This window comes from Pseudomonas sp. Irchel 3H7, from assembly GCF_900187605.1.
Taxonomy (GTDB): Bacteria; Pseudomonadota; Gammaproteobacteria; order Pseudomonadales; family Pseudomonadaceae; genus Aquipseudomonas.
In genome coordinates this window covers 229,671-286,588 of the sequence record NZ_FYEA01000003.1, presented here as the reverse complement: position 1 = coordinate 286,588, position 56,918 = coordinate 229,671, and the positions used below count along the sequence as shown (strand labels likewise).

Annotated in this window: 50 protein-coding genes and 1 pseudogene (2 of these 51 cut by a window edge); 25 read left to right on the top strand and 26 right to left on the bottom strand. The window is 59.9% G+C overall.

Annotated elements, in window-relative coordinates:
• From rsxB to metG, 3 genes are all read right to left on the bottom strand, one after another.
• Positions 1–1,112, bottom strand: partial view of an electron transport complex subunit RsxB gene (rsxB, locus tag CKW38_RS07325; protein ID WP_095112326.1) — the 5' portion only. The gene continues 97 nt to the left of window position 1, outside the view; the window shows 1,112 of its 1,209 coding nt (coding positions 1–1,112); its start codon is at positions 1,110–1,112; its stop codon lies beyond the left edge, outside the window.
• On the bottom strand, positions 1,109–1,678 hold the full coding sequence (locus tag CKW38_RS07320) for an electron transport complex protein RnfA (protein WP_007916616.1): 570 nt from the start codon (positions 1,676–1,678) through the stop codon (positions 1,109–1,111). The genes rsxB and CKW38_RS07320 overlap by 4 nt, the downstream gene beginning before the upstream one ends.
• A 114-nt stretch (positions 1,679–1,792) precedes the next feature.
• Positions 1,793–3,844 (bottom strand): methionine--tRNA ligase, encoded by a 2,052-nt coding sequence (gene metG, locus CKW38_RS07315; protein WP_007916615.1) that lies wholly within the window; start codon positions 3,842–3,844, stop codon positions 1,793–1,795.
• 155 nt (positions 3,845–3,999) lie between these two features.
• Here metG and apbC point away from each other — a divergent pair, with 155 nt between their 5' ends.
• On the top strand, positions 4,000–5,094 hold the full coding sequence (gene apbC / locus CKW38_RS07310) for an iron-sulfur cluster carrier protein ApbC (protein WP_007916614.1): 1,095 nt from the start codon (positions 4,000–4,002) through the stop codon (positions 5,092–5,094).
• 131 nt (positions 5,095–5,225) lie between these two features.
• Here the strand turns inward: apbC and CKW38_RS07305 are convergent, their stop codons facing one another.
• Positions 5,226–5,984 carry an SDR family oxidoreductase gene (locus CKW38_RS07305; protein ID WP_095112325.1) on the bottom strand — a complete coding sequence of 253 codons (759 nt, stop codon included), beginning with the start codon at positions 5,982–5,984 and terminating at the stop codon, positions 5,226–5,228.
• Between the two features lie 163 nt (positions 5,985–6,147).
• Between CKW38_RS07305 and CKW38_RS07300 the strand changes: the two genes are divergently transcribed.
• The 4 genes from CKW38_RS07300 to groL all read left to right on the top strand — a co-directional run bounded on the left by CKW38_RS07300 (position 6,148) and on the right by groL (position 9,672).
• Positions 6,148–6,879: a HugZ family protein gene (locus CKW38_RS07300; protein WP_095112324.1), complete on the top strand. Its 732-nt coding sequence runs from the start codon at positions 6,148–6,150 to the stop codon at positions 6,877–6,879.
• Positions 6,880–6,944: 65 nt separating this feature from the next.
• The gene (locus tag CKW38_RS07295; protein ID WP_095112323.1) at positions 6,945–7,421 is read left to right on the top strand and encodes an FxsA family protein; all 477 of its coding nucleotides are present in this window, start codon (positions 6,945–6,947) and stop codon (positions 7,419–7,421) included.
• Between the two features lie 260 nt (positions 7,422–7,681).
• The gene (locus tag CKW38_RS07290) at positions 7,682–7,975 is read left to right on the top strand and encodes a co-chaperone GroES (protein ID WP_007916610.1); all 294 of its coding nucleotides are present in this window, start codon (positions 7,682–7,684) and stop codon (positions 7,973–7,975) included.
• A 50-nt stretch (positions 7,976–8,025) separates the two neighbouring features.
• A complete protein-coding gene (gene groL, locus CKW38_RS07285; RefSeq protein ID WP_007916609.1) occupies positions 8,026–9,672 on the top strand; it encodes a chaperonin GroEL in 1,647 nt (548 codons plus the stop codon).
• A gap of 193 nt (positions 9,673–9,865) precedes the next feature.
• On the opposite strand, the gene CKW38_RS07280 is transcribed toward groL, so the two are convergent.
• The gene (locus CKW38_RS07280) at positions 9,866–10,609 is read right to left on the bottom strand and encodes a phosphatase PAP2 family protein (protein ID WP_007916607.1); all 744 of its coding nucleotides are present in this window, start codon (positions 10,607–10,609) and stop codon (positions 9,866–9,868) included.
• Positions 10,610–10,829: 220 nt separating this feature from the next.
• Here CKW38_RS07280 and colR point away from each other — a divergent pair, with 220 nt between their 5' ends.
• The 5 genes from colR (at position 10,830) to CKW38_RS07255 (ending at position 14,556) form a co-directional block, all read left to right on the top strand.
• On the top strand, positions 10,830–11,501 hold the full coding sequence (gene colR / locus CKW38_RS07275; RefSeq protein WP_007916604.1) for a two-component system response regulator ColR: 672 nt from the start codon (positions 10,830–10,832) through the stop codon (positions 11,499–11,501).
• A complete protein-coding gene (locus CKW38_RS07270; protein WP_007916602.1) occupies positions 11,501–12,775 on the top strand; it encodes a HAMP domain-containing sensor histidine kinase in 1,275 nt (424 codons plus the stop codon). Before colR ends, CKW38_RS07270 begins: the two co-directional genes overlap by 1 nt.
• Positions 12,776–12,936: 161 nt before the next feature.
• A complete protein-coding gene (locus CKW38_RS07265; protein WP_095112322.1) occupies positions 12,937–13,605 on the top strand; it encodes a class I SAM-dependent methyltransferase in 669 nt (222 codons plus the stop codon).
• A 4-nt stretch (positions 13,606–13,609) separates the two neighbouring features.
• Positions 13,610–14,326: a lipopolysaccharide kinase InaA family protein gene (locus tag CKW38_RS07260; RefSeq protein WP_095112321.1), complete on the top strand. Its 717-nt coding sequence runs from the start codon at positions 13,610–13,612 to the stop codon at positions 14,324–14,326.
• Between the two features lie 2 nt (positions 14,327–14,328).
• The gene (locus tag CKW38_RS07255; RefSeq protein ID WP_034153490.1) at positions 14,329–14,556 is read left to right on the top strand and encodes a hypothetical protein; all 228 of its coding nucleotides are present in this window, start codon (positions 14,329–14,331) and stop codon (positions 14,554–14,556) included.
• A gap of 135 nt (positions 14,557–14,691) precedes the next feature.
• Here the strand turns inward: CKW38_RS07255 and CKW38_RS07250 are convergent, their stop codons facing one another.
• From CKW38_RS07250 to CKW38_RS07200, 10 genes are all read right to left on the bottom strand, one after another.
• The gene (locus CKW38_RS07250; protein ID WP_095112320.1) at positions 14,692–17,718 is read right to left on the bottom strand and encodes a multidrug efflux RND transporter permease subunit; all 3,027 of its coding nucleotides are present in this window, start codon (positions 17,716–17,718) and stop codon (positions 14,692–14,694) included.
• Between the two features lie 13 nt (positions 17,719–17,731).
• Positions 17,732–18,880: an efflux RND transporter periplasmic adaptor subunit gene (locus tag CKW38_RS07245; protein ID WP_007916593.1), complete on the bottom strand. Its 1,149-nt coding sequence runs from the start codon at positions 18,878–18,880 to the stop codon at positions 17,732–17,734.
• 180 nt (positions 18,881–19,060) lie between these two features.
• Positions 19,061–20,161, bottom strand: a complete 1,101-nt coding sequence (locus tag CKW38_RS07240; protein ID WP_095112319.1) for a DUF1513 domain-containing protein — start codon at positions 20,159–20,161, stop codon at positions 19,061–19,063.
• Between the two features lie 14 nt (positions 20,162–20,175).
• Positions 20,176–21,240 (bottom strand): imelysin family protein, encoded by a 1,065-nt coding sequence (locus CKW38_RS07235; protein WP_007916589.1) that lies wholly within the window; start codon positions 21,238–21,240, stop codon positions 20,176–20,178.
• A 27-nt stretch (positions 21,241–21,267) separates the two neighbouring features.
• Positions 21,268–22,695, bottom strand: coding sequence for a di-heme oxidoredictase family protein (locus tag CKW38_RS07230; protein WP_095112318.1), 1,428 nt, complete (start codon positions 22,693–22,695; stop codon positions 21,268–21,270).
• A gap of 293 nt (positions 22,696–22,988) precedes the next feature.
• Positions 22,989–24,335: an imelysin family protein gene (locus CKW38_RS07220; protein WP_007918935.1), complete on the bottom strand. Its 1,347-nt coding sequence runs from the start codon at positions 24,333–24,335 to the stop codon at positions 22,989–22,991.
• 230 nt (positions 24,336–24,565) lie between these two features.
• Complete coding sequence (locus CKW38_RS07215) at positions 24,566–26,617, bottom strand: bifunctional diguanylate cyclase/phosphodiesterase (protein WP_095112316.1); 2,052 nt, start codon at positions 26,615–26,617, stop codon at positions 24,566–24,568.
• Between the two features lie 464 nt (positions 26,618–27,081).
• Positions 27,082–27,678 carry a superoxide dismutase gene (locus CKW38_RS07210; protein WP_007918933.1) on the bottom strand — a complete coding sequence of 199 codons (597 nt, stop codon included), beginning with the start codon at positions 27,676–27,678 and terminating at the stop codon, positions 27,082–27,084.
• A gap of 176 nt (positions 27,679–27,854) precedes the next feature.
• Positions 27,855–28,457, bottom strand: coding sequence for a LysE/ArgO family amino acid transporter (locus tag CKW38_RS07205; protein WP_007918932.1), 603 nt, complete (start codon positions 28,455–28,457; stop codon positions 27,855–27,857).
• A gap of 5 nt (positions 28,458–28,462) precedes the next feature.
• Complete coding sequence (locus CKW38_RS07200; protein WP_095112315.1) at positions 28,463–28,864, bottom strand: ACT domain-containing protein; 402 nt, start codon at positions 28,862–28,864, stop codon at positions 28,463–28,465.
• 96 nt (positions 28,865–28,960) lie between these two features.
• On the opposite strand from CKW38_RS07200, the gene CKW38_RS07195 reads away from it, so the two are divergent.
• The 4 genes from CKW38_RS07195 (at position 28,961) to CKW38_RS07180 (ending at position 32,900) form a co-directional block, all read left to right on the top strand.
• A complete protein-coding gene (locus CKW38_RS07195) occupies positions 28,961–29,860 on the top strand; it encodes a LysR family transcriptional regulator ArgP (protein ID WP_007918929.1) in 900 nt (299 codons plus the stop codon).
• A 97-nt stretch (positions 29,861–29,957) separates the two neighbouring features.
• The gene (locus tag CKW38_RS07190) at positions 29,958–30,950 is read left to right on the top strand and encodes an NAD(P)-dependent oxidoreductase (RefSeq protein ID WP_007918926.1); all 993 of its coding nucleotides are present in this window, start codon (positions 29,958–29,960) and stop codon (positions 30,948–30,950) included.
• A gap of 116 nt (positions 30,951–31,066) precedes the next feature.
• Complete coding sequence (locus CKW38_RS07185; RefSeq protein ID WP_007918924.1) at positions 31,067–31,921, top strand: hypothetical protein; 855 nt, start codon at positions 31,067–31,069, stop codon at positions 31,919–31,921.
• 130 nt (positions 31,922–32,051) lie between these two features.
• A complete protein-coding gene (locus tag CKW38_RS07180; RefSeq protein ID WP_095112314.1) occupies positions 32,052–32,900 on the top strand; it encodes a cache domain-containing protein in 849 nt (282 codons plus the stop codon).
• A gap of 128 nt (positions 32,901–33,028) precedes the next feature.
• On the opposite strand, the gene CKW38_RS07175 is transcribed toward CKW38_RS07180, so the two are convergent.
• Together CKW38_RS07175 and pobA are read right to left on the bottom strand one after the other, a co-directional pair.
• The gene (locus tag CKW38_RS07175) at positions 33,029–34,546 is read right to left on the bottom strand and encodes an MDR family MFS transporter (RefSeq protein WP_007912641.1); all 1,518 of its coding nucleotides are present in this window, start codon (positions 34,544–34,546) and stop codon (positions 33,029–33,031) included.
• A 79-nt stretch (positions 34,547–34,625) separates the two neighbouring features.
• The gene (gene pobA / locus CKW38_RS07170; protein ID WP_176472307.1) at positions 34,626–35,810 is read right to left on the bottom strand and encodes a 4-hydroxybenzoate 3-monooxygenase; all 1,185 of its coding nucleotides are present in this window, start codon (positions 35,808–35,810) and stop codon (positions 34,626–34,628) included.
• Positions 35,811–35,996: 186 nt separating this feature from the next.
• Between pobA and CKW38_RS07165 the strand changes: the two genes are divergently transcribed.
• Positions 35,997–36,881 (top strand): helix-turn-helix domain-containing protein, encoded by an 885-nt coding sequence (locus CKW38_RS07165; RefSeq protein ID WP_095112312.1) that lies wholly within the window; start codon positions 35,997–35,999, stop codon positions 36,879–36,881.
• Between the two features lie 133 nt (positions 36,882–37,014).
• Here the strand turns inward: CKW38_RS07165 and CKW38_RS30160 are convergent, their stop codons facing one another.
• Together CKW38_RS30160 and CKW38_RS07160 are read right to left on the bottom strand one after the other, a co-directional pair.
• Positions 37,015–37,191: a hypothetical protein gene (locus CKW38_RS30160; protein WP_007912636.1), complete on the bottom strand. Its 177-nt coding sequence runs from the start codon at positions 37,189–37,191 to the stop codon at positions 37,015–37,017.
• A gap of 130 nt (positions 37,192–37,321) precedes the next feature.
• Entirely contained in the window at positions 37,322–38,227 is a 906-nt protein-coding gene (locus CKW38_RS07160; protein WP_218222341.1) for a LysR family transcriptional regulator, read from the bottom strand.
• Between the two features lie 114 nt (positions 38,228–38,341).
• On the opposite strand from CKW38_RS07160, the gene CKW38_RS07155 reads away from it, so the two are divergent.
• Both CKW38_RS07155 and CKW38_RS07150 read left to right on the top strand, forming a co-directional pair.
• Positions 38,342–39,220, top strand: a complete 879-nt coding sequence (locus tag CKW38_RS07155) for an MBL fold metallo-hydrolase (RefSeq protein WP_095112310.1) — start codon at positions 38,342–38,344, stop codon at positions 39,218–39,220.
• A 46-nt stretch (positions 39,221–39,266) separates the two neighbouring features.
• Complete coding sequence (locus tag CKW38_RS07150; protein ID WP_095112309.1) at positions 39,267–39,881, top strand: NAD(P)-dependent oxidoreductase; 615 nt, start codon at positions 39,267–39,269, stop codon at positions 39,879–39,881.
• 210 nt (positions 39,882–40,091) lie between these two features.
• Here CKW38_RS07150 and CKW38_RS07145 read toward each other — a convergent pair whose 3' ends face one another.
• Positions 40,092–40,973 carry a LysR substrate-binding domain-containing protein gene (locus CKW38_RS07145; protein WP_007912629.1) on the bottom strand — a complete coding sequence of 294 codons (882 nt, stop codon included), beginning with the start codon at positions 40,971–40,973 and terminating at the stop codon, positions 40,092–40,094.
• Between the two features lie 226 nt (positions 40,974–41,199).
• On the opposite strand from CKW38_RS07145, the gene CKW38_RS07140 reads away from it, so the two are divergent.
• The 6 genes from CKW38_RS07140 (at position 41,200) to CKW38_RS07115 (ending at position 48,619) form a co-directional block, all read left to right on the top strand.
• Positions 41,200–42,837: a 5-guanidino-2-oxopentanoate decarboxylase gene (locus CKW38_RS07140; RefSeq protein ID WP_095112308.1), complete on the top strand. Its 1,638-nt coding sequence runs from the start codon at positions 41,200–41,202 to the stop codon at positions 42,835–42,837.
• Positions 42,837–44,285, top strand: a complete 1,449-nt coding sequence (locus tag CKW38_RS07135; RefSeq protein ID WP_176472306.1) for an aldehyde dehydrogenase family protein — start codon at positions 42,837–42,839, stop codon at positions 44,283–44,285. The genes CKW38_RS07140 and CKW38_RS07135 overlap by 1 nt, the downstream gene beginning before the upstream one ends.
• A 217-nt stretch (positions 44,286–44,502) precedes the next feature.
• Complete coding sequence (locus CKW38_RS07130; RefSeq protein ID WP_007912623.1) at positions 44,503–45,606, top strand: ABC transporter substrate-binding protein; 1,104 nt, start codon at positions 44,503–44,505, stop codon at positions 45,604–45,606.
• Positions 45,607–45,796: 190 nt separating this feature from the next.
• Positions 45,797–46,705 carry an ABC transporter permease gene (locus tag CKW38_RS07125; RefSeq protein WP_095112307.1) on the top strand — a complete coding sequence of 303 codons (909 nt, stop codon included), beginning with the start codon at positions 45,797–45,799 and terminating at the stop codon, positions 46,703–46,705.
• Entirely contained in the window at positions 46,702–47,550 is an 849-nt protein-coding gene (locus tag CKW38_RS07120) for an ABC transporter permease (RefSeq protein ID WP_095112306.1), read from the top strand. Before CKW38_RS07125 ends, CKW38_RS07120 begins: the two co-directional genes overlap by 4 nt.
• A gap of 13 nt (positions 47,551–47,563) precedes the next feature.
• Positions 47,564–48,619, top strand: coding sequence for an ABC transporter ATP-binding protein (locus CKW38_RS07115; RefSeq protein WP_095112305.1), 1,056 nt, complete (start codon positions 47,564–47,566; stop codon positions 48,617–48,619).
• 278 nt (positions 48,620–48,897) lie between these two features.
• On the opposite strand, the gene CKW38_RS07110 is transcribed toward CKW38_RS07115, so the two are convergent.
• Positions 48,898–49,827 carry an AraC family transcriptional regulator gene (locus tag CKW38_RS07110; RefSeq protein WP_007912614.1) on the bottom strand — a complete coding sequence of 310 codons (930 nt, stop codon included), beginning with the start codon at positions 49,825–49,827 and terminating at the stop codon, positions 48,898–48,900.
• 397 nt (positions 49,828–50,224) lie between these two features.
• On the opposite strand from CKW38_RS07110, the gene CKW38_RS07105 reads away from it, so the two are divergent.
• On the top strand, positions 50,225–50,578 hold the full coding sequence (locus CKW38_RS07105; protein ID WP_038366796.1) for a putative quinol monooxygenase: 354 nt from the start codon (positions 50,225–50,227) through the stop codon (positions 50,576–50,578).
• A 44-nt stretch (positions 50,579–50,622) separates the two neighbouring features.
• Complete coding sequence (locus CKW38_RS07100) at positions 50,623–50,865, top strand: hypothetical protein (RefSeq protein WP_095112304.1); 243 nt, start codon at positions 50,623–50,625, stop codon at positions 50,863–50,865.
• Between the two features lie 4 nt (positions 50,866–50,869).
• Here the strand turns inward: CKW38_RS07100 and CKW38_RS07095 are convergent, their stop codons facing one another.
• From CKW38_RS07095 to CKW38_RS07070, 5 genes and pseudogenes are all read right to left on the bottom strand, one after another.
• Positions 50,870–51,499, bottom strand: coding sequence for a flavin reductase family protein (locus CKW38_RS07095; RefSeq protein WP_007912610.1), 630 nt, complete (start codon positions 51,497–51,499; stop codon positions 50,870–50,872).
• Positions 51,500–51,754: 255 nt separating this feature from the next.
• Positions 51,755–52,030, bottom strand: a complete 276-nt coding sequence (locus CKW38_RS07085) for a hypothetical protein (RefSeq protein ID WP_007912609.1) — start codon at positions 52,028–52,030, stop codon at positions 51,755–51,757.
• Between the two features lie 395 nt (positions 52,031–52,425).
• Positions 52,426–53,745, bottom strand: a complete 1,320-nt coding sequence (locus CKW38_RS07080) for an MFS transporter (protein WP_007912608.1) — start codon at positions 53,743–53,745, stop codon at positions 52,426–52,428.
• 729 nt (positions 53,746–54,474) lie between these two features.
• Complete coding sequence (locus tag CKW38_RS07075) at positions 54,475–55,803, bottom strand: sigma-54 dependent transcriptional regulator (RefSeq protein ID WP_007916264.1); 1,329 nt, start codon at positions 55,801–55,803, stop codon at positions 54,475–54,477.
• Positions 55,803–56,918, bottom strand: a pseudogene (locus CKW38_RS07070) (ATP-binding protein) (it continues 645 nt past the right edge of the window). Before CKW38_RS07070 ends, CKW38_RS07075 begins: the two are co-directional and overlap by 1 nt.

The window sequence follows — 56,918 nt, the reverse complement described above, 5'->3', positions numbered from 1 at the left end:
AGTTTGTTGAGGTCCGCACGGGCGTAGGCCAATTCGGTTTTCAACTGACGAAGCTGGCTGTCGATCGGACGTTTTTCGACGCGCACCAAGTCAGGCAACGGCTGATCGCTTGTGGCTTCGGCGGCGTGCAGGGCCTGTTCGGCGTCGCGCAATGCCTGCTCAAGCGCGGCGATCTGCTCGGGCGCCGCTTCGGCGGTCTGGGCTTTTTTCAGTTCAGCACGACGCATGGCCAACTGGATCTTGGCCCGTTTCAGATCGGCGTCTTTGGCGGGGGCAGGCACGATGGGTGCTGGCGCCGGGTTGCTTTCAAGTTTCGCCAGAGCCTGTTCGGCTGCTTCGAACTGCTGCTGCAACACGATCAGTTGCGTCTGCTGCTCAAATGTCGGCGGATGGCCGAAGGCTTTCAACGATTTGTGCAGTTGCGCACGGCTCATCGCCACATCGATCTTGGCTTTCTTCAGCGCCGCATCGGCGGTCGCCGCTTTCTGCGCACGCACCCGTTCCAGTGCCGCCTGTACCGGATCGGTTGCGGCCACTTCAGGTTGCACCGTCCGTTTCGCCCGCGCTTCACGCTCAGCCTGCTTCTGTTGTTCTTCGCGTTGCAAGCGCTGGTTTCGGCGCTCGAAGCGTTGACGCGCGTGATCGCGTTTGGCCGCGCGCGCGCGCTGTTCTTCAAGACTGAAGGCCAGACCGCCCACGACCGGCAATGTGCCGAGCGGCAGCGGGTGCATTTCGATGCAATCGACCGGGCATGGTGCGACACACAGATCGCAACCGGTGCACTCGTCAATGATCACCGTGTGCATCAGTTTCGCCGCGCCGACAATCGCGTCGATCGGGCAGGCCTGAATGCACTTGGTGCAGCCAATGCATTCGGCCTCACGGATGAACGCCACTTGCGGCGGCGCCGAACCGCGACTGATGTCCAGTTCCAGCACCGGTACTTTCAACAGTTCAGCCAGCGCGGCGATGGTTTCGTCACCGCCCGGCGGGCACTTGTTGATCGGCTCGCCCTCGGCGATACCTTGTGCATAGGGCTTGCATCCGGGATGGCCGCACTTGCCGCATTGAGTCTGCGGCAGAAGGGCATCGATGCGTTGAATCAGACTCATGTTTTGATCAGTCCACTGAATCCGAGAAAAATCACTGCGATCAATCCGGCGCTGATCAGATCGATCGGCAAGCCGCGAAAGGGCAGGGGAATATCGTTGTCGGTCGTGCGTTCACGCAAATCCTGAAACAGGCTCAGCACCAGCCAGAAACCCAGTCCGGCACCGAGGCTCAGCGCTGTCGTCTGCAGCAGACCGCGATCGTTTTGCGCGTTGATCAGCGCCAGCCCCAGTACACCGGCATTGCCCAGCAACAGCGGCCATAAACCGTCAAAAGGCAACTTTGGCAGCCAGCGCGCCAGCAGCTTTAACAGCGGCGTGATCAGCAATACGCTCAGCGGCAGAAACACGAACAGGCGCAGGAACTCAAGTCGCAGCGGCACCAGCAGCCAATGCCAGATCGCGTAACCCACTACGCCTGTGATCAACATCAGACACAACGTCGCCAGCCCCAACGCATGCACCTGACGACGACTGCCCGCCAACAGCGGATCGACGCCCAGCGGCCAGTGCAACACGAAGTTGTTGAGCAGTGCAGCACTGATGAGCGTAAGCACAAGTTCGGTCATGGTTCTGCCAGCGAAACGGGCGGGTGTCTCTAAAGGTTAGGCATTATCCGGCCAGATATGAAAAATCCCACAGGCATGCCGGGCACGCCTGTGGGATCAATTGACCGCCAGCTGTTACTTGATGCGCTGACCTGGCTTGGCGCCGCTGTCCGGGCTCAGCAGGTAAATCTCTTCACCGCCAGGGCCGGCCGCCATCACCATGCCTTCGGAGATACCGAACTTCATTTTCCGTGGCTTGAGGTTGGCGATCATCATGGTCAGGCGACCGTCGAGTTTGGACGGATCCGGATAAGCGCTCTTGATCCCGGAGAACACGTTGCGCTGCTCGTCACCGATGTCCAGCGTCAGGCGCAGCAGCTTGTCAGCACCTTCGACATGTTCGGCTTTGACGATCAGCGCGACGCGCAGGTCGATGGCAGCAAAAGCATCGAAGTCGATTTCCGGCGACAGCGGGTCCTTGGCCAGTTCGCCATTGCCCGCTGGGGCCGCGGCACCGGTGTCGGTCTGGCTGGCGGTGAGGTCTTCTTTCGAGGCGTCGCTCATGGCTTGTACTTTTACCGGGTCGATGCGGGTCATCAACGGTTTGAATTCGTTCAACTGGTGGTTGGCCAGCAGCGTGGTGTGGTCGTTCCAGGTCAGCGGGGCGACGTTGAGGAACGCCTCGGCATCGGCGGCCAACAGCGGCAGCACCGGTTTGAGGAAGATCACCAGTTGGCGGAACAGGTTGATGGCGGTGGCGCAGATCGCCTGGACTTCATCCTGTTTGCCTTCCTGTTTGTTCAACGACCACGGCGCCTTGTCGGCGATCCAGGCGTTGGCGCGGTCGGCCAGAGCCATGGTTTCACGCATGGCACGGGCGAAGTCGCGGGCCTCGTAGGCGTCGGCAATGCTTGGCGCAGCAGCGAGGAAAGCCTCGGTCAGCTCTGGCGCGGCATTGGTGCCGACCAGCAGGCCGGCGTTACCTTTCTGGATGAAACCGGCGCAACGGCTGGCGATGTTAACCACTTTGCCGACCAGGTCGGAGTTGACCTTCTGCACGAAATCTTCGAGGTTCAAGTCGAGGTCATCGACGCCACGGCCCAGTTTGGCCGCGTAGTAATAGCGCAGGTATTCCGGCGACAGGTGATCCAGATACGTACGCGCCTTGATGAAGGTGCCGCGCGACTTGGACATCTTCTGGCCGTTGACGGTCAGATAACCGTGCACATTGATGCCGGTCGGCTTGCGGTAGCCCGCGCCTTCGAGCATCGCAGGCCAGAACAGCGCGTGGAAATTGACGATGTCCTTGCCGATGAAGTGGTACAGCTCGGCGGTGGAATCCTTGGCCCAGAACGCATCGAAGTCCAGCTCCGGCGTACGGTCGCAAAGATTCTTGAAGCTGGCCATGTAGCCGATCGGTGCGTCCAGCCACACGTAGAAATACTTGCCCGGCTCGCCCGGAATCTCGAAACCGAAGTACGGCGCATCGCGGGAGATGTCCCACTGTTGCAGGCCAGCGTCCAGCCATTCGGCGATCTTGTTGGCGACGGCGTCTTGCAAGGTGCCGCTGCGGGTCCAGGTTTGCAGCATTTCCTGGAAGTCTGGCAGTTTGAAGAAGAAGTGCTGGGAATCCTTGAGCACCGGGGTGGCGCCGGAGATCGCCGACTTCGGATCCTTCAGATCGGTCGGGGCGTAGGTCGCACCGCATTTTTCGCAGTTATCGCCGTACTGGTCTTCGGTACCGCATTTCGGACAGGTGCCCTTGATGAAGCGGTCGGCCAGGAACATTTTCTTTTCCGGGTCGAAGTACTGGGTGATCGAGCGCTGGGCGATGTGCCCGGCGTCACGCAGCTTGATGTAGATCTGGCTCGACAACTCACGGTTTTCTTCGGCGTGAGTGGAGTGGAAGTTGTCGAAATCAACCAGGAACTCGGCAAAGTCGGCGCTGTGTTCAGCCTGCACGTTGGCGATCAGTTGTTCCGGGGTGATGCCTTCCTTTTCCGCGCGCAGCATGATCGCCGAACCGTGGGCGTCGTCGGCGCAGACGTAAATGCATTGATTGCCGCGATGCTTCTGGAAGCGCACCCACATATCGGTCTGGATATATTCCAGCATATGGCCAAGGTGAATCGAACCGTTGGCGTAGGGCAGGGCGCTGGTGACGAGGATCTTGCGTGGTTCGGACATGTGGGGCTTCGCTACTTGATGAAACGGAGGTCGGCCACTATAAAGCGCCGGGCAAGATATTTCACCCCTGCAAATCGTTGCCGGGCATGCCGTCCGGAGGATAGAAGGGGTAGGATACCCGCCATCTTTTCCCAGTCTTGTTATCGGAGTTGCCCATGAGCGCCATCACTCGCGCAGCGGTGGAAGCCGTCCTCAGCCAATACACCGACCCTTACCTGAACCAGGACCCGGTCAGCGCCGGTTGCGTGAAGCACATCGAGATCGTCGGTGATCGCGTCAACGTGCAGCTGGAAATCGGTTATGCCGCTGGCCTGTTCAAAAGCGGATGGGCGCAAATGCTGCAATTGGCCATCGAGAACCTCGACGGTGTCGCGGCCGCGAAAGTAGAAATCAATACAGTTATCGCTGCGCACAAGGCGCAGGCGCAGATTCCGGGGCTGGCCAACGTCAAGAACGTGGTCGCCGTGGCCTCCGGCAAGGGCGGTGTGGGCAAGTCGACCACCGCCGCCAACCTCGCACTGGCCCTGGCCCGAGAAGGCGCCAAGGTCGGGATTCTCGACGCCGATATCTACGGCCCGAGCCAAGGCATCATGTTCGGCATCCCCGAGCGCACCCGCCCGGAGGTCAAGGATCAGAAGTGGTTCGTGCCGCTCAAGGCTCACGGTGTCGAAGTCATGTCGATGGCGTTTCTGACCGACGACAACACGCCGATGGTCTGGCGCGGGCCGATGGTCTCCGGCGCGCTGCTGCAACTGGTTACGCAAACCGCGTGGGGCGATCTGGATTATCTGGTCATCGACATGCCGCCAGGCACCGGCGACATTCAACTGACTTTGGCGCAAAAAGTCCCGGTGGCCGGCGCGGTGATCGTTACCACACCACAGGATCTGGCCTTGCTCGATGCGCGCAAAGGCGTGGAAATGTTCCGCAAGGTCAACATTCCGGTGCTGGGCGTGGTGGAAAACATGGCCGTGCACATTTGCTCGAACTGCGGGCATGCCGAGCATCTGTTCGGTGAGGGCGGTGGTGAGAAGCTGGCGACCCAGTACGGCGTTGAACTGCTGGCTTCGCTGCCACTGTCGATGCTGATCCGCGAACAGGCCGACGGCGGCAAGCCAACGGTGATCGCCGAGCCGGACAGCCAGATTGCCATGGTCTATCAGGAACTCGCCCGCCACGTCGGTGCGCGGATTGTGTTGCAGGAAGCGGCGACACCGGCGATGCCGAACATCACCATCAGCGACGATTGATACATCAGCAACACCGATAACCCTGTAGGAGTGAGCCTGCTCGCGATAGCGGAATAACATTCAACAGATTTGTTGAATGAATGACCGCAATCGCGAGCAGGCTCACTCCTACATTTGTTTTGTGCTGGCAGTTAGATACGCAAGCCGCCATCCATCTCCAGAATCCGCCCGGTGTAATAGTCGTTCTCGAAGATATACGCCGCCGAGTGTGCAATCTCTTCCGGCTTGCCCATGCGCTTGAGCGGGATCCCCGAGGTCATCTTCTCCAGCGCTTCCGGTTTCATGCCCAGGGTCATCTCGGTCTCGATGAAGCCCGGCGCGATACCCGCCACACGAATGCCATAGCGCGCCAGCTCTTTGGCCCAGGTCACTGTCGCTGCAGCAACACCGGCCTTGGCTGCCGAATAGTTGGTCTGGCCAACGTTGCCTGCTCGAGAAATCGACGAGATGTTGATGATCGCGCCAGTGTTCTTCAGCTCGACCATTTTCGCCGCCACTTCACGGGTGCAGAGGAACACGCCGGTCAGGTTGACGTCGATGACGGCCTGCCACTGGGCCAGGCTCATCTTGGTCATTTCGCCGTCCTTGACCTTGAGCAGCAGGCCATCACGGAGGATCCCGGCGTTGTTGATCAGGCCGTGGATCGCGCCGAAATCAGCGGCGACCTGAGTGACCATGTGCTCGACCTGCTCTTCATTGGCCACGTTGCACAGATAGCTGCGCGCCTCGACGCCCTTGGCCTTGCAGGCCGCGACCGCGTCGTCGAGTTTTTCCTGATTGAGGTCGACCAGGGCCAGCTTCGCGCCTTTGCCGGCGAAATACTCGGCCATCGAGCGGCCCAAACCCTGGCAACCGCCGGTGATAATGATTACTTTGTCGTTGAGTTGCATTCGCATGCCCCGATAGCAGGTCTGAGTAGTTTTTGTTTTCAGCGACTCCCGATCTGCACCGGCCGTGGCTGGTTTGCACATGAGAATTGCCCGCCGGCTGACCGGGACTTGATCCCCGGCGCCTGTCCGTTTTTTCGACGGATTCTATTTAAGGAGTCATAAATTGAGCGTTGAAGTGGCGAAGAATGCCCGAGAATTGCTTCTCAAGGAATACCGTGGAGTGCTGTCGACCCACTCCAAATCGATGCCCGGTTTTCCTTTTGGCTCCGTGGTGCCGTACTGCCTGGACGAGCAGGGCCGGCCGCTGATCCTGATCAGCCGCATTGCCCAGCACACCCACAACCTGCAAAAAGACCCGAAATGCTCAATGCTCGTCGGCGAGCGCGAGGCCGATGATGTGCAAGCCGTTGGTCGCCTGACCTATATTGCCGAGGCGCAAAAGCTCGAAGACGTTGCCGCGATCGAAGCCGCCGCCGAGCGTTACTACCGTTATTTCCCCGATTCGCAGAACTACCACAAGGCCCACGATTTCGACTTCTGGGTGCTGACCCCGGTGCGTCATCGCTACATCGGTGGTTTTGGTGCGATTCACTGGGTCGAACAACTGACCCTGGCCAATCCGTTCGCCGGCAAGGCCGAGATCAGCATGGTCGAGCACATGAACAGCGACCACGGCAAAGCCATCGCGCACTACGTCGACCTCGCCGGTCTGCCGAAAACTGCGCAGGCGCAACTGGCCGGGATCGACACAGAAGGCATGCACCTGCGCATCGGTCAGGCGCTGTACTGGCTGCCGTTCCCAGCACCTTGTAATACGCCGACACAAGTGCGCGAAGCCCTGGTTTCATTGGCTCATGCCGAGGTCTGGCCAAAAAATGCTGTGGCCGACGCTTGAATTCACGAAAGGGCGACGTCATCTAAGGCTTACTGCAAGGCATTTCTTGCGTTGAGGAAACTTTGATGCGCCCTTTTCTGTTGCTCTTTCTGCTGTTTCCAGTGCTGGAGCTGTTCGTATTCGTCAAAGTGGCAGGGGCTATCGGGTTTTTCCCGGCCCTGCTGCTGATCATTCTCGGCTCGATGTTCGGTGTGTTTGTGCTGCGCGTCGCCGGTCTGGCCACTGCATTGCGTGCCCGTGAAAGCCTGAACCGCGGCGAACTGCCCGCACAAACCATGCTGGAAGGTTTGATGCTGGCATTGGCCGGTGGCCTGTTGATCCTGCCTGGCTTCATCAGCGACGTGGTCGGTCTGGTCATGCTGCTGCCAATCAGCCGTCGACTGCTGGCGAACAAAATGCGCCAGCGCGCCGAAGAACAGGCCATGCGTCAGCGTGCGTTCGCCGACGACCTGCAACCCCGTGGCGGTCCTGCACCGCGTCAGCCTCTGGGCCGCGAGGGTGATGTGATCGAAGGCGAGTTCGAACATCGCGACTCCAAGTAACATCTGCATTGACACGGCACCTTCGGGTGCCGTGTTCGTTTATGGGCTGCTTTTGTGCAACATATCGGTGAAAAATTTTTTGCCGCGCCCTTGTAATAAGCTTATGCGCCCTTATGTATCGGTCACCGAAAGGTTTCTGGCATTTGCGCCAGTCAGTCTTCCGCGTCTCGCTCGACGAGGCGCAACCGGCGAAGGCCGGATTTGTTAAACCCGCCGGGACTACACCGGCCGATGAAAACCACAATTAGGAGAGATCGACAATGAAGCTTCGTCCTCTGCATGACCGCGTCGTAATCCGTCGCAGCGAAGAAGAAAAGAAAACCGCTGGCGGTATCGTCCTGCCAGGTTCGGCTGCTGAAAAAGCCAACCACGGTGTGATTCTCGCTGTAGGCCCGGGCAAAGCTCTGGAAAACGGCGAAGTGCGCGCACTGTCCGTGAAGGAAGGCGACAAGGTTGTGTTCGGTCCTTACTCCGGCAGCAACACTGTGAAAGTCGACGGCGAAGACCTGTTGGTAATGAGCGAGAACGAAATCCTCGCTGTTATCGAAGGCTGATACCCCCGTTCATTTTCCCGCTACTACAAAGTATTTAAGGAATATCGATCATGGCTGCTAAAGAAGTTCTGTTTGGCGATTCCGCCCGTAAAAAAATGCTCAAGGGCGTCAACGTCCTGGCTGACGCAGTAAAAGCGACCCTGGGCCCGAAAGGCCGTAACGTGATCATCGAGAAGAGCTTCGGCGCTCCGACCATCACCAAGGACGGCGTTTCCGTCGCCAAAGAAATCGAACTCGAAGATCGCTTCGAAAACATGGGCGCGCAGCTGGTCAAAGACGTTGCCTCCCGTGCCAACGATGACGCTGGTGACGGTACTACTACCGCTACCGTTCTGGCTCAGTCGATCGTCAACGAAGGCCTGAAAGCCGTCGCTGCCGGCATGAACCCGATGGACCTGAAGCGTGGTATCGACAAAGCGACCATCGCGATCGTCAAAGAGCTGAAGAACCTGTCCAAGCCATGCGCTGACACCAAGGCCATCGCTCAGGTCGGCACCATCTCCGCCAACTCCGACAGCTCCATCGGCGACATCATTGCCGAAGCCATGGAAAAAGTCGGCAAAGAAGGCGTGATCACCGTTGAAGAAGGCACTGGCCTGGAAAACGAACTGTCGGTTGTAGAAGGCATGCAGTTCGACCGTGGCTACCTGTCCCCGTACTTCGTCAACAAGCCAGAGACCATGGTTGCCGAACTGGACAGCCCGCTGATCCTGCTGGTCGACAAAAAGATCTCGAACATCCGCGAAATGCTGCCAGTGCTGGAAGCCGTTGCCAAAGCCGGCCGTCCACTGCTGATCGTTTCCGAAGACGTTGAAGGCGAAGCCCTGGCGACTCTGGTTGTGAACAACATGCGTGGCATCGTTAAAGTCGCAGCCGTCAAGGCGCCAGGCTTCGGCGACCGTCGCAAGGCCATGCTGCAGGACATCGCTGTTCTGACCGGCGGTACCGTTATCTCCGAAGAGATCGGCCTGAGCCTGGAAGCCGCTACCCTGGAAAACCTCGGTAGCGCCAAGCGTGTGACCATCTCCAAGGAAAACACCATCATCGTTGACGGTGCTGGCGTAGAAGCTGACATCCAGGCGCGTATCACTCAGATCCGTGCCCAGGCTGCTGAAACTTCCTCGGACTACGACCGTGAAAAACTGCAAGAGCGTCTGGCCAAGCTGTCCGGCGGCGTTGCAGTGATCAAGGTTGGCGCCGGTTCCGAAGTTGAAATGAAAGAGAAGAAAGCCCGCGTTGAAGACGCCCTGCACGCAACCCGTGCAGCCGTTGAAGAAGGCGTGGTACCTGGCGGTGGCGTTGCGCTGATCCGCGCTCTGCAAACCCTGGTTGACCTGAAAGGTGACAACGCTGATCAGGACGTCGGTATCGCAGTTCTGCGCCGCGCTGTTGAAGCTCCGCTGCGTCAGATCGCTGCCAACAGCGGCGACGAGCCAAGCGTTGTCGTCAACGAAGTCAAGAACGGCAAAGGTAACTTCGGTTACAACGCTGCGACTGGCGAATACGGCGACATGATCGAAATGGGCATCCTGGACCCAACCAAGGTGACTCGTTCCGCTCTGCAAGCTGCATCGTCGATCGGCGGTCTGATCCTGACCACCGAAGCGGCAGTAGCTGACGCGCCGAAGAAAGACGGCGCTGCTGGCGGCGGTATGCCAGACATGGGCGGCATGGGTGGCATGGGCGGCATGATGTAAGCCAGCCTTACCCCGTAACGCAAAACCCCGCTGACGCGAGTCAGCGGGGTTTTTTATTGCCTTTGATTTAGTGTTGGCGCAAGTCCGAGTAATCGTTCGCTGGCAAGCCAGCTCCCACAGTGATTCGAGCGTTCACAAAATGTGTGCTCGGCACCAACCCTGTGGGAGCTGGCTTGCCAGCGATGGCGTCAGATCAGGCGCTGACCGGTTGCGCCTCGACCACGGCCTCGGCTTTCACCGCCGGGCGATACAGCACCCAATAATAAGATCCCAGACAAATCAGCCAGCAGAAAATCGCCGTCCACACGTTGTGCGAAAAGAAGTGCGCGCCCTGCATCATCCGGCTGATGGAAAACACCGACCCCAATGCGAAGGCAAAGATAAACGCCTGTCTGGCCAGACGCGGACGGCGATCACGCAGGACAAAGAACAGCGCAAACAAGGTGAAGCCCGTTGCTGCATGACCACCGGGCCAGCAGCGCCCGGGCTTGTCGGTCTGTGGGCGATGCTCCATCAACTTGCTATAGGTTTCATGGCCACCGAATTGCTCCAGGCTCCACGGGCACTGCACGGCAGTCACGGCTTTGACCGGAGTGACGAACGATGTCGCCAGGCCCAGCGAAAGTACCAGGCAACCCAGTTCACGCTTGAACGGTTTCAGCCTGGCGAGAAAAAACGAGCCGATAAAGCCGAGGATGGCCAACACCGAGAACGCAATGACCACCTGTTTGGCACGATCATGGAGGATGTCTTCAAGGAAAAAACTGTGGCGCCCGATAAAGTCGCCTGCGACCGGGTCGTAGAACAGTCTGGCCAGATCCATGTCCAGATCGGTCAGTTCGAGCAACACCAGAATGATTGCCGCGACGGTGGGTATTCCCAGGCAAAGCCAGAAGTTCAGCGGTCTGGAAACGGGGCGGGCAGAAGTCGACACCATGGGCAATTCCTTGGGTGTAAGTAGGATCTGAGGAGCGCAACCGCGCGGAGTCTGCGCGTCTATGCGTCGCTGATTTGTTAATCGAAAGTGAAAAAAACGTTGGCTGGAACAATGAACGTTTTTCTCGCGCAACAACCCAACGCACGCCTAGCCGTGAGCCACACTTGGCCGTAAGCTGCGCGGGCCAAGACGGCCGTTACCCCGTACGGAGGAGGTGCCCATGCGAATTCTATTGGTCGAAGACAACCGCGACATCCTGGCCAATCTGGCCGATTATCTGGGCCTCAAGGGCTATACCGTCGATTGCGCCCAGGACGGTCTGTCGGGCCTGCATCTGGCCGCCACCGAGCATTACGACCTGATCGTGCTCGACATCATGTTGCCCGGCATCGATGGTTACACTCTGTGCAAACGCCTGCGTGAGGACGCCCGTCGGGACACACCGGTGATCATGCTCACCGCCCGCGATCAACTCGACGACCGCTTGCAGGGTTTCAAGGCCGGGGCCGACGATTACCTGATCAAGCCATTTGCCTTGTCCGAGCTGGCTGCGCGGGTCGAAGCGGTGATGCGCCGTGCGCAAGGTGGTGGTCGCCGTGCGCTGCAGGTCGCCGATCTGAGCTACGACCTCGACACGCTGGAAGTGACCCGCGACGGCAAACTGCTGAAGCTCAACCCGGTCGGCCTCAAATTGCTCGCGGTGTTGATGCAGAAGAGCCCGCACGTCCTGCGTCGGGAAATTCTCGAAGAAGCGCTGTGGGGCGACGATTGCCCGGACAGCGACAGCCTGCGCAGTCACGTTCACCAACTGCGTCAGGTGATCGATAAACCTTTTGCCAAACCACTGCTGCACACTGTGCACGGCGTGGGTTACCGGCTGGCCGACGTGTAATGGAGTTCAGGCAAAGTCTTTCCCAGCGGATCATCATTGCTTTTGCCTTGATGAGTGCACTGGTGGCCGGCGCCTTCGCAATGGGCATTGTCGCGACCGTGCACCTGGTGGAAGAAAAACTCATTTCGGCGGGGCTGGGCGGCGACTTGCAGCGTCTGCTGCTGATGGACAATGTTTCGGACTGGAGCCATCGCCCGGAACCCGACCAGTTGTTCTATTTCAGTGGCGGACCGGGCGATTTCGAGCTGCCCAAGGACCTGCGCCACCTCGATTCGGGTTTCCATGAAGTCTTCCGCGAGCAGCTGTCGTATCACGCGATGGTCGAGATCGTCGACGGTCGCCGTTACGTCTTGCTGCAAGATCAAAGCGATTTTGAAGAGCGCGAGCGCGTGCTGTTTGCCGTGGTCCTGGTGGGTTTTGTGCTCAGCCTGGCACTGGCGGTGTTCCTCGGCTGGGTGCTGGCGCGCAAGGTGATGGCGCCGGTGGTCCGACTGGCCCGGCAGGTGCGTCACCGTGACCAGTTACTCGGGTTGGCGCCGCCGTTGGCGCCGGATTACGCGGCAGACGAAGTCGGCGAGCTGGCGGTGGCCTTCGATGCCACATTGGGGCGTTTGCGTCAGGCGCTGACACGCGAACGTTTGTTCACCAGCGACGTCAGCCATGAATTGCGCACGCCGCTTATGGTATTGGCCAGTTCCTGCGAACTGCTGCTGGAAAACCCGGGGATCGACCAGCGTGGTCGTTCACAGGTCGAGCGAATTGCCCGCGCCAGTGAAGAAATGCGCGAATTGGTGCAAACCTTCCTGATGCTGGCGCGCGCCCAGCATGAAGATGCCGGCATGGCACTTCAGCAAAACCTCTCGCAAGTGGCCGAAGGCCTGTTGTGTCTGTGGCGCGGGCCGATCGAGAGCAAGGGCCTGAAACTGATCTTCGAACCTGGCAGTCCATCAGACATTCGCTACAACGCGACCCTGTTGAATGCCGTGATGGGCAACCTGTTGCGCAACGCGCTGCATTACACCGAAAGCGGCTTCATTCGCCTGACACTCACTGCCAACGGCTTCGCGGTGGAAGACTCCGGTGTCGGCATTCCGGAAGAAAAGCGCGAAGCCATGTTCGAGCCTTTCGTACGTGGCAGCGAAAAGCGTGGCGAAGGCCTGGGGCTGGGATTGTCGCTGGTGCAGCGGATCTGCGAGAACCAGGGCTGGACCGTCAGCTTGAGCACGATGGAGCCCAATGGCTGCCGCTTCGAGGTAGATCTGGGCAAAATCTGACGCACGGAGTGGCTCAATGCTACTCCCTCCTTCCTGTCTAAATCCTGTATAACGCTGTAATAATTTGTCTGTTTACCGGACATTTTTTTCACAAATGGATGACCTGACGCTGACACGCCGCTCCTTAAGGTGGTGACATCAGCAATTCAGGAGTCCAGGTGATGTCCGGTCCGATCAAACTCGATTTTTCCGAGAAGTACGACGATCAACACGCGCAGAAATATCTGCGCAAGCACAAAGAAAGTCTTGGACGGCGTCTCTCCCATTGGCGTGACGAACAGATGGCCCGCAATGCGCTGGCGCTGGTTGGCGAGCCAGGGCTGGTGCTGGATCTGCCTTGCGGTGCCGGGCGTTTCTGGCCCTTGTTGGGCGAAAAGGCCAACCGGGTGATTATCGGTGCGGACAATTCCGAGTCGATGATCAAGACGGCCATGCAGTCGCAACCGGCCGATGTGGTGAAACGGGTACAACCCTTGCACACATCTGCCTTCGACATTGCCTTGCCTGACAACGCCGTCGACAGCATTTTCTGCATGCGTCTGCTCCACCACATCGGTGAAGCCGAGCATCGCCGGGCGATTCTGCGCGAATTCGAGCGCGTCACCCGCGACAGTGTGATCGTTTCGCTGTGGGTTGATGGCAACTTCAAAGCCTGGAAACGCCAGCGAGCCGAGCGCAACCGTGACAAACGCGAGTATCAGAATCGCTTTGTGTTACCGGCCGCTACGGTGGAAAAGGAATTCGAGGAGGCAGGTTTTCGGATTCAGGAACAACTGGACTTTATTCCGCTCTACGCCATGTGGCGGGTTTACGTATTACGCAAGAGGTAACAGGATGGCAGTGCAATTTGCAGCAGAAACGGATGTCGCTCCGCAAGATCGCTTTGACTTTTACTGGAACCAGCGCGGCGAGTGGGTGGAAGAGCCCAATGTTCGACGTGGCGGGGAAAGTGGCGTGCAAAGGGTCGTGGGGCGCGATGGTCAACTGCTGTATGCCAAGCGCCAGACCGGTCATATCTACCGCAGCTGGCTGCACCCTTTCGGCCGTCCTACTGTTCTGCGTGAACTTGACGCGCTGACTGGCGTGAGCAAGCTCGGTGTGCGCGTGCCCCAGATCGTCTTTTGCGGTGCCCAGCCTGATCCGCAACACAAATGGCGTGCACTTTTGGTCACCAAGTCCCTGGACGGTTTCCAGGAACTGGAACACTGGCTGGCGGCTGCCGGCGGTCGCGATCAGTGTGGCGATGTGGTTTACGAGCGTGTGCTCAAGGACCTCGCCGAGAATCTGGCGCGTATGCACAAGGGCCGTTGGCAGCACAGCTGCATCTACATCAAACACGTGTTTGTGCGTGTGACGGGCGAAGGCGAGTCGGCCAAGGTTGAGGTCGCCTTGATCGATCTGGAGAAGTGCCGCCAGCGTCTGACCGCCTATCGCGCCGCCTCCCATGACATGAAGCAATTGCGCCGCCATTCGTCGTTCCGCGACGCGGACTGGAAAAAACTCGTCTACTTTTATGAGACGGCGTTTGGCAGCGCTATCAAAGGTTTATAGCGATGAAACTAGAAATTGCACGAGGTTTGTTTTTGGTTGGAGCCTTGGCAGTTGCGTCATTGGCGGTGGCTGCCTGGGAGCAGCCCCGCATGCAGGTGGTTGGCGCGTCCGTAGACGACGCCCACTGCGCAGTCCCACGGGTGGCAAAAGCCTCCGTGGCGACCAAACCCGATCATGATCTGTTGTTGTTCATGTTCGGACTTTCTCAAGGGATGAGGCCGCAAAGTTGAACCGATTGAAGCCCACATAAAAGGCCTCGCAGTTGCGAGGCCTTTTTTTATGCAGGCAAGATCAAAAGATCGCAGCCTTCGGCAGCTCCTACATGGATCGGTGTAGGAGCTGCCGAAGGCTGCGATCTTTTGCTTTCAAGGCTTATCGGGTTTCGCCAGCAAGGTGTAAACGCACGGCAGGACAAACAGCGTAAACAACGTACCAATCGACATTCCCGTGGCAATCACCATGCCGATATCAAAACGGCTCACCGCACCGGCGCCCGTGGCCAGAATCAGCGGCACCATGCCAAACACCATCGCCGCCGTGGTCATCAACACCGGCCGCAAGCGAATCGCCGCCGCTTCCTCAACGGCTTCGCGCGCCGTCAGGCCCTTGTCCTTGCGCAACTGGTTGGCGAACTCGACGATCAGGATGCCATGCTTGCTGATCAGCCCGATCAGCGTCACCAGCCCGACCTGGGTATAGATGTTCATGCTCGACCAGCCGAGGAACAGCGGAATCAACGCCCCGCAGATCGACAACGGCACCGTCACGAGAATCACCAGCGGATCGCGGAAGCTTTCGAATTGCGCCGCCAGCACCAGAAAGATAATCGCCAGGGCCAAGGCAAACGTTACCCACAACGCGCTGCCTTCCTGGACGAACTGACGTGACGCGCCGCCATAGTCGAAAGCGAACCCGGCCGGCGCTTCTTCGCGAGCGATCTGCAAGACCGTGTCGATGGCTTCGCCCATGCTCACCAGCGGGAAACCGGAAATCTTCGCCGCGTTGAGCTGCTGGAACTGGTTGAGCTGGCGCGGTCGGGCGCGGTCGCTGACCTTGATCAGCGTCGACAGTGGCAGCAACTCGCCCTGGGTGTTTTTCACGTAGTAGTTGTTCAGCCAGTCCGGGTTATCGCGGTACGGCCGTTCAACCTGAGCAATCACCTTGTAGCTGCGCCCATCAATGGTGAAACGGTTGATTTCTGCCTCGCCCAACAGGGTGGCGAGGGTGCCACCGAGGTCCTGCATCGACACGCCCATCTGCGCCGCTTTGGCGCGGTCGATATCGACAACCACTTCAGGTTTGTCGAACGCCAGATCGACGTCGACGAAGGCGAACTTGCCCGATTCCATGGCGCGTTTCTTGATCCGGTCGGCGACTTGCAACAGTAGTTCGTAGTCGTTGGCGGTGTTGACTACAAACTCGAACGGCAAGCCTTCGCCGGTGCCGGGCAGGGAGGGCAGGTTGAAACCGAAGATCTGCAAGCCCGGGATGCCTTCGAGTTTGCCCTGCACCTCCGGGAGGATCTGCATTTGCGTGCGGCTGCGCTCGTTCCACGGCTTAAGCAGGAAACCGCCGATGCCGGCCTGCACACCGTTGTAGCCGTTGATCTGGAACGAGGAGTAGTACTCGGGGAATTCCTTGAAGATTTTGATGAATTCGTCAGTGTAGGTGCTCAGGTAATCAAGGTTGGTCGGCTGTGGCGCAGTGGCCATCATGAAAATGATGCCCTGATCTTCGTCCGGGGCCAGTTCCGATTTGGTGAACTTGAGGAACACCGGGATCAGGCACAACACGATCACCGCGAATACCAACACCACAGGGCGCGTGTTCAGCGTGCCGTGCAACATGCTCTGATAGCGGCGCTTGAGGCCGTCGAAGATACGGTCGAGGCGATGCGCCAGACCACTGGGGTTTTCCTCGTGGCGCAGCAAAAAAGCGCACATCATCGGTGACAGAGTCAGGGCGACGATCCCGGAAATCACCACCGCACCGGCCAAGGTCAGCGCAAACTCCTTGAACAGCGCCCCGGTCAGCCCGGTGAGAAAACCGATCGGCGCATACACCGCCGCCAGGGTGATGGTCATCGACACCACCGGCATGGCAATTTCCCGCGCGCCTTCCAGCGCCGCATCAAACGGCGTCTTGCCTTCCTCGATGTGCCGGTGGATGTTCTCCACCACGACAATCGCATCGTCGACCACCAGACCGATGGCCAGCACCATCGCCAGCAGCGTCAGCAGGTTCATCGAGTAGCCCATCATCTGCATGAAGAACATCACGCCGATCATCGACAGCGGAATGGTCACCACCGGGATCACTACCGAACGCAATGCGCCGAGGAACAGGAACACCACAACGATGACGATCAGCACCGCTTCGAACAGGGTTTTCACTACTTCATCGATCGAGGCCTGAATGAACAGCGTGGCGTCGTAAGCGATCTCGCTTTTCAGGTTTGGCGGCAGTTGCGCTTCCAGCTCCGGCATCAGCTTGCGCACTTCCTTGATCACGTCCAGCGGGTTGGCGCCCGGTGTGGCTTTGATGCCGATGTACACCGACGGCGTGCCGCCGAACGAGCTGATCGAGTCGTAGTTTTCCGCGCCCATTTCCACCCGCGCGACATCGCTGAGCAGCACGCGGCTGTCGCCACTGACCTTGAGCGGAATCGCCGCAAAAGCCTCGGCCGATTTCAGCTCGGTATTGGCGTTGATGCTGGTGACCACGTATTCGCCTTTCACTTCGCCGGCAGCGGAGAGGAAGTTGTACTGGCGCACGGCGTTGGTCACATCGCTGGCGCTGAGGCCGAAACCGGCGAGTTTTACCGGGTCGAGCCACAGGCGCATGGCGAACACCTGATTGCCGAGAATTTCCGCTTCGGCCATACCCGGCAGGGTTGCCAGTTTTGGCTGGATCACTCGTGACAGGTAGTCGGTGATCTGCGGGTTGCTCAAGTCCTTGCTGAAGAAGCTGATGTACATCAGCGCCGAAGCGTCGGCGGATTCCTTGCTCAGCACCGGGTCTTCGGCGTCCTGCGGCAACTTGTTTTTCACCTCGTTGGCCTTGGCCAGCAGTTCGGTGAACAAACGGTCGGTGTTGGAGCCGATGCGCGCGTAGATCGAGATTACCGAGAAGTTCTGCCGACTGACCGAGGTCATGTAATCGATGCCCTCGGCGCTGGCCAGACTTTGCTGCATTGGCTGCGTGATGTAGCCCTGAATGGTTTCGGCGTTGGCCCCGGGGTAAGCGGTGGTCACCGTGATCAGGGCGTTTTCCATTTGCGGGTATTGGCGCAGCGGCAGCTTGCTCCAGGCCTGAAAGCCGAGCAACACAATCAACAGGCTGACCACAGTGGCGAGCACCGGGCGGCGGATGAACGGATCGGTAAAAGCCATGGGAATTCCTTGATCAGTCGGCGCGGGGCGGACTGTTCTGCTCGCCGAGGGTCTTGTCGTCGCTGATGGCGATGTGGGCACCGTTGTCCAGTTTGATCTGGCCAGCCGTCACCACTTGTTCGCCACTCTGCACGCCCTTGTTGATCATCACCAGGCCATCGCGGCGCTCACCGGTTTCGATGAAGCGGCGTTCGGCGATCAGCACCGGTTGACCCTTGTCATCCTTTTCGACACTACCGTCCTCGGCTTTCTTCTGCCCGACTACGTAGATCGAGTTGCCGTAGAGGGTGTAAGTGATCGCACTTTCCGGCACCACGATATGTTTTTGCGGATCGGGCAGCAGCACTTCGAGGCTGGTAAACATCCCCGGCAGTAGTTTGCCGTCGGGGTTGGCCAAAGTGGCGCGGATCAGAATGTTGCGCGTAGTGCTTTCGACGATCGGGTTGATCGCGCTGATCTTGCCGGCGAAGTTTTGCCCCGGGTAAGCAGAGACCGAGATCTGCACCGGTTGACCGATGGCCAGTTTCGGCACCGATTGCTCGGGCAGATAGAAGTCGGCGTAGAGGCTGCTCAAATCCTGCAACGTCGCAATTTTGGTGCCGCTGGCGAGGTAGTCGCCGACGTCGACCTGACGGATGCCGATGGTGCCGCTGAACGGCGCGAGGATGCGTTTTTTTGCCAGCGAGGCGTTGAGCTGATTGACCGTGGCCTTGTTCTTTTGCAGAACGGCAGAGAGGCGGTCGTACTCGCCTTTGGAGATGGCGCGACTGTCGACCAGTTGCGCGCCACGGCCGAAGTCCAGTTGCGCCAGACCGAGATCAGCCTTGGCGGTTTCCAGCAGGGCGGTTTCAACGGCGCTGTCGAGTTGCAGCAACGGCTGTCCGGCCTTGACCTTCTGTCCGGATTCAAACTTGAGTTCGGTGACGGTGCCGGCGACTTCCAGACTCAGCTCGACACCTTGCAGCGCCTTCAGCGTGCCGACGGTCGGCAGGCGCAGCTGCCACGGCTGCTCGCTGGCGTTGGCCACGGCGACGCTGATCGGCGGTTTCGGCTTGGAAAAGCCCTGGATCATCGTGTAGATCGAAAAGGCTTTATACCCGCCCAGCACCAGGACGATCAGCAAAACAACACCCAACATGATCAGCATGCGGCGACGCAGCATATTTCCAGTTCCTTGGATAAATCAGGTGAGACAGGCGGGCACATTACTCCGAGTACAGGGGGGATTCCAACTGGCAGTTCTTACAGGGGGGGGCAAAAAGATCGCAGCCTGCGGCAGCTCCTACAGGGGAATGCATTCCAATGTAGGAGCTGCCGCAGGCTGCGATCTGTTAAGGCTGTTTCAGGCCATCAGATGCAGATGGTTGTCCCAGAGCCCCGCCGGCAATTCCAGCGGCTTGGCCAACAGCTCATCCTGGCGGCAATCGTAGTAACGGCAACGCCCTTGCCCGGAGGTCACGACAAAACCGTCCTTCACCGCACCGACACCGGCGCAATCGGGCAATGGTGCATCAAGGCGTACTTCGCCGCTGTCCAGATCCCAGATAAAGAAGCGGTTGCCACGCGGCGCCGTCAACGCAACCAGACGCAAATCACTGTGCACTGCGACGCTGGCGGTGTAATGCCCCATCGATTGCAACTGATGATCCGGCACCGGGAACGCCACGAACGGCTGCCCCGGACGCTTGATCGCCAACAGTTCCGAACGCTCATGCGACGCGCCCATGAATTGCTGACCGGCAACGATGGTGCCGTCGCTGGCGATGCCCAGATGGCGCACGCTGTTCATCTGCTGGGCGAGGGTTTCCTTGCTCAGCAGGGTGCCATCGCGCTGCATCAGCACCAGGCTCGGCTCCATGGCGTTGAGGTTCATGTCGACGCGGCTTTCCGCCTCGGTACGAATCCCGCCATTGGCCACCACCAGCGTCTCGCCGTCGGGCATCCACGACACCTGATGCGGGCCGAGACCGTGGGTGGAAATCTCTCCCGTGTGCACCAGCCGCTCGCCTTCGAACTTGTACACGCCGAGCAAGCCGCGACCGGGATCGGTGGTGTCGTTTTCGGTGGCGTACAGGTATTCGCCGTCCTTGTGCACCACAGCGTGGCCGTAGAAGTGCCGGTTCGGCTGCGAGGTCACCGTCTGCAGCAATTTACCGTCGCGCAGGTCGATCAGATAGCTCTCGGTGCCCGGACGACGGGCGACGAACAGTGCAATCGGCTGCGTCGGGTGGTTGATGATGTCGTGGCAACGCTGGCCGACTTCGGTGGCGAATACGCGCGTGCCATCCAGCCGATAGCCGACGGCGTAATGCTTGCCGTCGGTGTCGTCGCGCGCCGACAGCAACAGCGGGCTCTGATCCTTGCGTTTGAACAGCGTCCAGCCGCCCAGCGTCACTGCTCCCAGCAGTGCACTACCTAAAGTCAGAACCTGACGTCGCAGCATGGCACTTGCCCTCATCAGTCACCGTCGTTGGCGTTGAAGCCCAGTTGGATGCCCAGCGCCTTGGCCAGTTCGCCTTCGTGCAGGCGATGGACGACGTTGAGGCTGTCGTAGATGTCGTTCAGTTGCTGACGACCGGCGTCGTCTTCAAGCATTTCGCCGAGCGAACGCTGGGTGCTGTCGAACAGTTTCAGCGAAGCGGCGTAAGCAGCATCGATCTTGTCGGCCAGTGGCTTTTGCTCAGCCGGCAACAGACCGCGCAGGCCTTTGTTGTCGACGCCTTCCCACACGGTTTTCGCCGCCGCGAGGCTGGCTTCCAGTGCGGTCAGCGAAGACTGGCTGCGCCATGCATCGGCCTGGAACGGCTGTGGTACGCCCTTGCTCTGGCGGCCCATTGGCGTGCCGAGTTTTTTCTTCAGGGTGTCCAGCGCGGTGACTTGCACGCGCAGCAGATCGGCGATCGCTTCGTGGGAATCGGCGTAGCGCTGGTTCGGGAACTTGGTCATCTGCGCAAGCATGCCGTCGGTGTTGTTCCAGTTCTGCAGAATCTCTTCGGCCAGCTGCTTCTGACGCTCGCCGATGGCGATCAGCAGTGGGCAGTACTTGGCTTTCTGCTCGGCGTTGGCGACGTCAGGCTTGGCGTCGAACAGGATGTACTCGTAAGCCGACAGGCCTTGTACCACCACGCTCGATTTGGCGAGTGCGGCGGCATCGATCTGCGGCTGGGCGACGACCAGTTGCTCGACCTGACGGCCGACGAGGTTCTTCTTGTCCGGCCAGAACTGCACCTGCCACGAACGGTTGCCCTCGGCCAGCGGGCCGATCAGCAGCGGTTGCAGCTCGGCCCAGGCCTTCTGTGCATGGAGGAAGTCGGCGCGGGCGGTCTCCAGGGTTTCTTTGCCCTGGCAGTAGGCGAGGGCGCTGACCGCCAGTTGCTTGTCGGCCTCGACCCAACGGGTGTAGGTCGGCAGGATCACCGATTTGGCGATGGCCGCCGAGGTGACCGCTTGCGGATCCTGCGGCGAGCAGGCGCCGAGGGCGAGCGCGGCAAGGCTGGTGAACAGTAGCTTGGGACGGAACATGTCGGGCTCCCGATTCTTTATCAGTGTTTAAAGTGAGTTCAAAAACGCCAGCAACGCAGCGCGCTGCTCGGCATTGAAAGACAAAACCTGTTGCTGCGCCGCTTGCGCTTCGCCGCCATGCCATAGCACCGCTTCGAGCAGATTGCGTGCGCGACCGTCATGCAAAAACTGCGTGTGGCCACTGACTGCTTGCGTCAGGCCAATCCCCCACAACGGCGGCGTGCGCCAGTCGCGGCCGGAGGCCTGGAATTCCGTGCGGTTGTCGGCCAGACCGTCGCCCATGTCATGCAGCAGCAGATCGCTGTACGGGCGAATCACTTGATTGGCCAGTTCAGGTTCGGCGGCGTTGGCGGCGGTGGTGTATTTCGGCGTGTGGCAGGAATCGCAGCCGGCCTGGAAAAACAGGTTCTTGCCGGCCAGCACTTCTGCATCGTTGACGCCACGGCGTGCCGGCACAGCGAGATTGCGGCTGTAGAACAACACCAGGCGCAGGATGTTGTCGCTGACTTCCGGCTCGCCGTCCGGGCCATTGCCGTTCGGTGCCTGTTTGCAGGCCGTTTGCGCGTCGGTGCAGTCATCGAAGGGGCGCAGGCTGGTCGTGAGGCCCATATCACCGGAAAACGCGTGAACATTTTGTTGATTGAGGTTCGGTTGCCCGGCTTTCCAGCCAAATCTGCCCATGACGGTCTTCTGCAAAGCGTCATCCCAGACCTGGTTGGGACGGCCGCTGATGCCGTTGTTGTCTTTGGCTTGCGCGGCGGCATTGGCCAGAATCGCATCTTCGGGGATCGCTTCGAGCAGGCCGAGGCCGATCATCGGCGGCGCAACCCGTGCGGAAAAACGCGTGTCCGGGTGCATCGGGCCGTAGCCGAGCTGGGTAATCTGCAACACCGGTTTACGCAGTTCGACTTCGGTGCCGTCCTTGAAGCGTACAGGCACTGGCGTGTAGGTAACGCGGACTTTGCCCTCGGGAGCGACGCCGGGCACGGCCATGTCCTGAAACTGACCGCCGTACACCGGCTCCGGCGCCACGCCGACCTGTTCAATGACTTTGGCAAATTCCGGTGTATCGGGAATCGACAGGCGCACGAGCATGGACACCGCGTTAGGTGCATCCGGTGGCGGCGGATGACCGCGCCCGTCCTTGATGTGGCAGCCCTGACAGGCATTGGTATTGAACAGCGGCCCGAGACCATCGCGGGCGGTGGTGGTCGACGGGGCGATCACCCACGGGCTGCGGAAGAAACTGTTGCCGACGCTGAAATCCACTCGCCGTGACGGCGGCAGGTTGGCCGAGGGCAGGGAGAACGCATTCTGATCGGTCTTGCGCACGGTCGCGGCACCGCCCGAGCGTGCTTCACCGGGCTCGGCCTTGGTGAAACGCGGGGCGTCATCGCAGGCACTCAGGCCCAGGGCCAGCAACAGTGCGGACAAGCGAAGAGGCAGCGAGGGCATCAGACATCCTGCGGACGGGCGAAAACAAAGGCGCAAAGTCTAACAGGGCGAAGGAGTTTGAATAAGAGGAATTATCGTTTGCTTGATATGACGCAGGGTTTCACTCGAGACCGAGGTGCGGCCATCGCTGGCCAGCCAGCTCCCACAGGTACAGCGGCGTTCGCAATATCTGTGTACACCAGCAATCCCTGTGGGAGCTGGCTTGCCAGCGATGGGGCCATCAGCATCACCACAGAAAGCAGGCATGAAAAAGGCGACCCGAAGGTCGCCTTTTTTTGACGCAGACGCTGTGATCAGAACTCGTGATCAGCGTTGTCCGGGTTCAGGTCGCTGATGCCCAGCTTGCCGGCAGCGGCTTCGATCGAACCGGTCTGCTTGACCAGGGACGCGATGGCGTCGCGAACAATCTGGTTGCCAGCGGTGTTACCCGCAGCGATCAACTGGTCGTAGTGCTCACCCTTGTTGGCGTGATCGACCATGACTTGGATCTTGGCTTCGGTAGCGGCCAGATCGGCTTTCAGTGCGGTGTCGGCAGCCGGGTCGGCCTTGGCCACCAGCGACGACAGGCTGGCGCCGGTCATCTTGGTGCCGTCAACACGGGTGTACTCGCCCAAATACACGTTACGAATGCCTTTGGCATCGTAGAAGTGCGAGTTGTGGGTGTTGTCGCTGAAGCAATCCTGCTCGTCTTCAGGGGAGTTGGCTTCCAGGGACACCTTCATGCGCTCGCCCGCCAGTTCGCCCAGGGACAGGCTGCCCATGCCGAAGAGCATTTTGCGCAGACCGGTTTCGCCCGGCTCGGCTTCGAGGGTGGCGCGGTAGTTGTCAGCCACGTTCGGCTTCCAGTTACCGACCATTTCTTCCAGGTCGCTGACCAGCAGTTGAGTCACCGACTTCAGGTAGGCGCGACGACGATCGTTGTGACCGCCAGTAGCGCCGGCGCCTTCCAGGTAGTCGGAGGCCGGACGGTTGCCAGCGCCAGGGCCGGTACCGTTCAGGTCCTGGCCCCAGAGCAGGAATTCGATGGCGTGGTAGCCAGTGGCAACGTTGGCTTCGGAACCGCCCAGCTCGTTGAGGCTGGCGAGTTTTTCCGGGGTGATGTCTTTGACGTCGACCTTGTCTTCGCCGACCTGAACTTCGGTGTTGGCGATGATGTTGGCGGTAGCGCCCGGGTTACCCAGTGCGTGCTCGTAGGATTTGTCGACGTAGTCGATCAGACCCTCGTCCAGTGGCCAGGCGTTAACCTGACCTTCCCAATCGTCGATGATGGTGTTGCCGAAGCGGAACACTTCACTCTGCAGGTACGGAACGCGCGCGGCGACCCAGGCAGCCTTGGCGGCTTTCAGGGTGTCGGCGTTCGGTTTGGCGAGGAACGCATCGACAGCGGTCTGCAGGGTTTTCGCGGTGGATTCGGCATCGCTGTAAACGGCGAAGACCATGTCGGCGTAGTGCGCGACCACAGCCTTGGCGGCGGCTTCGTCGACTTTACCGGCAGCGGCAGGCGCCGCCGCAGGTGCGGTGGTGCTGGCGGCTGGCGTCGGTGCGGCCGGAGCGGCGGCCTTGTCTTTACCTTCGCCGCAACCGGCGAGGGAAATAGCGATGGCCAGCAGACTGGCGGTAGCCAGAGGCATACGAATCATGGCGAACATCCTGCTTCGATAGTTGAGTGGACTCGCGCTGGGGGTGCGCAAAACTGCGACATAATGCAAATCTTTCGCATTATGTGTAAAGGGTTGTGGCTGGAAATATTTCTTATTTACGTCGGTGTGGTGGCACAGATCAAAAGATCGCAGCCTCGTTGCACTCGACAGCTCCTACAGGGGAATGCGATTCATGTAGGAGCTGCCGCAGGCTGCGATCTTTTGACCTTCTAGAGAATGGCCGCGTTACTGCGTTGCGCCTGTTTGAGATAGGCACCCAGCTCGCGTGCCGGCAACGGCTTGCTGTAGTGATAACCCTGACCCTCGTGGCAGCCTTCGGAAATGATGTAGCTTTCCTGTTCGGCGGTTTCCACGCCTTCGGCGATCACCTGCATGCCGAGGCTCTTGCCCAGTTGAATGATCGCGCGAACGATGGTCGCATCGTCGTCGTCATCAAGCAGGTCCTGAACGAAGCTCTTGTCGATCTTGATCTTGTCCAGCGGCAGGCTTTTCAGATAGCTCAGCGATGAATAGCCAGTGCCGAAGTCATCGATGGCGATCAGTGCGCCGGAGCGGCGCAGGCTCAACAGGTGCTGCGCGGCAGTGCTGATATCTTCCATCAGGCCGGTTTCGGTGACTTCCAGTTCCAGGCTGCGCGGTGGCAGGCGGTACATCTGCAGCAGGTTGTTGACCACGCGCGGCAACTCGGCGTGGTGCAGTTGCACCGTCGACAGGTTGACCGCCATGCGCAGGTCGACAAAACCCTGATCGTGCCATTCGCGCAATTGCTTGCAGGCCTGGTCGAGTACCCATTCGCCAATGGCGATGATCGTGCCGTTCTGCTCGGCCAGCGGAATGAAAAGGTCCGGCGGCACCAGACCGTGTTCCGGATGCTGCCAGCGAATCAGTGCTTCGACGCCGACCACGCGGTGATCGCGATAGCTGATCTGCGGCTGATAAACCAGATAGAACTGATCGCGCAAAAGGGCATCGCGCAGGTCTTTTTCCAGCTCGCGACGGCGGCGCATCTCGCTGTCGACGCTGGCGATGTAAAACTGATAACGGTTGCGCGAGCGGGTTTTGGCCAATGTCATGGTCTGCTCGGCTTTCTGCAACAGCTTCTCGGTGCTGTCGCCATCCTCCGGGAACAGGGTGATGCCGATGGTCGCGCGCAGGCGGATTTCCTGATGGTCGAGGGCGAACGCCGCTTCCAGATCATCAAGGATGCTTTGCGCCAGTTCCGCTGCTTCGTAAGGTTGTTCGATGTCGGCCTGTACCAGCGCAAACTGGTCACCACCCAGGCGGGCGAGGGCGCCGAGGCGGCCGCTGTGGGCACGCAAGCGATCGGCCAGAGCCAGCAACAATTGGTCGCCGGTCTGGTAGCTGAACTGCTCGTTGATGCCTTTGAAATCGTCCAGCCCCACGCACAACACTGCGACCCGACGTTGCAGCTTGCCGGCGTCGACCAGAATCTTGTCCAGTTGCTGCTGCAGTTGCTGACGGTTCGGCAGACCGGTGAGGAAGTCGTATTGGGCCATGCGCAGCAGACTGTTTTCGGCTTCGTGGCGCAGATGGGTGTTGCGCTCGATCGACTCAAGCAACTGATTGGCGGTGTTGATCCAGATGCCCAGTTCGTTTTTTTCGTGGCCCTTGAGCTGCGGGATCTTGTGCTCGCTGGGGCGATCCGGGTTGATCTCGGTGAGGTGCTCGATGATCCGCGACAGCGGTTTGGTCAGCAGCCAGTGATAGACCAGGTACAGCACCAGACCCATCGCCAGTGCGCGCAACACGCCGGAGATGAAGATGATTACCGAACTGACGATAAAGCCTTCGCCATAGGTGGCGGTATCGAGGGTGATGCTCAGGTCGCCGTAATACTCACTGTACGGGCCACGCCCCACCAACTGCGTGGTAAAAGTGCGCTCCTGGCCGAGGATAAGGTCGGTCAGCCAGCGGCTGTTGGACTGCTGCAGGTCGCGGGATTTCTGCGCGAGCATGGCTTCGTTGGGATGGCCGATGGAGGCCTGACGCACGGCATCGTCTTGGAACAGGCCTTCGATCACCTGCATGCCCATCTCCCGGTCCAGGCTGTAAACGGCCTGGGTCGACGGGTCGCGGAACATGTCGAGGATGCGTTCGGCGTCGCCGGCAACGGCCTGACGGGTTTTATAGGCATCGAAAACGATCTGCGCGCAGCTCAAGACTACGCCGACGATCAATGCCGACAGGAGCACGACCCGGAGCAACTTCACCGACAAGCTGTTCTTGAGTTCCAGCTTCAAAGGGTTATTCCTTGTTCCGTGCGGGTAGCGTCAAGTTGCCATGAGTATTGGCAATCCCGTGTTTGCAGTCAAAGGGACAATCAGACCGGGGATGATTTGCCCGTGGCCTTGGCCGAAATGCTGCTGTTTGGAGTATTAGCCCTATTTGTACTGTCTCGGTAGTTTCGGCCCTCAACTTGAGCGGTTCGCAGCATTTTTTCCTCTTTTTGATGGTAGTCCGCTGTGGCACGGCGGCAAGCAGCGGCAGACCGCTTTCAGCGTGAGAAAAACGCTATTGTTATGTAGGAGCTGCCGAAGGCTGCGATCTTTTGATCTTCGGCGTATTTGAATACGCCAAAAGATCGCAGCCTTCGGCAGCTCCTACAGGAAATCGAAAGCGTTGACTGCTCGCAGGTTCCGGCAGCGCCTACAAATCACAGGCATAAAAAACCCGGCAAAAGCCGGGTTTTTGACTGGCGCGCAGCTTAAGCGGTGAAGGTTTTGCCTTCGAACTGCTCAGCAACGAACTTCCAGTTGACCAGGTTCCAGAACGCTTCGACATACTTCGGACGAACGTTGCGGTAGTCGATGTAGTAAGCGTGTTCCCAGACGTCGCAGGTCAGCAGCGGGGTGTCGCCGCTGGTCAGCGGGTTGCCGGCGCCGATGGTGCTGGCCAGGGCCAGGGAACCGTCAGCCTTTTTCACCAGCCAGCCCCAGCCGGAACCGAAGGTGCCGATCGAGGTTTTGCTGAACTCTTCCTTGAACTTGTCGAACGAACCGAAGGCTGCGTTGATGGCTTCAGCCAGCGCGCCGGTTGGTTGACCGCCGGCGTTTGGCGCCAGGCAGTTCCAGTAGAAAGTGTGGTTCCAGACCTGAGCGGCGTTGTTGAAGATACCGCCCGAGGAAGTCTTGACGATTTCTTCCAGGGTCTTGCCTTCGAACTCGGTGCCTGGCACCAGGTTGTTCAGGTTCACGACATAGGTGTTGTGGTGCTTGTCGTGGTGGTATTCCAGGGTTTCCTTGGAAATGTGCGGCTGCAGGGCATCGTGTGCGTAAGGCAGCGGCGGCAATTCGAAAGCCATGATGATTCTCCTAATCAGGTCTGTTGCGGTGAGCGCAAGGCCGATCACGGGCGGCCAGAAATGCACCGGCGAGTTTTTACTCTTTGCGGCGCAGGGTTTCGATCATAGCACCGGGGTAGCGGCATAACCACGCAACAACTGTGTGGGATAGAGGTTCCAGAGCTGTTTGGAATAAATCAGCTCGCGAGAACTAGTTGCCCGGCAACCGTGAACATCATCAACGCCACTACCAGATCAAGGATCCGCCAGGTACTCGGACGTGCCAGCCACGGCGCCAGCCATGCCGCACCCAGCGCCAAGGTGAAAAACCACAGCAGCGAAGCGCTCGCAGCCCCCACTACATAAGCCCCTGGCACTGATTGCTGTGCGCCGAGCGAGCCAATCAACAACACCGTATCCAGATAAACGTGCGGGTTGAGCAGCGTGACCGCCAAAGCGCTGAGCATCACCGCCCGCAGCGAACGCACCGTTTGGTTCTCACCCTGCTCCAGGCTCTGTTTCGAACAGGCCCGGCGCAACGCCTGGCTGCCGTACCAGATCAGAAACGTCGCGCCACCCCAGCGGGCGATCGCCAACAGCGTCGGGTTCTGCGCCAGAACCGTCGCCAGTCCGAATACGCCAGCGGCGACCAGCAGCGCATCGCAGACCACGCACAGCGCCGCCACCGGCAAATGATGTTCACGTCGCAGGCTTTGCGCCAATACAAACGCGTTCTGCGTGCCGATCGCCATGATCAGCCCGAACGCCACCAGCAGGCCGTTCACATAGCTTTGCCACATGACATTTACTCCGCGTTGGCTGCGAGATCGCGCAGCACTTGCATGGCGCGTTCGGCGTCGGCCTGGCCGACAAACAAATGGTCGTGGTAGTAACCGGCGATCACGTTGCAACTGATCCCGGCCTTGCCCAGTGCTGTGGCAAACGCGGCGGTGAGGCCAACGGCTTCCAGCGCCGAATGCACGTTCAAGGTGATCCACGCGGCGACATAGTCGAAGCTGAAGCCGGCCTGTTCGGCATGGGCGCGTTGCAGAATCACGGTCAGGCCTTCCTTTTCACGGAAGCTGCCGACAATCTCCAGACCGCTCGGCAACACACCGTCGCGCAGGGTGCAGAACACGTATTCGCCGGCGTTGAGTTGCGGGCTCATGCTGCGCAACAACGTCGAGAGTGAAGTTTCGCCAGCCATCAGTGTGGTCCTTGAGAAAGAGTGCTTGCTGGCTATTCTCCGGTCGAAACCTGTATAAGAAAAACCAATAGTGCTGATCGCTCATTAGGAAAACTGATGTTCGACTATAAATTGCTTTCTGCTCTGGCCGCCGTGGTCGAGCAGGCCGGTTTCGAACGGGCCGCGCAGGTGCTCGGATTGTCGCAATCGGCGATTTCGCAGCGGATCAAGCTGCTCGAAGCGCGGGTCGGCCAACCGGTGCTGATTCGCGGGACGCCACCGTCACCGACCGAGATTGGCCGGCGCCTGCTCAACCATGTGCAACAGGTACGTTTGCTTGAACGCGACCTGCAAACGCTGGTCCCGGCGCTGGATGAAGAGGGCCTGCCGGAACGTCTGCGCATCGCGTTGAATGCCGACAGCCTCGCCACCTGGTGGGCCGAAGCGGTAGGCGATTTTTGTGCCGAACAACATTTGCTGCTCGATCTGATCGTCGAAGACCAGACCGTCGGCCTTAAACGCATGCGCGCCGGCGAAGTCGCCGCGTGCCTTTGCGCCAGCGAACGGCCGGTGGCCGGTGCGCGCAGTGTGTTGCTCGGCGCCATGCGTTATCGCGCGCTGGCCAGCCCGGCGTTCATCGAACGGCATTTCCCTGATGGCGTACGCGCCGAACAATTGCCGCGCACCCCGGCGCTGGTGTTCGGGCCTGACGATTTTCTCCAGCATCGCTATCTCGCTTCGCTGGGCGTGGATGGCGGATTCGAACACCATTTGTGCCCATCCTCGGAAGGTTTTATCCGCCTGACCGAAGTCGGACTGGGCTGGGGCCTGGTGCCGGAACTGCAAGTGCGCGAACAATTGCAACGCGGGTTATTGCGCGAACTGTTGCCAGATAAACCGATCGACGTGCCGTTGTACTGGCATCATTGGCGCAATGGCGGTCAGCTGCTGGGTTTGCTGACCGAGCAATTGGTGCGTTCATCGGCGCAATGGCTGGTGCCCTGGAAGCAGCCATGAGCGTCAAGCTGCAAGCGGCAAGTTAAAGCGCTTGCACACTGTTTTAATCTTGCAGCTCGAAGCTTGAAGCTCGCAGCTGGTTTCATTGGAGCTTTGCATGAAAATTCTGGTCACCGGCGCAAGCGGCTTCATTGGCGGACGCTTTGCGCGTTTCGCCCTGGAGCAGGGCCTGGACGTGCGGGTCAACGGTCGCCGGGCCGAGAGCGTCGAGCATCTGGTGCGCCGTGGTGCCGAGTTTGTCCCCGGCGATCTGACCGATGCCGATCTGGTTCGTGAGCTGTGTTCCGATGTTGAAGCCGTGGTGCACTGCGCTGGCGCTGTTGGACTGTGGGGACGCTATCAAGAATTCCATCAAGGTAACGTGCAGGTCACCGAAAACGTCGTCGAAGCCTGTCTGAAGCAGCGCGTCCGACGCTTGGTGCATTTGTCATCGCCATCGATCTATTTCGATGGCCGCGATCATTTCAACCTGACCGAAGAGCAAGTGCCCAAGCGCTTCAAACATCACTACGCCGCAACCAAGTACCTGGCCGAACAAAAGGTCTTTGGCGCGCAGGAATTCGGCCTGGAAACCATCGCCCTGCGCCCGCGTTTCGTCACCGGCGCCGGCGACATGAGCATCTTCCCGCGCCTGCTCAACATGCAGCGCAAGGGCCGCCTGGCGATCATCGGCAATGGCCTGAACAAGGTCGATTTCACCAGTGTGCACAACCTCAACGAAGCGCTGCTCAGCAGTTTGCTGGCCGCCGGTTCCGCGCTGGGCAAGGCCTACAACATCAGCAACGGCGCGCCGGTGCCGTTGTGGGATGTGGTCAATTACGTGATGCGCAAGATGGAGGTGCCGCAGGTCACCAAGTACCGTTCGTATGGTCTGGCCTACAGCGTCGCGGCGCTCAACGAAGGGGCGTGCAAGCTCTGGCCCGGACGTCCGGAGCCAACCCTGTCGCGCCTGGGCATGCAGGTGATGAAAAAAAATTTCACCCTCGACATCAGCCGCGCCCGGCATTATCTGGACTACGATCCGAAAGTCAGCCTGTGGTCGGCGCTGGATGAGTTCTGTGCGTGGTGGAAAGCTCAGGACATCCGTTGAAACGATTCGGCCGGGCGGCAATGAACCGTGTAGCCGCTTGGGGGTCAATCCCTGCGGCTGCGGCGGTTATACTTCGCAGCATTTAGCCATCACCGCGTTTCACAAAGGTTGCCTCAATGTCCATGCGTAATGATGCCCACGACGATTTCGATGATGTCCCGAGCCTGCGTGCCGACACCTTCGACGACGATGACATTCCAACCACCGCCCGCACCTCCGTGCACTCGCGCACGCCACCGGTGGTCAAGGTCAAAGCCGCGAGCACCGGGCCGTTGTGGGCCTTGGTCGGCGCATTGTTTTTCGCCTTCGTCGGTCTGGCTTGGTGGAGCTTTCAGCAGATTTCGCTGATGGAGCAGCAACTGGTCGCGACCCAGGAAAGCTTTGCGCGGATCAGCGAAGAAGCGGCCGGACGTCTGCAGGACATTTCCGGTAAGGTCGTCGCCAGCCAGTCCAACGTCACCAGCGACAGCGAAGCCCTCAAGCTGCAAATCAAACAGCTCGAAGGCAAGCTGCTCGATCAGAGCAAACAGCAGCAAGGCGTAGCGGGGCAGGCCAGCGATCTGGACAAACGCCTGGCACAGATGACCGCGCAGACCACCGAACAGCAGAACGCCAACACCCAGTTGCAAGCGCAGGTCAAAGCCTTAACTGCGGAACTGGCGACGCTGAAAAGCACACCGGCCGACACCAGCAAGGTCGACACGCAGTTGAAGGCCTTCGATGCACAGTTCAAAAGCCTTGGTGCCGATATTGCTGCACTGAAAAAGCAGGGCAATCCAAGCGCGGCGATCGATCGTCTTGAGCAGGAAATCGTCGTGCTCAAAAGCGAACAGGACAATCGCCCGGCGGCACCGCAGGGTGGCGGCAATACCGCCGAGTTCGACGCCTTCCGTGGGCAGATGACCCGCAACATCAACACCCTTCAGGCGCAGATTCAGAATTTGCAGCAGCAGATCAACGCCCGCCCGTAAGGCCTGAACAACGCTGGTGGGGCTTGCCTCACCAGCGTATCCGCGACACGTTCAGAAACCGTCTGAATATCCATACATCACCCCAAGCCGTCTACGCTCTTGAAACACCAACAAGAACGAGGGATGCGCTATGGGGTTTTTGCATAAAGTGGCCTGGCTCGGCGTAATGTTACTGGCCGGTTTCGGCCAGGCCAGCGCCGCCACGACCGCCAAGGATGACAGTCAGGCCGCCATCGCCTTGCTGGAAAAAGCCCTGGCCTATTACCACGACAACGGCGACAAGGCGTTCGCCGCGTTCAGCCGCCAGGGCGAGTTTGTCGATAAGGATCGCTATGTATTCGTGGTCGATACCAAGGGCGTGATGCTTGCCAGTGGCGGACCTTCGTCGGCGTTGATCGGTCGGGACGTCAGCGAAGTACTCGGCCCGGATTTGCAGAAAACCTTCAAGGACGCGTTGAAAGTGCCGGAAGGTAATGGCATTCAGCAGGCCGAATACCGTTGGCAGAACTGGTCGGACGGCAAGGTCGAGCGCAAGCATGTGTATTACCAGCGCATTGGTCAGCGAATTCTGGCGGTCGGTTACTACTTGCCGCGAGCGTCACCGGAGCAGGCCAAGGCATTGCTCGACAAAGCGGCGACTGATCTGGGCAAAGACGAGAAGGCCACGCTGACGGCGATCAACTCGCTCAAGGGCGGCTATTTGCAGGATGACTTGTACGTGTTTGTGGTCGATCTGAACACCCAGCGCTACGTCGCCCACGGCACTAATCTGCGCTTGATCAACACCGACTTCGGCAAGGTCAAGGATCCGGAAGGCAAACCGGTGGGCGAGCCGATTCTGGCGCTGATCGGCAAGCAGGATGAGGGTGAATATGAATACCGCTGGAAAAACCCGGTGACCGGCAAGGTCGAGGACAAGCATGCCTACCTGAAGAAGGCCGGGCATTTCCTTGTCGCCGTGGGTTACTACAGCCCTTGAAGGATGATCGTTCCCACGCTCCGCGTGGGAATGCAGCCCGGGACGCTCTGCGTCCCATCCAAAGCCGAACGCAGAGCGTCCGTTGAGGCATTCCCACGCAGAGCGTGGGAATGATCAAGGGGATAAAGTTATTTGGCGCCGTGTTCGCGTCCGCGCAGCAGGTTGTTGGGCATCGCAATCGCCGCCGCCAAACCCAGCAACGACACCGCCGCACTCACCCACAACAAATGCCTAAACGTCACCAGCAGTTCTGCGCGCAAGGCGTTCTGCGCATCCCCCGGCGCGGCGTTCAAACCATCCAGCAGAACGTTGCCCGAATGCCCTTCGCTCATCAGCGAACTGCTCGCCAGATGGGCGAAATTCGAATCCTGCAGCAACGCCAGCAACAGTGCCGACATCAACGCCACGCCCACTGCGCCGCCGAGAGAGCGAAACAGGTTGGTGGTGCTGGTGGCTACGCCGATGTCGCGTTGTTCCACCGAATTTTGTGTACCGACCAACGAGGTCGGGAACTGCATGCCGCTGGAAATACCACAGAGCAACATGAACAGTGCGCTGAGCAGCGTCGCCTCCGGTGGGCTGAACGCCATGCCGAGAATCGCGATCGGCATCAGCAGAGCGCCGCTCAGAATCTGTGGTTTGTATCGCCCGGTGATCGACGTGCGCCGGCCAGCGAAAAATGCACCAATCGGCAACCCCATTGCCAACGGCAACAAGTGCAAAGCGGCGCTGTCAGCCCCGGCACCGGTGACGCTCTGAAAGCGCAGCGGCATCAGCACGATGAGCGAAATCGCCTGGAAACTGGTAAAGAAAATCGTGCACCAGCACAGCAGGGCGTTGCGGTTGGCGAACAGGTGCATCGGCAGCAACGGTTCCTTGGTCCGACGCTCATGCCAGACAAACACCGCCAACACCACCACCGCACAAGCGAACAGGCCAAGCACTTCACCGCTGCGCCACGAATGACCCTGACCAACCTGAGTAATGCCCAGCAGCAGGGCAGTGAGGCCGATGATCATCAGCACGGTGCCGAGGTAGTCGATGATTGGTTTGCGCTGGGGAATCGGCAGTCCGCGCAAGTTGCGCCGCGCCACCCACCAGGCACCGAGGCCCAGCGGCAGGTTGATCAGAAATACCCAGCGCCATGACAGGTACTCGGTCATGTAACCACCGAGTACCGGGCCGGCGACACTGGCCACTGCGTACATGCTGCTGAAGTAACCCTGATAACGCCCACGCTCACGCGGCGGCACGATGTCGCCGATGATCGCCTGACTCACCGAGATCATCCCGCCGGCGCCGATGCCCTGAAGGATTCGCGCCAGCACCAGTTGCTCCATGCTCTGCGCCATGCCGCAGAACAGCGAGGCGAGGGTGAACAGGCCCATGCCGAACAGCATCAGTTTGCGCCGTCCGTACAAGTCCCCGAGCTTGCCGTAGATCGGCACCGCCACCGTCATCGCGACCATGTACCCGGAAATCACCCAGGCGAGCAGGCTGACATCCTTGAACTGAGCAGAGATGGCCGGCATCGACACGGCGACGATGGTCTGGTCCAGCGCACCGAGAAAGATCGCCATCATCAGCGCGACCAGCACGCTGCGAATGGCCGGTTTGGGCGTTTCGGGGTGATTGAGATTGGTCACGGGCAAAACCTGCGGGCAGTGAGAGTCCCGCAGATCGTCAGGCGAGCGGGGATGCTCGCCAGTGTAAGTCGGTAGCAGGCTATTCGATAGCCTCGTAAGGAAGTCCGACGTAATTTTCTGCAATGGTTTTTCGCCCCGCTTCTGAACTGACAAAGTAGTCCAGTTCCGAGGCGCTGATGCGCTGGCTGAAAGCGTCGTGATCATCGAAACGGTGCAGCATCGAGGTCATCCACCAGGAAAAGCGTTCCGCTTTCCAGACGCGGCGCAGGCAGATTTCCGAGTACTTCTCGAGCAGATCGGTGCGCCCGTCGCGGTAAACCTTCAGCAGAATATTGAACAGCGTGCTGACGTCACTCGCCGCCAGATTCAAACCCTTGGCGCCAGTGGGCGGGACGATGTGCGCGGCGTCACCGACCAGAAACATCCGCCCGTATTGCATCGGCTCCACGACAAAACTGCGCAGAGGCGCGATGCTTTTTTCGATCGAAGGGCCGGTAACCAGTTTCTCGGCAAGCTCTACTGGCAGACGATTTTTCAATTCATCCCAAAAGCGCTGATCGCTCCAGTCATCGACGTTTTCATCCGCCGGTACTTGCAGGTAATAACGAGTGCGCGTTGCCGAACGCATGCTGCACAAGGCAAAGCCGCGTTCGTGGCGGGCGTAGACCAACTCGTCATGCACCGGCGGCGTGTCAGCCAGAATCCCCAGCCAGCCAAACGGATAAACCCGCTCGAAGACTTTCAGACTATCGGCCGGAATCGACTGCCGCGCGACGCCGTGGAAACCGTCGCAACCGGCGATGTAATCGCAATCGACGCGAAAGATTTCACCGTCCTTTTCAAAGGTGACAAAAGCTTCATCGCTTTTCATGCCGTGAGGAACGACATCGCGCGCCTGGTAAATCGTCGGCGCGCCAGCCTCCCGACGAGCGGCCATCAGGTCGCGAGTCACTTCGGTCTGGCCGTAGATCATCACCGTCTTGCCGCCGGTCAGCGCGTGCAGATCGATGTGCACCTGACGCCCGTCCAGCGCCAGATCGAAACCGCCATGCACCAGTCCTTCGGCGTCCATCCGCCGACTCACGCCAGCCTGACGCAACAGCTCTACCATGCCCTGTTCGAGCACACCGGCGCGGATGCGCCCGAGCACGTAATCGGGGGGCTGACGTTCAAGAATGAGGGTGTCGATGCCAGCGTTGTGCAACAACTGGCCGAGGAGCAGTCCGGACGGACCGGCGCCAATAATGGCGACTTGGGTTTTCAGCATTTTCATTGTTTTTATGACTCGCAAGCTTCACGCGGCCAAGACCGGTGAATGATTTTTATGGATCGAGTGCTTGCATTTTTCCCTTGCGGGTCTGTCAATTGAAGGTGAAAACTGAGCCGATACCTGTACATTCTGCCAATCGGTGCGATTATCGCCCACAACCCCGAGGCCTGGATTGAAGTGATGAACAAGCCTGAGCTGCCTTCGATTCCAGTGTTCAAGCTCTACGGTGAAAGCCTGGACTGGCCGACCCCTGACTTGCTGCACTGTGAAACCATTTCCTCCCGCAGTCGCGAACATGAGTGGGAAATCAAACCCCACCGCCATGCTGATTTGTGCCAATTACTCTTCGTCTTCAAAGGTCAGGCAGAGCTTGAGATCGAAGGGCAACGCACGCAACTCCAAACCCCGGCCATTCAAGTGCTGCCACCGCTGTCGGTGCACGGCTTTCGTTTTTCCGAAGACGTCGAAGGGTTCATCGTTACCCTCGCCACACCGCTGATCAACCACTTGCAGGCGCAACTGGGCGATTCGGTACATGCGCTGGCCAGCGCAGAACACTATCCGGCCGGCCACGACGGCGATTACCTCAACAGTCTGTTCTCGGCGCTGCAGGCCGAGTACAACGGCCACCAACCGGCGCGGGAAATGCTCATGCATTCGCTGGTCAGCGTGATCATGGTCTGGGTCAGCCGTCAGGCAATCGTGCGGCACAAAGCCAGCCAGCGCCCGCAACGGCAGCGCGAATACCTCAATGGCTTCATACAGTTGGTGGAGGAGACTTACCGCCAGCACGTGAAGGTCGAGGACCTGGCGCATCGCCTAGGGATTTCGGTGTCGCACCTCAATGGCACGTGTCGAGAACTGGCGGGGCAACCGGCCTTGCAGATCATGCATGAACGGCAGTTGCTGGAGGCCAAGCGTTTGCTGACGTACACCAGCATGACGATTTACGAGATGTCGGAGTTGTTGGGTTTTTCCGATCCGACCAACTTCACGCGGCTGTTTCGGCGGCGGGTGGGGATATCGCCAAAGGCTTTCCGCGACAGCCTCAAGGCCGAGCATTAATCTCATAAACGCCGCAAAAACCTGTGGGAGCTGGCTTGCCAGCGATAGCGGTGGCCCAGTCACCTTCAATGCTGAATGTCAGACCGCAGTCGCTGGCAAGCCAGCTCCCACAGGTAATGAGTCAACCTCAGGCTCAGCGCAATGCGTTCAGCGTGGCATTGTGTGGAATACAGCGCTCGAAGTTGCAGCTCGCGTACTCGCGCGGCAACTGTCGCAGCTGTTCGACCCGCCAGGCAGCGGTGCCGTAAAGCGCCAGCGTGGCGGCGCAGGTGATGAAAATCGCGACGTACCTTCTTGTTTTGATGTTCATGGCGTAGACCTCTGAACGACATACCCTGCGGTATTACTTTCAGCATAGGTCAGCGGCGGGGAGTTGCCAGCGAGTGCGCTTGAGCTTGTAACTGGCCATTCAGCATATCGATAGCCACAGTGGATCGGGTTTACAGGCCGATATCCCATTCGGGGGTTTCGGGAAATCTGAGCACCAGAAAATCCAGCATGCTACGCAGCGCCGCCGGCATGTGTTTGCGCGATGCGTACACCGCATAGATGTTCATTTGCCGTGGTTCGGCATGGGGCAGCAGTCGCACCAGTTCACCGCTGTGAATATGCACCCCGGCCTGATAGGTCGGCAGCATCGCCACCCCCGCGCCAGCCAATGTTGCGCGCAATAACGTACTGGCTTCGTTGGCGCTGATATTGCCCTGCACCGGCACCGAAACCGGTTCGCCATCCTCCTCGAAGTGCCACAGGCTTTTGCCGAAATACGAGTGCGTCAGGCAGTTGTGTCGACTCAGTTCCTCGACCCGCAGAGGCGCCGGCTGTTCTTGCAGATACGCCGGCGTGGCGCAGACCACCGAACGACAAACGGTCAGGCGTCGGGCAATCAGGTTGGGATCGAGATCGTTACTGGTACGAATCGCCAGATCGATGCGCTCATCCACCAGATTCACCGTGCGATCGAGCATTTGCAGGTCGATGCTGACTCCGGGGTAGCGTTTGACGTAAGCGGCTACGGCATCGGCCAGTTGCGCCTGGCCGAACGAAGTACTGACGCTGATCCTTAGCAGCCCGCGCGGTGCGTCGTGGGGTTCGCTGACGGCGGCCTGCATGTCGGTCGACAGTTCGATCATCTGTCGGCAACGCGGCAGAATTTCACTGCCGGCAGCGGTCAGGCTCAACTTGCGCGTGGTGCGGTGCATCAGGCGTGCGCCGACCCAGTCCTCAAGCTCCGCCAGATAACGTGAAACCACCGGCCGCGACAGGTCCAGATGATCGGCTGCGGCCGACTGGCTGCCCAGATCCACCACGGTGACAAACACCCGCATTGCTTGGAGACGATCCATGATTTGCCCGCTTTCAGAAACAAACTATGTTCAAGCATCGCATTTTTTGTACTGAGTCAGGCAACTAAGCTCTGTTCCATCGCCAAACACGGCATTCGGACACCGGAGCAACAGATGATCGGCTTCACCACACTCAAACGCGTTCTGCTCGCCACCGCTTCCCTGGGTTTCGCCGCGCATGCCGCCGCAGCCAACCTGACCCTCGACGTCTACAACCCGGGAACCAGCGCGATTTTTCCGGTGACCTCGGTACTGGTCAGCGGCGAGAAAGACGCGATCCTCGTCGATGCCCAGTTCGGCAAATCCCAGGCTGAACAGGTCGTGGAAAAGATCCGCGCCAGCGGCAAACACCTGACCACTATCTACATCAGCCACGGTGACCCGGATTACTACTTCGGCCTCGATACCCTGACTCAAGCATTCCCGGAAGCCAAGGTAGTGGCCTCGCAGCCGACGGTTGATCACATCAACCAAACCGTCGCCGGCAAACTGGCCTTCTGGGGGCCGAAAATGGGCGCCGACGTTCCGGCGAAAACCATCGTACCGGGCGTGCTCAAGGGCGACAGCCTGATGCTCGAAGGGCAGAAGTTGCAGGTGGTCGGCCTTGAGGGCAAACAGCCGGATCGCAGCTTTGTGTGGATTCCGTCGCTCAAGGCCGTGGTCGGTGGCGTCGTCGTTGCCGAGAACATTCACGTATGGATGGCCGATACCCAGAGCGCGCAATCCCACGCCGATTGGCTGGAAACATTGCACGCGATCGAAACCCTCAAGCCGAACACCGTGGTGCCAGGCCATTACCTCGGCAACAGCAGCCGTTCGCTGGCCAGCGTGAAATTCACCGCCGACTACATTAAGGCGTTCGACGCGGAAACCGCCAAGGCCAAAGACTCCACCGCACTGATCAAGGCGATGAAAAAACGCTACCCGAAACTGGGTGAGGAAAGCTCGCTGGAGCTGAGCGCGAAAGTCGCCAAGGGCGAAATGCAGTGGTAAGCCGATTCTGAAAAACGCAGCACTCTCAAGCTAACTGGAGAATGTCATGAGCAAGATCGCAATCATTGGTGCCACCGGCCGCGCCGGTAGCCAATTGCTGGAAGAAGCCCTGCGTCGTGGCCATAGCGTGACCGCTATCGCCCGCGACACCTCGAAGATCGGCGCCCGTGCCGGTGTGGTCAGCAAGAATGTCGATGTGCGGGATTCCGCAGCGCTGCAAGACGCGGTGGCCGGTCACGATGTGGTGATCACCGCCGCGCATTTCGCCACCGTCCCTGCGGCGGCGATTGTCGGGCCAGTGAAGCAGGCGGGCGTGCAGCGCTTGCTGGTGGTCGGCGGTGCTGGTTCGTTGTTGCTGCCGGACGACACTCGGGTGATCGACAGTGCGGGTTTCCCGGCGGAGTACAAAGCTGAAGCCAGTGCCGGTGCGGCGTTTCTTGAGGCGTTGCGTCAGGAGAAAGATCTGCACTGGACCTTTCTGTCGCCGTCGGCGGAGTTTGTTGAAGGTGAGCGCACGGGGAGTTTCCGTGTCGGCCAGGATCACTTGCTGGTGAGCGCTGAAGGGCGTAGCTGGATCACTTTTGCTGATTACGCGATTGCGTTGATCGACGAGGTGGAAACGCCGAAGCATTCGCGTCAGCGGTTTACTGTCGGGTACTGAGTGAATCCTTGCCCCTCACCCCAGCCCTCTCCCGAGGGAGAGGGCTGGGGTGAGGTGTCTGGCGTTGTACATCGACCTGAGTGATCGAGTCGATTATGGATTCAACGCAGTAATTTCACGTCGGCGTACTTCTAGAGCATCCCCTAATCAGTCCCCTCTCCCTCTGGGCGGTCCGACGTTTCGGGAGGGTTAGGGTGAGGGGGAATAGCCTCACCGCAAATGCGCCTGCTCCACCAGCCAGATCATCAATTCCTCCAACTGCGGCGAAGGCTCGGTTCCCGCAGGCACCACCACGTAATACGCCAGCCCCGTCTTCACCTTCAACGCAAACGGCATCACCAGCCGTCCCGCGCGCAAGTCATCACCAATCAACGACCAATCCCCGATCGCCACCCCCGTGCCATGCGACGCCATCGACATCGCCTGATCCAGCGTTTCGAAATGCTGGCCCAGGTTCACGTTGTTCAATTGCAACTCGGCCGCTGTCAGCCAGACCTTCCAGTCCTGAGTGTCGGAAGTCGGATGCAGCAACAAGTGCTGTTGCAGATCCGCCGGCTCGAACAACGCTGGCGGGCCTTTCAACAGTGCCGGTGAACAGACCGGGGTCAGTTGCTCATCGAACAGGTGCAGGGCCGTCGAGGAGTTGTCCGGCGGCGTTCCATAGATCACCGCCGCGTCAAATTGCTCGCGCTGAAAGTCCACGCCATGGGCCAGGGTGGTGGTCAGTTTGACCGGCACATCCGGGCGTTCCTTTTGCCATTGCAGCAGGCGTGGCACCAGCCAGCGCATCACACAACTGGGGGCCTTGAGTTGCAGGGTTTCGCGCTTGAGACCGATCTGCTCGGTGGCCTCAGTGATCAGACCGAAAACCTTCTCCACTCGCGGCAACCATTCCCTTCCTTCAGCCGTCAGCTCCAGACCTCGGGCCAGGCGGATGAACAATTCATACCCCAGATGATCTTCCAGTCCGGCGATCTGCCGGCTCACCGCGCCCTGGGTAATGTGCAACTGCTCGGCGGCCCGGGTGAAGTTGCAGCACTGCGCGGTGATCAGAAACGTATGCAGGGCGGGCAGGGGGGGCAGTCGTTTCATGTGGATCCAAGGTATGACGTGAGGACATGGCTAGTATGACTTTTAATCGATTGTTGCCGCTACCTGCCGACCGTTCAATGAGCCCATGAAGGGCCCTCTGTAGGAGTGAGCCTGCTCGCGATAGCGGTGAGTCAGTCACCGCAGTGTTGAATGTGAAGACGCTATCGCGAGCAGGCTCACTCCTACAGAAAGGCCCTGTGTTTTTAGCTGACAAAAGGGCAATGACATGGCGACGTGTGGCGAAGTACTGGTCAAGTTACTCGAAGATTACGGGGTCGAGCAGGTGTTCGGCATTCCCGGCGTGCACACCGTGGAGTTGTATCGCGGGCTGGCCCGTTCGAGCATCAACCACGTCACCCCACGGCATGAGCAGGGCGCCGGTTTCATGGCCGACGGTTATGCGCGCACCAGCGGTAAACCGGGGGTGTGCTTCATCATCACCGGCCCGGGCATGACCAACATCACCACCGCCATGGGCCAGGCTTACGCCGATTCGATCCCGATGCTGGTGATCTCCAGCGTGCAGAGCCGCAACCAGTTGGGCGGTGGGCGCGGCAAGCTGCATGAGTTGCCGAACCAGAGCGCACTGGTCGCTGGCGTCGCAGCGTTCTCCCACACGCTGATGTCGGCGTCGGAGTTGCCGGGCGTGCTCGCTCGCGCATTCGCCTTGTTCCAGGCCGGCCGTCCGCGTCCGGTGCACATCGAAATCCCGCTGGACGTGCTGGTAGAAGAAGCCGATGACTTGCTCGCCAGCGTTCCGGTCAACATCGACCGCGCCGGTGCTGCCCCCGCTGCCGTGAGCCGTATGAGCGAGTTGCTCGCCGGCGCTCAGCGTCCCTTGATCCTCGCCGGTGGCGGTGCGATTGATGCCGCTGCCGAACTCACCGAACTGGCCGAACTGCTCGATGCACCGGTGGCGCTGACCATCAATGCCAAGGGCATGTTGCCGTCGACGCATCCGCTGCTGATCGGTTCGACGCAAAGCCTGGTCGCCACCCGCGCGCTGGTCGCCGACGCCGATGTGGTGCTGGCGATCGGCACCGAACTGGCCGAAACCGATTACGACGTGACCTTCGCCGGTGGTTTCGAGATTCCCGGCAAACTGCTGCGCATTGATATCGATGCCGACCAGACCGTGCGTCACTATCCGCCACACGTGGCATTGGTTGCCGATTCACGCAATGCCGCGCAGGCGCTGCTCAGCGCCTTGTCGCACAAAGCGCTGGCTGAGCGCCGCAACGATTGGGGCCAGGTGCGCGCCGCGCGTCTGCGTGAAGATCTCGCCGCAACCTGGGATGCCCCGACCCTGGCGCAAACCCGCTTCCTCGAAACCGTGCTGCATGAATTGCCCGACGCGGTGTTCGTCGGCGACTCCACGCAACCGGTGTACACCGGCAACCTCACGTTCAATCCGGAGCGTCCGCGCCGCTGGTTCAACTCGTCGACCGGTTACGGCACCCTCGGCTATGCGTTGCCGGCCGCGATTGGCGCATGGCTCGGTGGCCAACTCGACAAAGGTGCACGGCCACCGGTGGTGTGCCTGATCGGCGATGGCGGTTTGCAATTCACCCTGCCGGAACTGGCCAGCGCCGTCGAAGCGCGCACGCCGGTGATTGTCCTGTTGTGGAATAACCAGGGCTACGAAGAGATCAAGAAATACATGGTCAACCGCGCCATCGAACCGGTTGGCGTCGATATCTACACCCCGGACTTTATCGGTGTGGCCAAGGCCCTCGGTTGCGCTGCCGAAGCGATCAGCTCGGTGGAACAACTGCGCAGTGCGCTGCGTGCCGCCACCGATCGCCAAGGCCCGACCGTGATCGAAATCGACCAGAACCAGTGGATGCAGGCGGTGGCCCAATGATCAGTTTTCCAACCACTCTCGATGGCCTCTACATCAACGGTCAATGGTCGGCCGGCCGCGAACATCTGCGCGTGATCAACCCGGCCACCGAGGCGTTGCTGACCACGGTCAATGGCGGTGACGAGCACGCGGTCGAGCAAGCGGTCGCCGCTGCCACGGCCGCGTTCAAGGATTGGTCACAAACCAGCGGTGCCGAGCGCGGCGCAATCCTGCGCAACATCGCCAATGGCGTGCGCAACGGTCGCGATCACTTGATGAACCTGCAGTCGAGCAACAACGGTAAACCGCAGTTCGAAGCGGCCATCGACGTCGACGATGTGATCGCCACGTTCGAGTACTACGCCGAACTCGCCGAAGGCCTCGACGCCAGACAGGACAGCAACGTGCCGCTGCCCAGCGATGATTTCAGCGCACGCCTGCGCCGCGAGCCGTGCGGTGTGGTCGGGCTGATCGTGCCGTGGAATTTCCCGATGGTCACCACCGCGTGGAAGCTCGCCCCGGCGCTGGCCGCCGGGTGCTGCGTGGTGTTGAAGCCATCGGAAGTCACGCCGCTGCCAGAGCTGGAGCTGGCGGCGATCATCGCCGAAGCCGGCCTGCCCACAGGCGTGTTCAACGTCGTTTGCGGTACTGGTCTGGCGGTCGGTGCACCACTGTCGGCGGATCCGCGCATCGCCAAGATTTCCTTCACCGGTAGCAACGCCGTCGGTGTCCAGGTGATGCAGCGCGCCGCTGAAACGGTGAAGGGCGTGAGTCTGGAACTGGGCGGCAAATCTTCGCTGCTGGTGCTCGAAGATGCTGATCTGGAACTGGCGGTCGAGCTGGCTTGCGGTGGCGGTTTCTTCAATGCCGGACAGATGTGCTCGGCTACCAGCCGCGTGTTGGTCGCCGATGAGCTGGCAGACGAATTCCTCGAACGTTTGCACAAGCGTGCGCAAGCAATTCGCGTCGCCGACCCGTTCGACCCGGACGTGGAGATGGGCGCACTGGTCAATCAGGCGCAATACCAGCGTGTGCTTGGTCACATCGACCGCGGTCTCAGTGCTGGCGCGAAACTGCTTTGCGGCGGCAATCGTCCGGCAGATTTGCCGCGCGGCTATTTTTTGCAGCCAACCGTGTTCACCGACGTGCCCCTCGACAGTGCGCTGTGGTGCGAAGAGATTTTTGGCCCGGTGCTGTGCGTGCGCCGTTTCAGCAGCGAAGCCGAGGCAATTGCCTTGGCCAACGACAGCCAATTCGGCCTGGTCGCCAGTGTGGTGACGCGAAACGCCGAGACCGCCGAGCGGGTCGCCAACGCCCTGCAGGCGGGGCTGGTGTGGCTCAACGCACCGCAAGTGATCTTCCCGCAAACGGCGTGGGGTGGTTACAAGCAGAGCAGTATCGGCCGCGAGTTGGGGCCATGGGGCCTGGCCGCTTTTCAGGAAATCAAACACGTGATCCGGGCGCTCTGAACGCCCGAAAAAGGTCAGCGCATGCCTCGCAACGAGGCATGCGTCGGCGTCATGGCTTCAATGAGTTTTTATCGATAGTCAGGTGTTTTGCACGACCTCAGGATGAACCCGTCGGCAGCGCTAAAGCCCTTGTAAAACGGGGCTTGGCGCGGATCCGGCCGCGCGGATGCAACGGTTGCGACCAACCTCATACTTAAAAGAACAAAGGGAGTCCGTCATGGGCGAGCACGATCTGAACAGGCGTCAATTCATTAAAACCGTCGGCGTCGCCTCGGTGGCGGCGGCCGCCCTGAGCATGCCCTTCATCCGGGCGAGCGCCAGCGACACGCGTTTTGCCGGCAAGACCCTGCGTTTGCTGACCTGGTCGGATGACACCGGCCTCGCCGCACTGCGTAACATCGCCGCGACGTTCGAAGCCAAGACCGGTGCCAAGGTCATCGCCGACCGCACCGGCAGCACCTCGGAAATGGTCGCCAAACTCAAGGCCGGCGGTGACCGTCCGCAGTACGACATCATCACCCTGGCCGGTGTCGGTGCCGAGGGTCTGGCCGCCGCCGGGCTGCTGGAAAAACCTGATTTAAACCGCATTCCCAACCTGGTCGACGTCCCGGAACAATACCGCACCGGCGCCAATGGCCACGGCATCGGTTATCTCTTGTGGTGCAACAGTCTGGTCTACAGCACCCGCACACAAAAAGACGCGCCAAGCAGTTACGCCGCGTTGTGGGATGCCGATCTGGCGCCGAACATTTTCCTGCCGCCGCCAAACTGGACCGAAGCGATGGACCTGATCATCATCGCCGCGAAACTGGCCGGCGGTGACGAACACAACATCGAACCAGGTTTCAAGAAGCTCGCCGAACTCAAGGATCGCGTGGTGACTTTGGGTGAAAACCCGAACCAGATCGCCGAACTGTTCCGCACCGGATCGCTGGACATGGGCGGCCTCTATGCGCCGGCATTTTTCCCCAAGCAGATCCGCGATCCGAACTACGGCCTCGGTGCTACCTTCGGCATGAAGGAAGGTTTTTACACCGACCTGATGCTTTCGGTGATGCCGAAGAATCGTCCGGGCGACACCGATCTGGCTTACGCGTTTATCGATCACTCCCTCGACCCGCTGGTGCAGGGCAAGATGGCCGAAGACATCTTCAACGGCCCGGTCAACGCCAAGGCGATCATCTCCGCCGAAGCGCGCAAGAGCCCGTTCATCCTCACGCCGGAGCAGATTGCCGAGAAGGCGATCATGCACGACAACGCCTTCCTGGCCACCGTGCATGACCAATGGATTCGTCGCTATACGGAAATTTTTTCTTCCTGAGCCGAACACCAACCTTCAGAGCACCACAAATCCCCTGTAGGAGTGAGCCTGCTCGCGATAGCGTCATACCAGTCAACCTATTAGGTGGCTGACACGCCGCTATCGCGAGCAGGCTCACTCCTACAAGGGGGCGGGGGTGGTTTGGAGAGTTGTGTTCGTCAGTTGTTTTTCCATTGACGAGATCATTGCTATGGAACATCAATCCCTGACCCAAGCGGTCGGCGCCGCTGACGTGCGCCCGACGCGCGCTGTTTCACCGACTGCGCGGGCGTGGCTTTTCCTCACGCCGTCGATGCTGTTTCTCGGCGTGCTGATCGCCGCCAGCCTGCTGGTGCTGCGCATGAGCGTCGGCACCAAAGGCGCGGAGTGGAGCGGTTTCAGCCTGGCCAGTTACGCCCAGTTGCTCGAACCGTACTACCTGAAATCCTTGTTGCTGACCTTGCGTCTGGCGTTGATCAGCGCGGTGATTGCCGTGCTGCTGGCGATCCCGGTGGCGTACACCATGTCGCGGCTGACCTCGCCGTTTCTGCGACGGATTTTCCTCGCGGCGGTACTGCTGCCGTTGCTGGTCAATCTGCTGCTGCAAAGCTATGGCTGGCTGGTGATTCTCGGCCCGGCCGGCATGCTCAATCAGGCGCTGATGGGGCTCGGCCTGATCAAGCGGCCGATCATGTTGCTGTACAACCAGAACGGCGTATTGATGGGGCTGGTGCAAACCGCGTTTCCGCTCGCCGTGCTGCCGATCGCCAGTGCCATGCGCGGCGTCGCCCGCACTTATGAGGAAGCCGCCGCGACCCTCGGCGCCAGCCGTTTTCAGGTGTTCCGCCAAGTGGTGTTACCGATGAGTTTGCCCGGGATCATCACTGGCGCAACGCTGGTGTTCGCTTACAACGCCAGCAGCTTCGTCGTGCCGTTGCTGCTCGGCGGTCGTCGCGTGCCGATGCTGGCGGTGATGGTGCATGACCAGATCGCGCCGCTGATGAACTGGCCTGCCGCGTCCGCTGCCGGTGTCGTACTGATTGTCACCACGCTGGCGATCATGACCTTGTCCGAATACATCACTGGCCGTCGTCGGCGTCTGCTGGAGGCTTCGCAATGAGTGCCCTGACCAAGAAGCGCATGGCGCTGCTGCCCGGCGAAACCGGCAAGTTCGCCGGCATCCTCTCCGGCTTCATTCTGCTGCTGGCGGTGTTGCCGATCCTGACCATGATCGTCATGTCGTTCAGCGGTGCGTCGAACCTCGACTTCCCGCCGAGCAGCTACAGCCTGCAATGGTACAAAGCGGCCTGGCACACCTTCGTTTCGCCGGACGCCAGCGATGTGCTGAGCCTCGGTCAGGCGATGGCCACCAGTCTGCTGGTGTCGTGCCTGACGATGATCTTCGCCACGCTGATCGCCGTGCCCGCGGCTTACGCGCTGACCCGTTGCGAGTTCCGTGGCAAAGCCGTGGCGCTGCAACTGATGTCGCTGCCGCTGGTGTTTCCGATGGTGGTGTTGGGTCTGGCATTGCTGCTGGTGTTCGACAGCCTGCCGTTCCACATGACCACCTCGCGATTGGTGATCGCCCACGTGATTCTGGCCTTGCCATTTGTGGTGAAAAACTGCACGGCGGCGATGCTTTCCATCGGCAACGAAGTCGAGGAAGCGGCGCGGATGCTCGGCGCCTCGCCATTGCGCGCGATTGTCGATGTGGTGGTGCCGTTGATGAAGTCGGGGATTCTGGCGGGCATGCTGCTGGCGTTCATCGTCTCGTTCAACGAGTTCACCGTGACCTATTTCCTCTACACCATCGACGTCATGACCGTGCCGATCTGGATGTACAGCCGCACCGTGTCATCGCTCGACCCTACCGTGTTCTCGTTTGCCGTGCTGATCGTGCTGATCGACTTCGTCCTGATCTGGGCGCTGGAGAAGCTGGTGGGCAAGGGCGGCGTTTCCTTTTGATTTGAGGTGCAACATGACTGGTCTGATTCTGGAAAACGTCGAGAAATTCTACGGCTCGGCGTGCGCGGTACAAGACGTCAACCTGCATTTGCCGGAAGGCAAACTGGTGTGTTTCCTCGGCCCTTCCGGCTGCGGCAAAACCACCCTGTTGCGGATGATCGCCGGGCTGGAAACCCTCACTGGCGGCGAGATTCGCCTGGACGGCGAGGACATCGGCCAGACCCCGGCGCACCTGCGCAACTTCGGCATGGTGTTCCAGTCGCTGGCGCTGTTCCCGCACATGACCGTCGGCGAGAACATCGCCTACCCGTTGAAACTGCGCGGCGTCAGCAAGGCTGATCAGCACAAGCGGGTGGTCGAGTTGCTGGAGCTGATCCAGTTGCAGGCGATGATCGATCGCCCGGTGGCGAAACTTTCCGGCGGTCAGCGGCAGCGCGTGGCGATTGCCCGGGCGATTGCCTCGCACCCGAAAATCCTCCTGCTCGATGAGCCGCTGTCGGCGCTCGACGCCAAGCTGCGCGAATCGATGCAGGTGGAAATCCGCCAACTGCAACAGCGCCTGAACATCACCACGATCATGGTCACCCACGATCAGCGCGAAGCGATGACCATGGCGGACATCGTCGTGGTGCTGGGCGAGCACAAGGTCCAGCAGGTCGGCACGCCGATCGAAATCTACCGGCATCCGGCCAACGAGTTTGTCGCTGACTTCATCGGCTCGGGCAATATTTTCCCGGCTACCGCATTGGGTGATGGCAAGGTCAGCCTGCCCGGCGGTGATGCGCTGCAAGTGCCGATCTGCAGCAGCATTGTCGTGGGGCAGAAAGTGAAGATGCTGATTCGTCCGGAAGACCTGCAACTGTCTGCGCCGCAAGCGACGGCGGGCAATCGATTGCTCGGCAAGGTGACGTTTGTGCGCGATATCGGCGCGACCATCGAGACCACGGTGGAGTGTTCCGGGGTGACGTTTACGGCGTTGAGCACGCCGTGTCAGGGAATCGGATTGGGGATTGGCCATCCGGTGTCGGTGACGTTGCCGGTGGAGGCTTGTCGGGTGTTGGGGGCGTAGAGCGAGGTCTGACTCCGAATCGCCCCTCACCCCAGCCCTCCCGAAACGTCGGACCGCCCGGAGGGAGAGGGAGCCAACCGAGGTGTCTGGCGTTATCCATCGACCTGAGATATCGATTCGATTATGGATTCGGCAAAGCAAGCGCTATTCATCGACTTGAAAAATCCAGTTGATTATGGATTCGGCAAAGCACTTTCAGGTCGGTGAACCTCTCCAATATTCCCCATTCAGTCCCCTCTCCCTCTGGGAGAGGGTTAGGGTGAGGGGCTTCTAAACGGTCACACCGAAAGCCGCAACCGCGCCAAATCCCTTAACGGCGGCGCACCAAACAGCCGGCTGTACTCGCGGCTGAACTGCGACGGACTTTCATACCCCACGCGATACCCCGCCGCCGAAGCCTCCAGCCCCTCGGCCAGCATCAGGCGCCGCGCCTCTTGCAGGCGCAATTGCTTCTGATACTGCAGCGGGCTCATCGCCGTCATCGCCTTGAAACGGTGATGCAAGGTCGAGACGCTGAGGTTCACTTCCTTGGCCAGATCATCAATGCGCAACGGCTGCTCGAAGTTGCCGTTAAGCCATTTGATCGCCTGGCTGATGCGATGGCTCTGACTGTTGGCAATCGCGATTTCATACAAGCGATGCCCCTGCGGACTGCGCAGCAGGCGATAAAGAATCTCCCGGCGAATCAGCGGTGCGAGCATGGCGATGTCTTTCGGCGCATCGAGCAAACGTGCCAGACGCAGCACGGCATCGAGCATCGAACTGTCGATCTGCTCGACATACAAACCACGCCCGGTCGGCCGGGTCGGTACGCCCATGGGGCCGGCGTCAGCGATCAGCGCGGTGATTTCTGTCGGGTCGATATCCAGGCGCACAGCGAGGATCGGTTCCTCCGGCGAGACATTGACCACGCGCCCGCTCAGCGGCATCGAAACCGACACCACCAGATAATTCAGCGGGTCGTAGTTGAAGAACTCGTCGGCCAGGCGCACCTCTTTGCGCCCCTGCGCCATGATGCACAGCGCCGGTTGCGCGAGCACCGGGGCAAAGTCGTGGGATTTTGTGTGGCGCGACATGAACAGCGAGCCGATGGCGGTCTCGTAGCTGCCATCGTCGGTGGTGTTGCGGCGGATGATCGCCGCCAGTTCCGCACGCTGTTTTTCCATGTCAGCGCTGGGTTCGGCTTGAAAACGATCGAATGACGTCATGCACGGCATCCTCGGCAGGGGAGGTGGAATGGAGCAGAGCATATGTTTGTGCAAGCGCCAGCGGTAGACACATCCTGCGAAATGCTTGCCTGATTCTGCCCGGAGCTGTTTTCGCGCCTGTCGCGATTCAATCCTGTAGGAGCTGCGGAAGGCTGCGATCTGTTGATCTTTAAAGCAAAATCAAAAGATCGCAGCCTTCGGCAGCTCCTACACAAAACGCGTATGACAACCGTGTGACGCCGTTTTACAGGTTGTTACAGCTTCTGGATGAAGTCTCGCAGGATTGTGCAACGCGGCGGCAGGAATCGACTAACGGCGGCCGGCGTGCGGCCCTTAACCTTTGAACCTGTCGCAGCCCGTCCCCCGGCTGCCACGCGACTCCCTGGGAGGGTTGAACATGTCCAAGCAGATTCCCGTCAGTCATATGGCCTTCGTTCGAGCGCGCGCCGGGCGTTCGGCGGAACTCGGTGTACGCCTGAGCGCGTTGATCGATCCGTCCCGCGCCGCCCCCGGTTGCCTGAGCTTTGCCTTGCAGCATTCGCAGTGTGATCCGGAGTTGTGGCTGGTCTCCGGGTTCTGGAGCAGTCAGCAAATGATGACCAACTATTTCAACAGCCCGTCGATGGAAATCTTCGCCGAGCTGGTGCAGGAGCTGGTGGTCAACAGCCTCGACTTCCACACTTTCAAGGACGTGTCGGCGGCGCAAGCCCTCGGCCAATGCCCGGCGCCGGTACACAAACTCGTCGGTTGAGGGTTTAATGTCCGGCTTAATTTGTCTGAGCCGGGATGTGTGACATGGCACGTAAAGAGTTCGAGCACTTCGAAGCAGTTTCCGCAGTCGTCCCCGTCGAGTTGGGCGGCAACAAGGGCTATTACGCGGCAATCGCGGTCAAGGCCCTGGTCGATGGCGGCGCACCACGCTTTCACAAACTGCTGAATGATCAAGTCTTCCCCGGCGCGATTGCTGCCGATGAAGCAGCCATCAATGAGCTGGATAACCTCAAGGGCGTCACTGAAGACGCCGACTTGATCTGGTAACGCGTTACTTGTTTGCGCCCGGACGCCACATCTTGAACAGGGCCTCAGGCCCCAGCTGGAAGTAGTCCGCCGGCCCGCCGCCGCGCAGAATCGGTTCTGCCGCGGCGGTGTCGTAGATGCCATCCTTCAACAGCCACTTGGCGATGTGCACGGCGACCACTTCGCCGAGGATCAGCCAGCTCGGCACCGTCTCGCCATCAGCGCGCTGCAATTGAATGATCTGCGTGACCTTGCACTCGAAGGACACCGGACTTTCGGCCACCCGTGGCACCGAAATCACCTTTGACGCGACGGTCGTCAATCCCGCCAACTCAAACTCGTTGACCTCAGGCGCGACCATCGCGCAGCTCTGATTCATCTGTTCGGCCAGCGGGCGGGTGGCGAGGTTCCAGACGAACTCGCCGGTCTGCTCGATGTTGTTCAGGCTGTCTTTGCGCCCGACGCTGGAAAAACCGATGATCGGCGGAATGTAGTTGAAGGCGTTGAAGAAACTGTACGGCGCCAGGTTCAACCGGCCGTTGGCATCCTGTGAAGAAATCCAGCCGATAGGCCGTGGACCGACGATGGCGTTGAACGGATCGTGGGGCAGACCGTGGCCGTTGGCGGGTTCATAGAAGTGGATGTCATCGGGCATGGCGGGTGAGTTCCTGAGGCTGCGTTTCGGATGCAGCCATAGTGCAAGGACGCCCGGCATATTTCCAGCCAGACGCAAAACCCCGTGTAGGAGCTGCCGAAGGCTGCGATCTTTTGATTTTGCTTTTAAAGATCAAGATCAAAAGATCGCAGCCTTCGGCAGCTCCTACAGGGGATTTGTGTATTTGAGAAAATTATCATGCCCCAGAAATGACTAAGCCCGGCCAAGGCCGGGCTGTGGGAGGACTGCGGATACTTAGCTGATGGCAGCGGCGGTGCCGGTTTTGTCGAAGCCGTCAGCAGCGACCGTTTTACCCAGATTGGTCTTGTCGAAACCATCGGCAGCCACAGCTTTACCAATGTTGGTTTTATCAAAACCGTCAGCGGCGTAAGTACCCGAGTGGCTGGTTTCAATGGCCGCGCTGGCGCCGCTGATGAAGTCGGCAGATTTGGTTTTGTCCGAGCCGTCGGCAGCGAAAGTGTTGGCGGCCAGTACGGACAGGGTCAGGGCGAGGATCAGTTTGGTTTTCATGTCGGTTACTCCGGATTCGTTGGCGGGTGTGTCTTGCATGGGTTTAATGCTACGCCAATTAAATTGATTAAAAAGTGCAAAATAATGCTAATAACAATCGATTAACCTGATATTAAGGGCGGCGCGTTGAATTCGCTTTCGTCGTCGGAGCGAGCGTCGCGCAGGTCATCGATCAGGTGATTGCAGAATGAGCGGGCAGCATTAATTAGCGATTAATCGCGTTGCGGCGTGTGTGAGGAATTTTTCATGCAGGTCTGGATAACGCGGTGACCCCATTCGCGAGCAGGCTCGCTCCCACAGGAAAAATGCATTCCAAATGTGGGAGCGAGCCTGCTCGCGAAGAGTCCATCACAGTCACAGTCACAGTCACCGTTGCAGTGGCTGTGAAAACCCGATCAGTCAGTCACGATTCGCGAATGTTTCTGGGTGTCCTTCATGGTGATGTACACCAGCAACGACACTGCGATGCACGCGGTCACGTACCAGTAGTAACCGGTTTCCATGCCGATGCTCTTGAACCACAGCGCGATGTATTCGGCGGTGCCGCCGAAGATCGATACGGTCAGTGCGTACGGTAGGCCGACGCCCAGGGCGCGGATTTCAGTCGGGAACAATTCAGCTTTGACCACCGCGTTGATCGAGGTGTAGCCGCTGACGATGATCAGCGCCGCCATGATCAGGAAGAACGCGCCCCACCAGGTTTGAATGGTGTGCAGGGTCATCAGGATCGGCACGGTGAAGATCGTCCCCAGCACGCCGAAGGCGATCAGGATCGGACGACGACCGATCTTGTCCGAGAGGCCACCGATGATCGGTTGCAGGCACATGAACAGGAACAGCGTGGCGGCAGAAATGGTGGTCGAGTCGGAGATGCTCATGCCGACCGTGTTCACCAGGTATTTCTGCATGTAGGTGGTGTAGGTGTAGAACGCCAGGGTGCCGCCCATGGTCAGGCCGACTACGGTCAACAACTCTTTGGGGTGGCGCATCAAGGTGCGCATGGCGCTTTCCTTGGACTTCTCTTTCTTGGTGAACGACTCGGTTTCTTCCATGCCGCGACGCAGGTACAGCGCCACGACCGCACACAGCGCGCCGATGGCGAACGGAATACGCCAGCCCCACGCGTACAGCTGTTCAGTGGTCAGCACGTTCTGCAGCACGATCAGTACGCCCAGCGCGATGAGCTGGCCGGAGATCAGGGTCACGTACTGGAAGCTGGAGAAGAAGCCGCGACGTTCCTTGGTCGCCATCTCCGAGAGATAGGTCGCCGAGGTGCCGTATTCGCCACCGACCGACAGGCCTTGCAGCAGTCGCGCGAACACCAGCAGGATCGGCGCGCCGATGCCGATGGTTTCGTAGTTCGGGCTGAGGGCGATCAGCAGCGAGCCGAAGCACATCAGGTAGACCGAGGCCATCAGGGCTTTTTTACGTCCGACCTTGTCGGCGTACATGCCCATCAGCCAGCCACCGATCGGACGCATCAGAAAGCCGACGGCGAAGATCGCAGCGGTGTTCATCAGTTGGGCGGTGGTGGAACCGGCAGGGAAAAAGGTTTTCGCGAAGTACAGGGAGAAGGCGGCATACACATACCAGTCGTACCACTCGACCATGTTGCCGACGGAACCGCTGAAGATCGATTTGATCCGGCTGGCGGTGGTTCTTTCTTTGGCCGGCACGGCAGCCGACCCAAGTGGCAGGGCGTTGGAGTTATCCATTGAAGGATCCTTCGTTTAATTGTTTTTGTGGAGCGCGTTGGAACGCAGCCTGCGAGGGCTATAGCAGGAGGTGTGCCAACGGGGGGAGGGCCGGTTTAGAGGGCCGAGCGGGTTGGGGTGAGCGGGATATCGCCGAAGGATTTAGTTTGATGAGCGGATTTCCGCTTATTGGGGCGAAGATCAAAAGCCCCTCACCCTAACCCTCTCCCAGGGGGAGAGGGGACTGACCGAGTGGATTGTTCGAGTTACACCGACCTGAGATACCGAGTCGAACTCAGGTTTCGAACAGCATAAAGATCGGCTCCCGTCCCCCTCGCCCCCTGGGGGAGAGAGCTGGGGTGACCGAGTGGATTGTTCGAGTTACACCGACCTGAGATACCGAGTCGAACTCAGGTTTCGAACAGCATGAAGATCGGCTCCCGTCCCCCTCGCCCTCTGGGGGAGAGAGCTGGGGTGACCGAGTGGATTGTTCGAGTTACACCGACCTGAGATACCGAGTCAAACTCAGGTTTCGAACAGCATAAAGATCGGCTCCCTTCCCCCTCGCCCCCTGGGGGAGAGGGCTGGGGTGACCGAGTGGATTGTTCGAGTTACACCGACCTGAGATACCGAGTCGAACTCAGGTTTCGAACAGCATAAAGATCGGCTCCCTTCCCCCTCGCCCCCTTGGGGGAGAGGGCTGGGGTGAGGGGGAAAGATCTCAGCCACACCGAAAATCCCAAGCCCGACTCACTCGCTCAGAAACATCTCCCGACTCAACCCATGCCGCTGCATCTTTTCATTGAACGTACGGCGCGGCAGTTGCAACTCTTCCAGCACCGCTTTCACATCGCCCTTGTGCCGGGTCAGCGCGGCACGCAAACACTGCGCCTCAAACGCCTCCTGCTGCGCCGCCAGCGATTGCCCCGGATCGATCCCCGGCGCCGGTTCATCCAGCCCCAACACCTGGCGTTCGGCAACGTTCGCCAGTTCTCGCACGTTGCCCGGCCAGTCGTGGCTGAGCAGATGACTCAACTGTGCGCCACTCAAGGGTGGAAAGGTGCGCCCCAGGCGTTCAGCGGCATTGTGGGCGAAGGTTTCGAACAGCAGCGGAATGTCTTCGCGACGATCGCGCAGCGGCGGCAAACGCAGTTCGGCGACGTTCAGGCGATAGGCCAGATCCTCGCGAAAACGTCCGGCCCGGGCTTCATCGAGCAGATCCGGTTTGGTCGCCGCAACAATGCGCAGATCGACGCGAATGCTCTGGTTCGAACCCAGCCGTTCAAGCTTTTGCTCCTGCAATACGCGCAGCAGTTTCACCTGTTGCGCCAGCGGCATGCTTTCGATTTCATCGAGAAACAAGGTGCCGCCATCGGCGTATTCCAGCTTGCCGATGCGCTTGCCCGAGGCGCCGGTGAACGCGCCGCTCTCGTGACCGAACAACTCCGCCTCGAACAACTGCTCAGGAATCGCCGCGCAGTTCAGCGCCACGAACGGCTTGGCCGCGCGCGGGCCGAAATCATGCAGGCAACGCGCGACAAGTTCCTTGCCGCTGCCGGTTTCGCCACGGATCAACACGTTGACCGGCAACGCCGCCAGATCCAGCACCTGTCGACGCAACGTCTGCAAGCCACGGGACACGCCGAGCAACGTCGCATCAAGTTTGGCGCGGTTGTCGGCCTGCTCGTGCAGGGCACGGTTTTCCAGAATCAGACGGCGTTTGTCCAGCGCCCGGCGCAAGCTGCCGAGCAGGGTTTCCGGGCTGAACGGTTTTTCCAGAAAGTCGTAGGCGCCGTCGCGCATCGCCTCGACCGCCATCGGTACATCGCCATGACCAGTGAGCAGAATCACCGGCAGGTCAGCGTCGCGTTTCTGCACTTCGGCCAACAACGCCAGGCCGCCCATGCCGGGCATGCGCACGTCGCTGAGGATCACCCCGGCAAAGTGCGCGGGCAGGGCGGCGAGGCAGTCTTCGGCGCGGCTGAACAACTGCACCTCGAAGCCCGACAGGCTCAGCCACTGTTCAACGGCGCTGCGAATGCTGCTTTCGTCATCGACCACCATCACTGAGTTGAGCATCAGATGTGTGCCTCCAGATCGATCGGCAAAGTCAGGCTGAACACCGCGCCGCTGTCGCCATTTTCAACACTCAGGCGGCCGCCGGATTCATGCACGATGGCGAAGGATACCGCCAGGCCGAGACCCAGGCCGTCGCCCACCGGTTTAGTGGTGAAGAACGGGTCGAAGACCTGGCCCAAATGGTCCTCGGCGATGCCGCCGCCATTGTCGCTGACGCTCAGGCGCCACAGTTGCTCATCGGCTTCCAGACGGATTTCCAGGCGCTTGCAGGGTTTACCCTGCATCGCATCAAGGGCATTGCGCAACAGGTTGATCAGCACCTGTTCGAGACGAATCGCATCACCGCGCACCCACGCCGGACGGGTCAGGTGCAGCACCAGACTGACCTGCTCATCGCGCAGCCGCGCATCGAGCAACTGCAGCGATTGATCAACCACCGTCGCCAGATCCAGTCGTTCGCGCAAGCCGCTGGGACTTTTACGCGCGAAGGTCTTGAGGTGGCCGGTGAGGGCGGCCATGCGCGTGAGCATTTCGTCCACCGGTTTCAGGGCTTTATAGGCATCGTCGACACGGCCATGGTCGAGCAACAGGCGCAGGGTCGCCAGTTGCATGCGCTGAGCGGTCAGCGGCTGATTGATTTCATGGGCCAGCGCGGCAGACATCTGCCCCAGCGCGGCGAGTTTGGCTGATTGCACCAGACCGTCCTGCGCGGTGCGCAAGTCGCGGGTGCGTTCTTCCACCAGTTGTTCCAGCTCTTGGCGATTGCGCTGACGAATCTTCGACAGGCGCCAGCGCTGGTTGAGAAACAGCAACAGAAACACCAGCGCCAGCCACACCCCGGCGGCGGCCAGCCCGGCGTTGCGCAGGTCTTCGAACGCCACTTGCGGATGGCGCAGCAGGTGCAGGGTCCAGCCTTCGGCGCTCAGGGGCAGCGATTCCCACAGATAATCCGCCGTGCCTTGCGGGCCTTCGACGCGACGCAGATCGCTGTTGTCATCGAAGCGGCGCAGCTATAAATGAGTCAAGGGCAGCAGCGATTGCTTGTCGTACTGCCGGGTGGCTTTGATCTCATCCATGTCGCGGGCGCTCAACGGCCGCAGCGCGCGATAACGCCA

What these genes read in the sequence shown, in the direction of transcription:
- CKW38_RS07265 (WP_095112322.1), top strand. Translation starts at nt 12,937, where the DNA reads ATGTCCGGTCCGATCAAACTCGATTTTTCCGAGAAGTACGACGATCAA.
- CKW38_RS07235 (WP_007916589.1), bottom strand. Translation starts at nt 21,240, where the DNA reads ATGTTCCGTCCCAAGCTACTGTTCACCAGCCTTGCCGCGCTCGCCCTC.
- CKW38_RS07100 (WP_095112304.1), top strand. Translation starts at nt 50,623, where the DNA reads ATGGCACGTAAAGAGTTCGAGCACTTCGAAGCAGTTTCCGCAGTCGTC.
- CKW38_RS07190 (WP_007918926.1), top strand. Translation starts at nt 29,958, where the DNA reads ATGAAAATTCTGGTCACCGGCGCAAGCGGCTTCATTGGCGGACGCTTT.
- CKW38_RS07125 (WP_095112307.1), top strand. Translation starts at nt 45,797, where the DNA reads ATGGAACATCAATCCCTGACCCAAGCGGTCGGCGCCGCTGACGTGCGC.
- CKW38_RS30160 (WP_007912636.1), bottom strand. Translation starts at nt 37,191, where the DNA reads ATGAACATCAAAACAAGAAGGTACGTCGCGATTTTCATCACCTGCGCC.
- CKW38_RS07270 (WP_007916602.1), top strand. Translation starts at nt 11,501, where the DNA reads ATGGAGTTCAGGCAAAGTCTTTCCCAGCGGATCATCATTGCTTTTGCC.
- CKW38_RS07155 (WP_095112310.1), top strand. Translation starts at nt 38,342, where the DNA reads ATGATCGGCTTCACCACACTCAAACGCGTTCTGCTCGCCACCGCTTCC.
- CKW38_RS07115 (WP_095112305.1), top strand. Translation starts at nt 47,564, where the DNA reads ATGACTGGTCTGATTCTGGAAAACGTCGAGAAATTCTACGGCTCGGCG.
- CKW38_RS07295 (WP_095112323.1), top strand. Translation starts at nt 6,945, where the DNA reads ATGCGCCCTTTTCTGTTGCTCTTTCTGCTGTTTCCAGTGCTGGAGCTG.
- CKW38_RS07210 (WP_007918933.1), bottom strand. Translation starts at nt 27,678, where the DNA reads ATGGCTTTCGAATTGCCGCCGCTGCCTTACGCACACGATGCCCTGCAG.
- CKW38_RS07165 (WP_095112312.1), top strand. Translation starts at nt 35,997, where the DNA reads ATGAACAAGCCTGAGCTGCCTTCGATTCCAGTGTTCAAGCTCTACGGT.
- CKW38_RS07160 (WP_218222341.1), bottom strand. Translation starts at nt 38,227, where the DNA reads ATGGATCGTCTCCAAGCAATGCGGGTGTTTGTCACCGTGGTGGATCTG.
- CKW38_RS07095 (WP_007912610.1), bottom strand. Translation starts at nt 51,499, where the DNA reads ATGCCCGATGACATCCACTTCTATGAACCCGCCAACGGCCACGGTCTG.
- CKW38_RS07075 (WP_007916264.1), bottom strand. Translation starts at nt 55,803, where the DNA reads ATGCTCAACTCAGTGATGGTGGTCGATGACGAAAGCAGCATTCGCAGC.
- CKW38_RS07290 (WP_007916610.1), top strand. Translation starts at nt 7,682, where the DNA reads ATGAAGCTTCGTCCTCTGCATGACCGCGTCGTAATCCGTCGCAGCGAA.
- apbC (WP_007916614.1), top strand. Translation starts at nt 4,000, where the DNA reads ATGAGCGCCATCACTCGCGCAGCGGTGGAAGCCGTCCTCAGCCAATAC.
- metG (WP_007916615.1), bottom strand. Translation starts at nt 3,844, where the DNA reads ATGTCCGAACCACGCAAGATCCTCGTCACCAGCGCCCTGCCCTACGCC.
- CKW38_RS07230 (WP_095112318.1), bottom strand. Translation starts at nt 22,695, where the DNA reads ATGCCCTCGCTGCCTCTTCGCTTGTCCGCACTGTTGCTGGCCCTGGGC.
- CKW38_RS07185 (WP_007918924.1), top strand. Translation starts at nt 31,067, where the DNA reads ATGTCCATGCGTAATGATGCCCACGACGATTTCGATGATGTCCCGAGC.
- CKW38_RS07110 (WP_007912614.1), bottom strand. Translation starts at nt 49,827, where the DNA reads ATGACGTCATTCGATCGTTTTCAAGCCGAACCCAGCGCTGACATGGAA.
- CKW38_RS07200 (WP_095112315.1), bottom strand. Translation starts at nt 28,864, where the DNA reads ATGGCTGGCGAAACTTCACTCTCGACGTTGTTGCGCAGCATGAGCCCG.
- CKW38_RS07150 (WP_095112309.1), top strand. Translation starts at nt 39,267, where the DNA reads ATGAGCAAGATCGCAATCATTGGTGCCACCGGCCGCGCCGGTAGCCAA.
- CKW38_RS07245 (WP_007916593.1), bottom strand. Translation starts at nt 18,880, where the DNA reads ATGCTGCGTCGCCGCATGCTGATCATGTTGGGTGTTGTTTTGCTGATC.
- CKW38_RS07085 (WP_007912609.1), bottom strand. Translation starts at nt 52,030, where the DNA reads ATGAAAACCAAACTGATCCTCGCCCTGACCCTGTCCGTACTGGCCGCC.
- CKW38_RS07305 (WP_095112325.1), bottom strand. Translation starts at nt 5,984, where the DNA reads ATGCAACTCAACGACAAAGTAATCATTATCACCGGCGGTTGCCAGGGT.
- CKW38_RS07240 (WP_095112319.1), bottom strand. Translation starts at nt 20,161, where the DNA reads ATGCTGCGACGTCAGGTTCTGACTTTAGGTAGTGCACTGCTGGGAGCA.
- CKW38_RS07180 (WP_095112314.1), top strand. Translation starts at nt 32,052, where the DNA reads ATGGGGTTTTTGCATAAAGTGGCCTGGCTCGGCGTAATGTTACTGGCC.
- CKW38_RS07220 (WP_007918935.1), bottom strand. Translation starts at nt 24,335, where the DNA reads ATGATTCGTATGCCTCTGGCTACCGCCAGTCTGCTGGCCATCGCTATT.
- CKW38_RS07280 (WP_007916607.1), bottom strand. Translation starts at nt 10,609, where the DNA reads ATGGTGTCGACTTCTGCCCGCCCCGTTTCCAGACCGCTGAACTTCTGG.
- CKW38_RS07105 (WP_038366796.1), top strand. Translation starts at nt 50,225, where the DNA reads ATGTCCAAGCAGATTCCCGTCAGTCATATGGCCTTCGTTCGAGCGCGC.
- CKW38_RS07195 (WP_007918929.1), top strand. Translation starts at nt 28,961, where the DNA reads ATGTTCGACTATAAATTGCTTTCTGCTCTGGCCGCCGTGGTCGAGCAG.
- colR (WP_007916604.1), top strand. Translation starts at nt 10,830, where the DNA reads ATGCGAATTCTATTGGTCGAAGACAACCGCGACATCCTGGCCAATCTG.
- CKW38_RS07260 (WP_095112321.1), top strand. Translation starts at nt 13,610, where the DNA reads ATGGCAGTGCAATTTGCAGCAGAAACGGATGTCGCTCCGCAAGATCGC.
- CKW38_RS07130 (WP_007912623.1), top strand. Translation starts at nt 44,503, where the DNA reads ATGGGCGAGCACGATCTGAACAGGCGTCAATTCATTAAAACCGTCGGC.
- CKW38_RS07205 (WP_007918932.1), bottom strand. Translation starts at nt 28,457, where the DNA reads ATGTGGCAAAGCTATGTGAACGGCCTGCTGGTGGCGTTCGGGCTGATC.
- CKW38_RS07080 (WP_007912608.1), bottom strand. Translation starts at nt 53,745, where the DNA reads ATGGATAACTCCAACGCCCTGCCACTTGGGTCGGCTGCCGTGCCGGCC.
- CKW38_RS07120 (WP_095112306.1), top strand. Translation starts at nt 46,702, where the DNA reads ATGAGTGCCCTGACCAAGAAGCGCATGGCGCTGCTGCCCGGCGAAACC.
- CKW38_RS07145 (WP_007912629.1), bottom strand. Translation starts at nt 40,973, where the DNA reads ATGAAACGACTGCCCCCCCTGCCCGCCCTGCATACGTTTCTGATCACC.
- groL (WP_007916609.1), top strand. Translation starts at nt 8,026, where the DNA reads ATGGCTGCTAAAGAAGTTCTGTTTGGCGATTCCGCCCGTAAAAAAATG.
- CKW38_RS07250 (WP_095112320.1), bottom strand. Translation starts at nt 17,718, where the DNA reads ATGGCTTTTACCGATCCGTTCATCCGCCGCCCGGTGCTCGCCACTGTG.
- CKW38_RS07255 (WP_034153490.1), top strand. Translation starts at nt 14,329, where the DNA reads ATGAAACTAGAAATTGCACGAGGTTTGTTTTTGGTTGGAGCCTTGGCA.
- CKW38_RS07140 (WP_095112308.1), top strand. Translation starts at nt 41,200, where the DNA reads ATGGCGACGTGTGGCGAAGTACTGGTCAAGTTACTCGAAGATTACGGG.
- CKW38_RS07320 (WP_007916616.1), bottom strand. Translation starts at nt 1,678, where the DNA reads ATGACCGAACTTGTGCTTACGCTCATCAGTGCTGCACTGCTCAACAAC.